Genomic DNA, 57,671 nt, shown 5'->3' with positions numbered 1-57,671 from the left:
CCCTGGGCGCGAACCTGTGGCGCATCGGCCGCGACGAACAGGGCCGCATCGAGGAAGGCTATCCGCGCGACAAGACCACGCTGACCGCGGCCTGGAACCTGGCCCGCTGGGACTTCACCTTCGGCGCGACCCGCTATGGCGAGTTCACCACGCGCGTCAGCGAAACCGGCAATCCCGCCAACGACCAGACCTATGGCGCCAAGTGGATCCTCGACGCGTCCACCAGCTACCGTCCCAGCGAGAACTGGACCCTGACCCTGGGCGCGGACAACCTGCTGGACGAGTATCCGGACCGCACGATCTTCCCGAACTCGAACAGCGGCCAGTTCCCCTACAGCAGCCAGTCGCCGGGCGGTTTCAACGGCGCCTACGTGTACGGGCGCATCGCCTACAGGTGGTAATGCTTCCAACGCAGTGAGTGCACCGGAACGCCCCGCCCCGCGCGGGGCGTTTCCGTTGTCGCGCATGGCGATGCTGGCGCGATCGCGTGAATCCGCGGTCAATTTCCGTTTGCGGCATGGCGCCCGCATCGGCGACACTCGACGCCCATGCCGAGGAAAAACGCCGATCGATGCATCATGACACCGACCTGATCAACATCATCGCGGTAGGCTTGGCCCTCGCCTTCGTGCTGGGTGCGCTCGCCTACAAGCTGCGGTTCTCGCCGCTGGTCGGTTACCTCATCGCAGGCATCTTCGTCGGCCCGTTCACGCCCGGCTTCGTCGCCGACCAGGAACTCGCCAACCAGCTGTCCGAACTGGGCGTGATGCTGCTGATGTTCGGCGTGGGCCTGCACTTCTCGCTGGAGGACCTGCTCGAGGTCAAGGCGATCGCGATTCCCGGCGCCATCGTGCAGATCGCGGTGGCCACCGGCCTGGGCTGGGCGCTGGCCTGGGGGATGGGCTGGACCCCGCTCAACGGCTTCGTGTTCGGCTTGGCCCTGTCGGTGGCCAGCACCGTGGTGCTGCTGCGCGCGATGGAGGAGCGCCGCCTGCTGGAGACCAAGCGCGGCCGCATCGCGGTGGGCTGGCTGATCGTCGAGGACCTGGCGATGGTGCTGGCCTTGGTCATGCTCCCGGTGCTGGCGTCCACCTTCGGCCCCGAGAGCAGCGGCGAGCAGGCGACCTTCGGGCGTTTCATGGTCGAGATCGCCTGGACGTTCGTGAAGCTCGGTGCCTTCGTCGCCTTCATGCTGCTGGTGGGCCGCCGCGTCATTCCCTGGACCCTGGAGAAGATCGCCGCCACCGGGTCGCGCGAACTGTTCACGCTGTCGGTGCTCGCCATCGCGCTGGGCGTGGCGTTCGGTTCGGCCATGATGTTCGGCGTGTCGTTCGCGCTGGGCGCGTTCTTCGCCGGCATGCTGCTCAACGAATCGGAGCTGAGCCACAAGGCCGCCAACGATTCGCTGCCGCTGCGCGACGCGTTCGCGGTGCTGTTCTTCGTCTCGGTGGGCATGCTGTTCAACCCGGCGATCGTGGTGGCGCATCCGTGGCAGGTGCTGGCCACCTTCGGCATCATCGTGCTGGGCAAGTCGGTGGCGGCCTACTACATCGTCAAGGCGTTCAAGCATCCCACCGGCACCGCGCTGACCATCTCGGTCAGCCTGGCGCAGATCGGCGAGTTCTCCTTCATCCTGGCCGCGCTCGGCGTGGCGCTGAAGATCCTGCCGCCGGAAGGGCGCGACCTGATCCTGGCCGGCTCGCTGCTGTCGATCATCGCCAACCCGTTCCTGTTCACCTGGCTGGACCGCTGGCAGAAGAAGCAAGACGCGTCGGCACCGGTGCCGGTCGAGCCGGAAGCGCCGCCCGGCCCGTCGCTGGACGTCACCGACCACGCCATCATCATCGGCTACGGCCGCGTGGGCAGCGAACTGGCGCGCGTGCTGCGCGACCGCGGCGTGCCACTGATCGTCATCGACGACAACGGCGACCACGTCGCCCGCGCGCACGACGCCGGTATCCCCGCGATCCGCGGCAGCGCCGCCGCCGACAAGGTGCTGGCCGAAGCGCATCCCGAGCGCGCCAAGATCGCGGTGCTGGCGATCCCGCAACCTCTCGAAGCCGGCGAGGCGCTGGCCAAGCTGCGTGCGATCAATCCCGGCCTGACCCTGCTGGCGCGCGCGCACAGCGAGGGCGAGGTGAAGCACCTGCTGTCGCACGGCGCCGACGGTGCGGTGCTGGCCGAACGCGAGCTGGCGTTCTCGCTGGCCGAAATGGTGATGTCCACGCCGCCCTACCGTCCGCAGCGCGCGCAAGCCTGAGTCCGGCTCAGTCGCGCGCGGCCGGCGCTTCCGCGGCCACTTCCGCCAGCACATCGGCCAGCGGTCGCGGCGCGCCGTAGAGATAGCCCTGCACGCGGTGCACGCCGAGCCGGCGCAGGCAGAACTCGGTGTCCTCGTCCTCGACGAACTCGGCCACGGTGGTCGCACCGAACGCCTTGGCCACCGCGACCGAGGCCTGCACGACCGCATAGTCCTTGCCCAACTGGGCGACGTTTCGCACGAACGATCCATCGATCTTGATCACGTCGACCGGCAGCTCGCGCAGGCGCGCGAAACTCTGCATGCCGGTACCGAAATCGTCGATGGCGATGTGGCAGCCCAGCGCGCGCAGATCGGTGAGCAGGTGGCTGGCGGCGGCGGTGTTGGAAATGGCGGCGGTCTCGGTGACCTCGAAGCACAGCGCGCTCATCGGCAGGGGCGACCCGGCCAGCAGCGTGCGCAGTTCCACCTGGAAACTCATCGACGCCAGGCTCTGGCCGGTGAGGTTGATCGCGATCTCGCGACAGTACGGCAGCGCATCCGGCGACTTCCGCAGCAGCCGGAACAGCGCGCGCACGACCGCCAGGTCGAGCTCGGCGCCCCGTCCGGCCGCCTCCAGCGGCGCCATGAAGCGTACCGGCGACATGATCTCGCCCTTCTCGTCCAGCAGCCGGCACAGCACCTCGCCCGACAGCGTGCGCGGCTCGGCATGCATGTCGGGCACCAGGTCGCGGATGGGCTGGAAGTACAGCGCGACGCGCTCGCTGCGCAGGCTGGCCAGCGCCTCGGTGGCGTCATGCAACTGGCGCCGGTGCGTACGCCGCACCTGGGTATCGCCGACGTCGCTGTAACGTGGGCGCAGTTCGCCATGCTGACGGGCCTCGAACGCCAGATGCGACGCCGCCAGGACAGCGCCATCGACCATACTGGCCTGCGTACCCTTGAACGCGGCAACACCCAGATAGGGCAGCAGCCGGATCGGTTCGCCGCCCACGTCGATCTCCGCATGCTCCACGCGCGCCATCACGCGCTCCCACAGGTCGGCATCCCGCCCGGACCGTGGCAGCAGCGCGAACTGGCCCGTGCCGACGTAATAGGTTTCGACCAGGTCCTCCAGCCGGCGCGCCGCGGCGTTCATCGCCTGCGCCTGCGTATCCAGGCCGAAACCGGCAACCAGCGTATCGGTCTGGTCCAGCAGCAGGTAGCCCAGTTCGGCCCGCGACAGCGGTCGTTCCATCCGACCGCGCAGTGCCTTGAGGTTCGGCAGCCCCGTCACCTGGTCGCGTCGGGTTTCATCGGACAGTTGCTCGGCGAGCGTGGAGCGGTCGCGATTGGTCAGCCACAGGTAGAGCATGGCCAGCAGCAGGATGTTCATCTCCACCGCGATATGCAGCAGATTGAAGAAGCCCACTGCGGTATTGGCGTATTCGGCGGTGCCGGCCACCATGCCGACGAGCAGCAACAGGGTCAGCGACAGCGACAGCATCGCCCAGCGCGGCGGCAGCCGCAGCATGCACCAGGCCAGCACGATCAGCACGGCGAAGCGGTAGTCCATCAGCACCGGCCCGCTCAGCAGGACGGACAGGCCATTGAACGCGTGCCGCACCTGCACCGCGGCCCACAGGCTGACCGCCAGGCCCAGTCCCAGCGCCAACGGCCACCACCACTGCCTGGCGGTGTCGGTGCGCGGGGCGGGCACGGTACGCTCCTGCCACCCGATCACCAACGGCAGCGTCACGACGACCACGCCGAACTGCTTGGCGAAGAACATCTGGAACGCCGTACTCAGCGCACTGGCCGGCGAGGACAGCAGCACGATGCTGAGGCCGAGCACGGCGAGCACCAGCGGATACAGCAGCAGGCCGACCGCGGCGAACCGCATCAGATCGCTCCGCTGTACGCGGGCAACGCCCCTGCGCGGCCACCCCATCCAGTGAACGCACAGCAGCGTCCACGCGTACTGCAGCAGGTAGCCGGCCGCGCCCCAGGCCAGCATCCATGTCGGCCGCCCGCCGTCGAACAGGTAGACCTGACGGAACGTCCAGCCCGCGAAGGTCAGCAGGAAGCACCCGGCCACCACACGCCGGTCGCGCACCAGCATCGCGATGGCCAGCAACAGCCCGGTGTGCAGGTGGATCAGCGAGGCATCGGCGACGTCGCCGAAGAAATCGATGCGGTAACGGACCGCGACCTGCTGCAGCAGCAGGCACATGCCGCCCAGCAGGAGCACTTGCATGCTCCTGCCCAGGCCACGCACCGGCTGCCCTGCATCATCGGCCATCGGTCCGTCCTTGCCCCTTGCGGCCTCCGCCGCGCGGAGACGATACGACGCGGACCCGCTCCAGTGCAGGTCGCCCCATAACGTTCTACCACGCAATGACGGACGGAAGCAGGACAGCCCCGCCCCGACCGCCCGTCAGCGCGTGACGTCGAACGCCAGTTGCCCGCCCTCCGCACGCACGCGCACCGTGTCGCCCGCGCCGAACGCGCCCGAGAGGATCTTCTGCGCCAACGGATTCTCCAGCTGCGCCTGGATGGCGCGCTTCAACGGCCGTGCGCCGTACACCGGATCGAACCCGACATTCCCCAGCAGCATCAGGGCGGAATCGTCGAGCTCCAGCACGATCTGGCGTTCGGCCAGACGCTTGGCCAGGTAGCGCGTCTGGATGCGCGCGATCTCGCGGATCTGCGCCTTGTCCAGCGGATGGAACACGACGATGTCGTCCAGCCGGTTGATGAACTCCGGACGGAAGTGCGCCTGCACCACGCCCATCACCGCCGCCTTCATCTGCGTGTAGCGTTCCGGGGTGTCCGCCGAGCCATCGCCCTCGGACATGTCCTGGATCAGGCTGGAGCCGAGGTTGGACGTCATCACGATGACGGTGTTGCGGAAATCCACCGTGCGGCCTTGGCCATCGGTCAGGCGACCGTCGTCCAGCACCTGCAGCAGGATGTTGAACACGTCCGGATGCGCCTTCTCCACCTCGTCCAGCAGGATCACGCTGTACGGACGGCGGCGCACGGCCTCGGTCAGGTAACCGCCCTCCTCATAGCCCACGTAGCCCGGGGGCGCACCGACCAGGCGGCTGACCGCGTGCTTCTCCATGAACTCGCTCATGTCGATGCGCACCATCGCGTCGCTGCTGTCGAACAGGAATTCCGCCAGCGCCTTGCACAGTTCGGTCTTGCCGACACCGGTGGGACCGAGGAACAGGAACGAGCCGCTCGGACGGTCGGGATCGGAGATCCCGGCGCGCGAGCGGCGCACGGCGTCGGACACGACCTTGATCGCCTCTTCCTGGCCGATCACGCGGCCGCGCAACGACTGCTCCATCTGCAGCAGCTTCTCGCGTTCGCCCTCCAGCATCTTGCTGACCGGAATGCCGGTCCAGCGGCTGACGACCTCGGCGATCTCCTCGTCGGTCACCTTGTCCTGCAGCAGCCTGAAGCCCTTCTGCTCGGCTTCCTGCGCGGCCGCGAGCTGCTTCTCCAGTTCCGGCAGCTGGCCGTACTGCAGCTCGCTCATGCGCGCGTAGTCCTGCCTGCGCTGCGCGGCTTCCAGTTCCAGCTTCACCCGCTCGATCTGCTCCTTGATCTTCGTCGCACCGGTCAGCGTGGCCTTCTCGGCCTTCCAGATCTCTTCCAGGTCGTTGAACTCGCGCTGCAGCGCTTCGATCTCGGTCTCGAGATCGGCCAGGCGCTGCTTCGACTGCGCGTCCTTTTCCTTCTTCAAGGCTTCGCGCTGGATCTTCAGCTGGATCAGCCGGCGCTCCATGCGGTCCATCTCTTCCGGCTTGGAGTCGATCTCCATGCGGATGCGGCTGGCGGCCTCGTCCATCAGGTCGATGGCCTTGTCCGGCAGCTGGCGGTCGGCGATATAGCGATGGCTCAGCGTGGCCGCGGCCACGATCGCCGGGTCGGTGATCTCGACGCCGTGGTGCACGGCGTACTTCTCCTTCAACCCGCGCAGGATGGCGATGGTGTCCTCGACGCTGGGTTCGCCGACGAAGACCTTCTGGAAGCGGCGCTCCAGCGCGGCGTCCTTCTCGACGTACTTGCGGTACTCGTCCAGCGTGGTCGCGCCGATGCAGTGCAGTTCGCCGCGCGCGAGCGCCGGCTTCAGCATGTTGCCGGCGTCCATCGAGCCCTCGGCCTTGCCGGCACCGACCATCGTGTGCAGCTCGTCGATGAAGAGGATGATCTGGCCTTCGTTCTTGGCCAGGTCGTTCAGTACGCCCTTCAGGCGCTCCTCGAACTCACCACGGAACTTGGCGCCGGCGATCAGCGCACCCATATCCAGCGACAGCACGCGCTTGCCACGCAGGCCTTCGGGCACTTCGCCGTTGACGATGCGCTGGGCAAGGCCTTCGACGATGGCGGTCTTGCCGACGCCCGGCTCGCCGATCAGCACCGGGTTGTTCTTGGTGCGGCGCTGCAGGACCTGGATGGTGCGTCGGATCTCCTCGTCGCGGCCGATCACCGGGTCGAGCTTGCCGGACTCGGCGCGATCGGTCAGGTCGATGGTGTATTTCTCCAGCGCCTGGCGCTGGTCTTCGGCATTCTCCGACTGCACCTTCTCGCCGCCGCGCAGGCGTTCGATGGCGGCGCGCAGCTTCTGCTTGTCGGCGCCGCTGGCCTTCAGCTCCTGGCCCGCGGCCCCGCTGTCGTCCAGCGCGGCCAGCAGGAACCATTCGCTGGCGATATAGGTGTCGCCCGCGTCCTGCGCCAGCTTGTCGGTGACGTTGAGCAGGCGCGACAGGTCGTTGCCGATCGACAGTTGGCCGGCCTGGCCGGTGACCTTCGGCAGCTTGTCGAGCGCCTCCGTCAATCGTTCGCGCAGCACGGGCACGTTGACGCCGGCCTGCGCCAGCAACGGCCGCGAGCTGCCGCCCTGCTGTTCGAGCAGTGCGGCCAGCACGTGGACGGGTTGGATCATGGTGTGGTCGCGGCCCACGGCCAGCGACTGGGCGTCGGCCAGCGCCTGCTGGAAACGCGAGGTCAGTTTGTCCATCCGCATCGGAAGAACCTCAAGGAAGTAGGGGCCGGCGAACGCCAGCCGATGCTACCCAGATGCGGTTAAGCGCAGGTGTTTCAAGACCTGTTGAGACCGGAGTTCACCGTAGGGAGGGCCTTGGCCCACCGTCTTCGCACGTACCGAGGCGGGGCCAAGCCCGCCCTACGCCTTCTTCTGGAGGGACAGTGCGCCTAGCAGCACCGCGAGGGCGGCGTACGCGCCCGCGAACTGCCACAGGATCGTCGCGCGCAGGCCTTCCACGTCCCACGGCAGGTAGATGCCACCCCGCGGATCGACCGAATGGATGATGCCGAACAGCGTCAGCACGACACCGACCAGCAGTGCGACCACCGCGCGCCCGTTGCGCCCGTCGATCATCGCCACCAGCGCGGTGGTCCAGATCATCGCGGTAATGATGAAGCCGTTGCCCAGCGTGACGATCGTGGCCAGGTCCGGCAGGCCGTGGCCGTCGACGCCTTCGTACAGACCGGCGAAACGGTCGGGCGCGATCCACGCCGGATTGCCGAACTTGATGGTCAGCAGGTAGGCGACCGACGGGAGGAAGCCCAGCGCTACCGCGACGGCATGCTTGCGCGGCGTTTCGGTGAACGCCTGCACAGTGATGTCCAGGCCGACATAGACGATGATCGGCGCGAGCACCGCGACCGGCAGCCACTGCACCAGCCCGGACACGTAGCCGAGCACGCCGCCCAGGCCGATGAAGAGGCCGGTCAGCAGCGTATAGCCCTTGCGCGCGCCCATGTGCTTGTACGCGGGCTGGCCGATGTAGGGCGTGGTCTGCGCGACGCCGCCGCAGAAGCCGGCGACCAGCGTGGACACCGCTTCGGCCAGCAGCACGTCGCGCGTCAGGTAGTCGTCGCCGGCCGCGCGCGCGCTTTCGCTGACGTTGATGCCGCCCACCACCATCAGCAGGCCGAACGGCAGCAGCAGCGGCAGGTAAGGCACGGTGTAGGCCAGCCCGTCCAGCCAGCCCAGGGTGGGCAGCGGCAGCGTCACCGCGAGCGGCACGGCGTCGGGCACCTTGAAGCCCGGCGCCCCCAGCCCGGACAGGCCCAGCGCGTAGTACAGCGTGGTGCCGACGACGAACGCCAGCAGCACGCCGGGGATCTTCACCGGCAACCTGCCCTTCGCCACCAGCACGTACAGCAGCAGGCCGAAGGTGACGAAACCGACGATGGGCTGGCGCAGCGTCTCGATCAGCGGCAGGAAGCCGAGCAGCGTCAGCGCCGCGCCGCCGATGGAGCCGAGCAGGCCGGCGCGCGGCACCGCGCGCGTGACCGCATCGCCGAAGAACGAGAGCACCAGCTTCAGCACGCCCATCACCACCAGCGAGGCCATGCCCAGCTGCCAGGTCGCCGTGGCCGCCGCCTGTTCGTCCAGGCCCGCCTGCTTGAAGCCGACGAACGCCGGGCCCAGCACCAGTAGGGCCATGCCGATGCTGGTCGGCGCGTCGAGGCCCAGCGGCATCGCGGTGACGTCGTCGCGCCCGGTCTTCGACGCCAGCCGGTGCGCCATCCACGTGTAGATCAGGTTGCCGACCAGCACGCCCAGCGCGGTGCCGGGGAACATGCGGGTGAACACCACCTCCGCCGGGAACTGGAAGATGCCGATCAGCGCGGCGGCGATGAAGCCGAGGATGGACAGGTTGTCCACCACCAGGCCGAAGAAACCGTTGAGGTCGCCGGGAACGAACCAGCGGCGCACGGGAGTAGCCGATGCGGTCATGGGAGATCAGGGCAAGAGGAAGGAGGCGGAAGATGAAAGGAAACAGCGCCACAGGATAAGCCCCCTCCCCCGTTCACGGGGGAGGGCTGGGGTGGGGTGGGCGACGGAGCCGGTCAATCGTTCACTCACAGGCTTGTCGAGTGAGGCGCCGCTCGCCAAGGAGCGCGCCGTCCACACAGCATGCCCATGCTTACGCTCACGCTCATGCGCCCGCCGCGATCCGCTCCTTCCCCCGCATGCGGGGGAAGGAGCGGATCGCGTCAGAACGATACGTCCACCGCATGACGCGACCACAGTACCGACTGGTGACCGGTCGCCTGCTTCCACGCCAGCCGGATCGCCTCGATGTCGGCGCGGCGCTGCGGGGTGTCTTCGTGCAGCACCACCAGCACCTTGGTCTTCAGGCGGTTCGGTTCGGCGGCACCGCGGAACAGCCACTGGCCATAGGCGTCGAACACAGTCAGGCCATCGGGGAAGCGCGCGGTCACTTCCTTGTCGAGGAAGGCGCGCCACCGTTCTTCGGTGATCGTCTCGGCCTGCGGGCGATCGGCGGGACCTGTCTCCTTGCCGACGCCGAAGTACAGCTCGCTGCGCACCCAGCCGGTGGCCTGCGCCGGGCGCAGCGCATCGCCTTGCAGCGACGCCGTGGTGGTCGAGGGCGCCTCGGCGCGGGGGACGCTGGCGCATCCGGAGGCGGCCAGCAATGCAATGGCCAGGAAAAGACGTCTCGACAACATGGGGAACTCCGGTGGGGATGCGTACTGTCGGCCGCCATCATCGCGCATCGAAATAGCCGGTGGTTATCAGGACATGGGATCACGCCATGGCGCGCGGCGATCATGCGGGGGAACCGGCGGTGTAAGGTTCCGTCACCCCGGCACAGCCGAAAGACCGGGGAAGACGACCCCTACGACACTTCCTGTCCCGATGCCGATCGCACGACCCGTAGCCGCCCGCGTCCCTTCTGGTCTCTCCCCTCCCGGGACCGGCGGCTGCGGCTGTCGTTGCCACTGATCCGGCCGTCGTCGTCCGCTTCACCTTCCCGTACCCACCCGTCAGGAGTTTCCATGTCCCGCCTTACCGTGGCGCCGCTCGGCGCTGCCATCGCGCTTGCCCTCGCCTTTCCCGCGCTCGCCCAGCAGGCCCCCGCCGCCGGCACCACCGACCTGGACGCGGTGATCGTCACCGGCACCCGCGCCAGCGACCGCACGGCGCTGGAATCGACCTCGCCGATCGACGTGCTGACCGCCGAGGACATCCGCAAGGCCGGCGTGCTGAATGGTGAGCTGGGCAGCGCGCTGCAGGCGCTGCTGCCGTCGTTCAACTTCCCGCGCCAGTCCAACTCCGGCGGCGCCGACCATGTACGTGCCGCGCAGCTGCGCGGCCTGGCGCCCGACCAGGTACTGGTGCTGGTCAACGGCAAGCGCCGCCATACCACCGCGCTGGTGACGACGGGTTCGAAGATCGGCCGCGGCACCACGCCGGTGGACTTCAACGCGATCCCGGTCACCGCGATCAAGCGCATCGAAGTACTACGCGACGGCGCCGGTGCCCAGTACGGTTCCGATGCCGTCGCTGGCGTGGTCAACATCATCCTCGACGACGCGCCCGAGGGCGGCGCCTGGGAAGCCAGCTTCGGCCTGCACCACACCGATGTCGAGCCGATCCACCGGACGCTCACCGATGGCCAGACCAGTTTCCTGTCGGGCAAGGTCGGCACGGCAGTCGGCGATGGCGGCTTCTTCCGCGTCGGCTTCGAGCTGAAGAACCGCGAGGCCACCAACCGTGCCGGCTTCGACCAGGTGCCGCCGTGGGACCAGTCGCCGGCCAACCTGGCCGTGCAGGGCCAGCGCAACTACCACCTGGGCGATGGCGAGTCGAAGGACATCAACGCCTGGGTCAACGCCGGCCTGCCGCTGGGCGAGGCGTCGGAGTTCTACATCTTCGGGACCTACAACAAGCGCGACACCGTCGGCGCCAACTACTTCCGCTATCCGGATGGCGTATCCAACTGGCCCGAGGTCTACCCGAACGGTTACCGCCCGGTCTCGCTGGGCGAGAACCAGGACGTCGCCATCGTCGGTGGCGTGCGCGGGCAGTGGGGCAGCTGGGACTACGACGCCAGCGTCAACCACGGCGGCAACAGCTTCACCTACCGCCTGCGCGACTCGCTCAATGCCTCGCTCGGCCCGACGAGCCCAACGCGCTTCAAGACCGGCGACTACGAGTCCTCGCAGACGCTGGCCAACCTCGACCTGAGCCGCGGCTTCGGCAGCGGCGACACCACGCACGACGTGGCCTTCGGCGCGGAATTCCGCTTCGAGGACTACGAAACCGGTGCCGGCGATCCCGCCAGCTACGCGGCCGGTCCGTACATCGACCGCCCGACCGGCTCGCAGGCCGGGGGCGGCCTGACCCCGCAGGACGTGGCCAACCTCGACCGCGATGTCGCCAGCGTGTACGCCGCGCTGTCCAGCCGTTTCGGCGAGAAGCTGACCACCGACGTCGCCGTGCGCTACGAGCACTACAGCGACTTCGGCGGCGAACTGACCGGCAAGGTCGCCGCGCGCTACGAATTCGCCCCGGCGTTCGCGCTGCGCGGCGCGCTGTCGAACAACTTCCGCGCGCCGTCGCTGGCTCAGATCGGCTACGAGTCCACATCGACCGGCTACAGCGCCGCCGGCCAGCTGACCCAGGGCCGCCTGCTGTCGGTCAACAACCCGATCGCCCGCGCGCTCGGCGCGCAGGCGCTGGACCCGGAGAAGTCGATCAACGCCAGCCTCGGCTTCACCAGCCGCATCGGCGAGCACTTCGACCTGTCGCTGGACGTCTTCCACATCGAGATCGACGACCGCGTCGCGCTGTCCGAGAGCATCACCGGCGACGTGCTGACCGACTTCATCGAGGACGAGTTCGGCGTGCGCGGCGTGCAGAGCGTCAGCTTCTTCACCAACGCGGCGGACACGCGCACCCAGGGCGTGGAACTGGTGACCAATTGGCGACAGGCGCTGGCTGGCGGCAACCTGCAGCTCACCGGCACCTACAGCTACGCCAAGACCGAACTGAAGAACGTCGTCGCCACGCCCGCGCAACTGCTGGCGCTGGATCCGTCCTACCAGCTGTTCGGCGTGGAAGAGAGCAACACACTGACCGATGCCGCCCCGCGCACCCGCGCGCAGCTCACCGCCAACTGGAACGACGACCGCTGGAACCTGCTCGGCCGCGTCAGCCGGCACGGCAGCGCCAAGCGCGTGTTCAATTTCGGGGGCGGCTTCGAGCCCGAGCAGCGCTACGGCGCCGAGTGGCAGCTCGACGCGGAAGTGGAATACAAGCTCACGTCCAAGTGGAGCGTTGCGCTCGGCGGCCTCAACCTGACGGACGAGTACCCGGACCTGTCGAACGAGGACATCTACTACTTCGGCAACCTGCCGTACGACGTGCTCTCGCCGATCGGCAGCAACGGCGCGTACTACTACACACGGGTGCGCTACACCTTCTGAGTTCCATGGCCATCGCCGCCTCCGCCACGGAGGCGGCACCGAACTGATCGGACGGGCGCCGCGGCACGGGAACGGGCGGGCAACCGTCGCGCGAGGGAAGGCAGGCTGGCCCTCCCCGCGCCGGCGTCCGGACGATCAGACCGCGCCCCGCTGCGGGTCGGCGCCGCCGACCACGAGCGCATCGCAATGCGCCGGGACGGGGAACAAAGTGGACACCGCCCCGCAGCCAGGCATGAAGAACGCGTCGCCACGCGCCCGGATGGCGAACGATGAGGAAACCGTTCCGCGACTCAGCGCCGAGCGAAGACATCGCACTGCGTGCGAACGGGTAAACGGCGTGGACACTTCGTTGCAGCCAAGCTTGAAGAATCCGTCCTGACGCAACGAACAATCCGATTTCACGGTCGCGACTCACGTCGCTCCTACAGGAATCGCGCCCGCTCGTCGTCCGTCGGAACACGGCACGCCGTCGTCCCGAACCACCGGTACCGGTTCCGCGCTACCCACCGGTACAACGGATCACGCAACACGCGCGGCACCACCGCCATCACCCCCGCGAGCCGCCACACACCACCGAGCCCGGTCAGCACGTGCCGGATCGCATCGCTGTCCGTCCAGGCCTGCGCGCCCTCCACCAGCAGGAACGAGGCCGGATCGTCGGGATCCAGGCCGTGTCCCGCTAGCAGCGCGCGGCCCGCATCCGACTGCATCGCGGCGAACCGGTAGCGACCTTCACGATCGTGCCTGAGCAGGAACCGCACCCAACCGTTGCACAGGACGCAGACACCATCGAAGACGATGACCGCTCCCTCGTCGCGCACCGGATCAGTCGACATCCAGCCAGCCCCGGTAATGCACCAGCAAGCCGGCGAGCGGCAGCGAGGCCCACACGTCGAAGCGGTAGCGGCTGCCATCGGCGGATTCGCGCGCGCCCACGCCGGTGAACCAGCGCGCCGGCAGCGACAGGCCGAACACGCGGACACGCACGACGCGCCACACGAGGGCCTCGTTTTCCACCGCCAGCCGGAACCCGAACGTCGCCAGTCCTAGCCGCTCGCACAGCACGTCGCCCTCGCACCACAGGCGCGAGGGCATCGCGCGACCGCCGATGAAGCGGGTCCAGTGTTCCCGCGCCGGCGATGCGTCGATCTCGACGCCCAGGGGACCGCTGCCGGCGGGCGGGAGATGCGTGGCAGCGGCGATGCATCGCGACAGGAGGCCACTGCCGCGTTCCACCTCGACATCCCCCCGATATCGATGCGTTCCCTGCGCAAGATGCAACGCGCGCACCGGCGCCGCCAGCGTGTCGAACCCCGGCCCCAGTACCTGTGCGAACAACGACCTTACGGCTGTATCCATGCCAGCGTGGCGATGCGTCCGCTGCGGCCGTCGCGGCGATGCGAGAAGAAACGCGCGGGCTCACTGATCGTGCAGAGGTCGCCGCCGTGGATGTCGGCCGGCACCATCCCGCGCGCCACCAGCCGCCGCCGCGCCAGCGCGGGCAGGTCGGCCCGCCAGTGGTCCGGGCGCGTCGGAACGAAACACGCTGCAGCGCCGGCATCGTGCGCGACGAACACGTCGAACACATCCTTCCCCACCTCGTAACGCGCCGGGCCCGCGGCAGGACCGATCCAGGCGACCACGTCCGCAGCCGGTGTCCGCATCGCGCCGAGCGCGGCTTCCAGCATGCCTTTCGACAGCCCGGGCCAGCCGGCGTGCGCCGCGGCGATCTCGCGGCCGTCCTTCGCGGCGAACACGACCGGCAGGCAATCGGCGGTCAGGATGGCCAGCACCACGCCGGGCGTCGATGTCACCAGCGCATCGGCGACCGGCTCCGCGGCATCCGGAGCGGCCGGCGCGTCCACGCGCAGCACGTCGATGCCATGAACCTGCTTCAGCCAATGCGGCGCGGACGGCAGGCCGGCGAGTTCGACCAGCTGCGCGCGGTTGCGCGCGACGACGGCCGGATCATCGCCGTCGGCGGCGTACCGGTTGCCCAGATTGAACGTGTCGAACGGCGCCGTGGAGAACCCTGCGCCGTGCCGCAGCGTGGTGAAGGCATGCACGCCGGCCGGCGCCGGCCAGTCGGCGGGCACCGCCGGCGCGGGGTTCATCCGCGCTTGGCCTGGCTGTCCGCGCGCAATGCCGCCAGCAGCGCGACCATGTCGGCCGGCACCGGCGCGGTGACGCGGACCGGTTCGCCGCTGACGGGGTGCGCGAACTCCAGCGTCTCGGCGTGCAGCGCCTGGCGGCGGAAGCCGCGCAGCACCGCGATCAGTTCGTCACTGGCGCCCTTCGGCAGCCGCAGCGGCCCGCCGTACAACGGATCGCCGACGATCGGGTACTTGATGTGCGCCATGTGCACGCGGATCTGGTGCGTGCGCCCGGTTTCCAGCCGGCATTCCAGCGCCGTATGCGCACGGAAGCGCTCGCGCAGGCGGTAGTGGGTGACGGCGTCGCGGCCATCCTCGCGCACCGCCATCTTCAGGCGGTCGCGCGGGTGGCGGTCGATCGGCGCGTTGGCGGTGCCGCCGGACACCATCGCCCCGACCACCACCGCCAGGTATTGCCGGTGCACGTCGCGCGAGGCCAGCTGCGCCACCAGCGAGGTATGCGCCGGCAGCGTGCGCGCGACCACCATGACGCCGGAGGTGTCCTTGTCCAGGCGATGCACGATGCCCGCGCGCGGCAGCGCCGACAGCGACGGATCGCGGAACAGCAGCGCGTTGACCAGCGTGCCGGTCGGATTACCGGCGCCGGGGTGCACGACCAGCCCGGCCGGCTTGTCCAGCACGAAGACGTGCTCGTCCTCGTATAGGATGTCCAGCGGGATGTCTTCCGGCTCGGCATGGGTCTGGGTATCCAGCACCACGTCCAGGCTGGCGGTCTCGCCGCCGCGGACGGGGTCGCGCGGGCGAACCACCTGCCCGTCCAGCAACGCATTCCCCGACTTGATCCACTCGGTCAGGCGCGAGCGGGAGAATTCGGGGAACAGCTCCGCCAGAGCGGCATCGAAGCGCCGGCCGGCGGCGCTGGCGGGCACGATGGCGGTGCGGGGGGTATCGGGGGCGTCGGCGGAATCGGATTCGGTCATGCGGAAAGGCGTCCAGGCAGGCCATGTCCCGGTCCGTATTGGCCGAATGTTCATGGCGAAGGCGGCGCCTAGGCTATCATCGACGGCCTGTTTCCCTGCCGCGGCCCTGCCGCCAGCCCATGACCCAGCGTGCCTTCCCCCGCTTCTCCCGCTCCTTTGCGACCTCCCGCTTCGTCCTGCTGGCCCTGGTCGTCGCCTTCGCCGGCACCGGCTGCGGCAAGATCTTCAAGAAGAAGGGTGCCGCCGAGAACCAGCCCGTCGAGGTGATGTACGAGGAAGGCCACCGTGCGATGGTCAACAACAACTGGGACCGCGGCCTGCAGAACTTCCGCCGGCTGATCGCCCAGTACCCGTACGGCCCGTACACCGAGCAGGCGCTGATGGAAACGGCCTACGCCGAGTACAAGGCCGGCAAGCTGGACGATGCGGTCACCACCATCGACCGCTTCATCCGCACCTATCCGACCCACCGCAACATTCCGTACATGTACTACCTGCGCGGGCTGTCCAACTCCAACCGCGACACCGTGTTCCTGCAGAAGGTGTGGCGCCTGGACGCCAGCCGCCGCGACCTGGCCACGCCGATGCAGGGTTACAACGACTTCGCCCGCGTCGCCGAGAACTACCCCAACAGCCGCTACGCCGCCGACGCGCGCCAGCGCATGATCAGGCTGCGCGACCAGTTCGCGCTGCACGAGCTGGACACGGCGATCTACTACCTGCGCCGCGACGCCTGGGTCTCGGCCGCCAGCCGCGCCCGCTACCTGCTGGAAACCTACCCGCAGAGTTCCTACCAGAACGATGCCATCGCCGTGCTCGCCGAGGCCTACACCCACCTGGGCAATCAGACGCTGGCCGCCGACGCCAAGCGCGTCCTGGAACTCAACGACCCGCAGCATCCCTGGCTGACGGGCAATTTCCCGAAGTACCCGTGGATGGTGCGCCGCCTGAACCCCTTCGCCGGCGAGAAATCCAGCAACACGGTCGACAAGCGCAAGGACGACTGACGCAGTCGGTTCCTTGCGGGAACGAAAAAGGGCCGCGAGGCCCTTTTTCTTTGGCGGCGGTGCGCGTTGCCGCGATCAGTCGGTCGCGCGCGCCTGGTCCCAGTCAAAACGCGTCAGCACCGCCAGCTGCCGCGGCTCCATCACGCCGTTGTGTTCGATGCCGTCGATGATCCAGGTCGGGAACACCGTGACGCCCGCCGCCGCGCAGGCGGACGCCATCGGCGTATTGCGACCGCCGGGAGAGCACTCCACGTACGGCAACCGCTCCGCCGCATGGCCGAAGTGACGCTTCTGCCGGCTGCATTCCACGCACCACGACGCCCCGTAGAACGTCGCCCCGTAATCGGCCAGATGCTGCGCCAGCGCTTCGGCGCGGCGGCTTTCCGGCCGCTGGTGCAGCAGCCCGCTCTGGTGCACGTGCAGCGCTGCCACGACCAGCAGCACCGGCACCGCCTGCACGCCCCACCAGCGTCCCCAGGTCTGCCCCGGCGCGGAGGCCGGACGACGCACCTGCAGCCACACGAACATCGCGATCAGCACCGCCAGCGACGCCAGGCAACCGAGGCAGAACGCGTCGAGCACCCGCTTGCCCACCACCGTCAGGTACACGCTGATCGCCAGCCCCAGCAGCACCAGCCGCCATTGCCGCTGCCAGCGCAGCAACGGCGACGCCTTTCCGGCCAGCGACACCAGCGCCACCACCGCATACAGGCCGAAGCCCCACAGCGCCATCGGCAGACCGAGCAGCGTGGACCAGCTGCTGCGCTGGATCGCGTCGCAGCCGCCGTCGCCGGTGCAGAACGCGGACGCCGACCCGCTGCCCGCCGTCCACGCCAGGTAACCGGTGATCAACAGGCCCAGCACCGACAACGCGAGCATCGCGCGATCCGGCGGCGTCGCCGCGCGCGGGGCGGACGCAGCGGGACGGTCGCGGTGCGACGCGCGCTTCTTCTTTCGGGTCATGCGGATCTCCGGAGCGATCGGGCGTCGCGCGGGAACGGCCTCACAGCGCGTACTTGTTGGTGATCGGGTAGCGGCGCTCGCGGCCGAAGGCCCGGCGGGACACCTTCGGCCCGGGGGCGGCCTGGTGGCGCTTCCACTCGTTGATGCGCACCAGCCGCAGCATGCGGTCGACGGTGGCGGCGTCGAAACCGGCCGCGACGATCTCGTCGCGCGACTGTTCCTGGTCCACGTAGCGGAACAGGATGGCATCCAGCACGTCGTACGGCGGCAGCGAGTCCTGGTCCTTCTGGTTCTCGCGTAACTCGGCCGACGGCGGACGGTCGATCACGGCGGGCGGGATCACCGGCGCACCGCCGACGGTGTTGCGCCAGCGCGCCAGCGCAAACACCTCGGTCTTGTACAGATCCTTGATCGGTGCGTAGCCCCCGCACATGTCACCGTAGATGGTGGCGTAGCCGACCGCGTATTCGCTCTTGTTGCCGGTGGTCAGCAGCAGCCCGCCGAACTTGTTGCTCAACGCCATCAGGATCACGCCCCGGCTGCGCGACTGCAGGTTCTCTTCGGTGGTATCGGCCGCTGCGTCGCCGAAGACCGGAGCGAGGGCGTCCAGGAACCCCTTGAACGGCGCCTCGATCGACACCGCCTCCAGCCTCACGCCCAGCGCGGCGCACTGCTCTGCGGCGAGGTCGTTGGACAGGCCGGCGGTATAGCGCGACGGCAGCCGCACGGCAGTGACGTTCTCCGCGCCCAGTGCGTCGACGGCCAGCGCCAGCACCAGCGCCGAGTCGATGCCGCCGGACAGGCCCAGCCACACCTTCGAAAACCCGTTCTTGCCGCAGTAGTCGCGGATGCCGCGCACGATCGCGCGCCACGCCAGCGCATCGCGACTCTCGTCGCCGTCGTCCATCCAGGCTACCGGACTGAACTTGCGCGTCGCCGCGTCGAAATCGACCACCAGCCACTGGTCGGTGAACGCCGCCGCGGCCGGGTGCACCGTGCCGTCGCCGTCGGCGACCACGGAGGCGCCGTCGAACACCACCGCATCCTGCCCACCCACCACGTTGAGATACGCCAGCGCCATGCCGGTCTCGCGCGTGCGCTCGGCGATCAGCGCATCGCGCTGCGCATGCTTGTCGCGGTCGAACGGCGACGCATTCGGCACCAGCGTCAGCACCGCACCGGCCTTGGCGGTGTCGGCCAGCGGCTCGGGGAACCAGAGGTCCTCGCAGATCACCAGGCCCAGCGGCACGCCCTTCACCTCGAACGTGCAGGCACCACCGTCAGGATCGACGTCGAAATAGCGGCGCTCGTCGAACACCGCGTAGTTGGGCAGTTCGCGCTTGCGGTAGGTCGCGTCGACGACACCGTCGCGCAGCACGCTCGCGGCGTTGTAGACCACGCTGCCCGCACTCTGCGGCCAGCCGACCACGGCCACGATGCCGTGCGTGACCGCCGCGATGTCCGCCAGCGCGGTCTCGCAATCGGCCAGGAAGCGTGGCCGCAGCAGCAGGTCTTCCGGCGGATAGCCGCTGACCGCCAGTTCGGGAAACAGCACCACATCCGCCCCGTACTCGTCGCGGGCCTCGGCGATCATGCGCTGGATGCTGGCGCTGTTCTGCGCGACGCCGCCGACCGGGAAGTCGAACTGGGCCAGGGCGATGCGGAGGGTGGGTGTCATATCGGCCTTCAGGATCTGCCCCTTCCCCCGCGCGCGGGGGAAGGCTGGGATGGGGGCGAGCGTCCGAGATCGCTGAGTATCAGCGCCCGAACGCCTTCGAGGTTCGCCATGACCTCATTATTCCAGAAGCGCAGGAGGTGGAACCCCTTCTCCCGCAGAAATGCGTCGCGCGCGCGATCGGTCTCGGCGCACATGTGCTGTCCGCCATCCACTTCCACGATCAATCCCGCTTCCACACAGGCGAAATCAGCGATGTAAGGCCCGATGGGGTGCTGTCGACGGAAACGGACGCCATCCAACTGGCGATCCTTGATGATACCCCAGAGTTTGCGCTCTGCCAGCGTCATGTCCCGACGCAACTCGCGCGCACGGTCGCGCTTCTGTCCTTGTCGCATGGGCACGTCCTGTGCGGTGGCTGCTGGTGCATTTTGCCCCCATCCCAGCCTTCCCCCGCAAGCGGGGGAAGGGGCTGATCGCGCGCAGATCAGGATCAGGATCAGGATCAGGATCAGGGGCTGTGGCTGTGGCTACGTCGGTAGCAGGGCGAGCCATCAGCGCTCCAGACAAGACCCCCTCCTCCGCTTGCGGGGGAGGGTTGGGGTGGGGGCCGACGGAGCACCGGCGCCCCGGCGCGAACGGGACAACCCGAACGCACCGCCCTATACCCTCAAAACAGAAAGCCGCCCGAAGGCGGCTTTCCGTATCACGCCGGTGGGCGCGACTTACTTCTTCAGGCGCGCCGCGATGGCCGCACCCAGGTCGCCGGGCGAACGCACGGTGGTCACGCCCGCGGCTTCCATCGCCGCAAACTTGCCTTCCGCCGTGCCCTTGCCGCCCGAGGCGATCGCACCGGCGTGGCCCATGCGCTTGCCGGCCGGCGCCGAGGCGCCGGCGATGAAGCCGACGACCGGCTTCTTCACGTGGTTCTTGATGTACTCGGCGCCGGCTTCCTCGGCGTCGCCGCCGATCTCGCCGACCATGATGATGCCTTCGGTCTGCGGGTCTTCGTTGAACAGCTTCAGGCAGTCGACGAAGTTCAGGCCGTTGATCGGGTCGCCACCGATGCCGATGCAGGTCGACTGGCCGAGGCCCACTTCCGTGGTCTGCTTGACCGCTTCATAGGTCAGCGTGCCCGAGCGCGACACGATGCCGATCTTGCCCGGCAGGTGGATGTGGCCCGGCATGATGCCGATCTTGCACTCGCCCGGGGTGATCACGCCGGGACAGTTCGGGCCGACCAGCACGGTGTCCGGATGGGCGCGGGTCAGCACGTTCTTGACGCGCAGCATGTCCAGCACCGGGATGCCCTCGGTGATGCAGACGATGACCTTGATGCCGGCAGCAGCGGCTTCCAGGATGGCATCGGCCGCGAACGGCGGCGGCACGTAGATGACGGACGCGTCGGCGCCGGTGCTCTTGACGGCATCGGCCACGGTGTCGAACACCGGCAGGTCGATGTGGGTGGTGCCGCCCTTGCCCGGGGTGACGCCGCCGACGACCTGGGTGCCGTACTCGATCATCTGGGTGGCGTGGAAGGTGCCCTGCTGGCCGGTGAAGCCCTGCACGATCACCTTCGTGTTCTTGTTGATCAAAACGCTCATGGAGGATTCCTGATTCGGTGACGTGGGTTAGGCGGCGTTCTTGACCGCTTCAACGACCTTCTTGGCGCCGTCGTTGATGTTGTCGGCCGGAATGATGGCCATGCCGCTGTCGCGCAGCAGCTGCTTGCCTTCTTCCACGTTGGTGCCTTCCAGGCGCACGACCACCGGCACCTTGACGCCCACTTCCTTCACCGCGGCGATGATGCCCTCGGCGATCATGTCGCAGCGGACGATGCCGCCGAAGATGTTGACGAAGATGCCTTCGACCTTGTCCGAGGACAGGATCAGCTTGAAGGCCTCGATCACGCGCTGCTTGTTGGCGCCACCGCCCACGTCCAGGAAGTTCGCCGGCTCGCCGCCATTGAGCTTGATGACGTCCATGGTGGCCATCGCCAGGCCCGCGCCGTTGACCATGCAACCGATGTTGCCGTCCATGGTCACGTAGTTGATGTCCATCTCCGAGGCCAGCACTTCGGTCTCGTCTTCCTGGCTCTTGTCGCGCATCGCGACCAGGTCCTTGTGGCGGAAGCTGGCGTTGTCGTCGCTGTTGAACTTGCCGTCCAGCGCGTACAGGTTGCCGTCGTCCAGGATCGCGAGCGGATTGATCTCCACCAGCGCCAGGTCCTTCTCGTTGAAGATGCGGTACAGGTTCACCATGATGTTGGCGAACTGGCCGGCCTGCTTGGCCGTCAGGCCCATCTTGAAGCCGAACTCGCGGCCCTGGTACGCCTGCACGCCTTCGACGAAGTCGACGTTGAGCGTATGGATCTTGTCCGGCGTCTCGGCCGCGACCTGCTCGATCTCCATGCCGCCTTCGGACGAGGCGATGTAGGTGATGGTGCGGGTGCCACGGTCGACCAGCACCGACAGGTACAGCTCCTTGACGATCTCGCCGGCAGTGGTCACCAGCACCAGGTTGACCGGCAGCTCGACGCCGGCGGTCTGGTAGGTGGCCATCTTGGTGCCGAGCATCTTGGCGGCAGCCGCCTTCACGTCGTCGGTGGTCTTGCAGAACTTGACGCCGCCGGCCTTGCCGCGGCCGCCTGCGTGGATCTGGGCCTTGACCATCCAGGGGCCGTTGCCGAGGGACTGCGCGACCGCAACCGCTTCGTCCGCCGTGGAGGCGACTTTGCCGGCCGGGACCGGGATGCCGTACTCGGCCAGCAGCTGCTTGGCCTGATATTCGTGGAAATTCATGCGTCACCGTGGGTAGGGAACAGAAGACACCGCCCGGGCCGGGGCCACGGGGGCGGCGGCTGGGCGAGCCCCCTATTGTCGCCGACGCGGCCGGGGGGCGCAAAACCCGGGGTCTAAGTCTTTGGTGGCAAAGGGCGGACCGGGCGTTCCGGCGGCCCGCATGCCTATACTGTCGCCCTCGCTACAGGGGAAGTACGCGTTTGCGCCAGGCCCAGTCGCTCCTGTCCCGCATCGAATCGGTACCGCGCCGCGAGCTGTATTTCTTCGCGCTGTACCGCGTCCTGGAAGCCGGCATCCTGGCCGCGCTGCTGTTCAGCCCGTTGGGCGAGGTGCTCGGCGCGCCCCGCCATCCGGATCTCGGCACCGTCGTCGCGGTGGGCTACCTGGTGCTGGCGCTGGTGCTGTTCTTCGTCGGCCGCAGCGTGCAATGGCTGGTCTGGATCGTGTTCTTCAGCGTGTCCGCCGACATCGTGGTCGCGGCGCTGATCACCCATGCCCTGCCCAACGCCACCGCCGGCGTGGCGATGATGCTGCTGTTCAACGTCTCCGCCGCGGCGCTGCTGCTGCCGTCCACGCGGATGGCGCTGGCGGTGGCCGCCCTGGCCATCGGCGTTCTGTTCGGCGAGTACCTCTTCACGCTGTTCCACGATCAGGGGAGCAATCGCTCGCTGGCTGAAGTCATCATGTTCGCGGCAAGCTACCTGGCACTTTCCTACCTGGCGCACCAGGCGGGCCAGAAAGCCCGTACCAGCCAGGCGCTGGCGGACAAGCGCGGCGAGGAAGTCGCCAACCTGTTCGAGGTCAACGAGCTGATCATCCGCCGCATGCGCACCGGCGTGCTGGTGGTGGACGCGGACAACCACATCAAGCTGGCCAACGAAGCCGCCAGCCTGCTGCTCGGCGACGGCGGCGATGGCCAGGGGGCGGACGGCAAGGGCGTGTCGCTGCTGCATGCCGCGCCGGAACTCGCCCGCCGCCTGCAGCGCTGGCGCAACGGCTGGCAGACCGACGAGACGCCGATGCAGTTCTCGCCCGACCAGCCGGAAGTGCAGCCCCGCTTCGCCCGCCTGCTGGCCGACAGCGAGACGTCGCTGATCTTCCTGGACGACGCCACGGTGGTGTCGCGGCGGGCCGAATCGCTGACCCTCGCCGCGCTGGGCCGCTTCTCGGCCAGCCTGGCGCACGAGATCCGCAACCCGCTGGCGGCGATCAACTACGCCGTGCAACTGCTGGAGGAATCCCAGCAGGTCACCGACGGCGACCGTCGCCTGCTGCAGATCATCCACCAGCAGTGCCAGCGCACCAACGGCATCGTCGAAAGCGTGCTCGGCCTGGCCCGGCGCGAGCGCGCCACGCCCGAGCACGTCGACCTCAATGCCTACGTCCGCCGCTTCGTCGACGACTACCAGCAGACGCTGTCCATCGAGACCGACACGCTGGAGACCATCATCGGCGCCAAGCCGGTGCCGGCGCTGGTCGACCCGCGCCACCTGCAGCAGGTGGTGACGGTGCTGGTGCAGAACGCGCTGAACTACGGCCGCCTGCCGGGCGAACCCGCGCGCATCCGCGTCCGCGTCTTCAATGCCGAAGGCCGCCCGACGCTCGATGTGATGGACCGCGGTCCCGGCATTCCCGAAGCGGTGGCGGCCCAGCTGTTCCGGCCCTTCTTCACCACCTCCGAGCACGGCACCGGCCTGGGCCTGTATATCGCCCGCGAACTGTGCCGGGCCAACCAGGCCACGCTCGAATACGTCCCCGTCCCCGGTGGCGGCGCGTGCTTCCGCGTCACCCTGCCCGGTCCGCACGCGCTATTGCCCGCCTAGACGCGCGGGAACGGCGTTCGTAGGCGCGCCCCATGGGCGCGATGCTTCTGTCTGCTCGAGGCCATCCGGGAAAAGCAATCGCGGGCGCGGCCCGCTCGTACAGGTATCCCGGCGACGTCATGGAAGTCGGGCTTCGCCTACCATGTTTAACATTCACTGGGTACACTGCCGGCACAGGGGCAGTAGGGGGAATGCATGAATCAAAGCCGTAGCGCCCTGATCGTCGACGACGAACGCGACATCCGTGAACTGCTGACGCTGACGCTGGGCCGCATGGGCCTGCGCATCGACACCGCCGCCAACCTCGGCGAGGCCCGCGAACTGCTGGGGCGCAACACCTACGACCTGTGCTTCACCGACATGCGGCTGCCCGACGGCAACGGCATCGACCTGGTCGGTGAGATCTCGCGCAGCTATCCCGATACGCCGGTGGCCATGATCACCGCGTTCGGCAACATCGAACTGGCGGTGGAAGCGCTGAAGGCCGGCGCCTTCGACTTCGTCAGCAAGCCGGTCGACCTGACCGTGCTGCGCGGGCTGGTGAAACACGCGCTGGAACTGAACAACAGCGAGCGCGCCCCGCCCCCGCCGCCGCCCCCGGAACTGGCCAGCCGCCTGCTCGGCGCGTCGGCCGCGATGGACGGACTGCGCGAGACCATCGGCAAGGTCGCCCGCAGCCAGGCGCCGGTCTACATCATGGGCGAGTCCGGCACCGGCAAGGAGCTCGTGGCCCGCACGATCCACGAACAGGGCGCCCGCGCGGCCGGTCCGTTCATTCCGGTCAACTGCGGCGCCATTCCGGCCGAGCTGATGGAAAGCGAGTTCTTCGGCCACAAGAAGGGCAGCTTCACCGGCGCCCACGCCGACAAGCAGGGCCTGTTCCAGGCGGCCAACGGCGGCACGCTGTTCCTGGATGAAGTAGCCGAGCTGCCGCTGCCGATGCAGGTCAAGCTGCTGCGCGCCATCCAAGAGAAGGCGGTGCGCCCGGTCGGCGCGTCCGGCGAGGTGCTGGTGGACGTGCGCATCCTGTCGGCCACCCACAAGGACCTGGGCGAACTGGCCGCGGACGGCCGGTTCCGCCATGACCTGTACTACCGCATCAACGTGATCGAACTGCGGGTGCCGCCGCTGCGCGAACGCACCGGCGACCTCGCCCAGCTGACCACGGCCACCCTGGAGCGGCTGGCCGCCCAGCACGGCCGGATGGCGCCGTCGGTGTCGCCGGAAGCGATGGAGGCGCTGGGGCGCTATCCGTTCCCGGGCAATGTGCGCGAGCTGGAGAACATCCTGGAACGCGCGCTGGCCATGTCCGAGGGGCACAGCATCGAGATCGACGACCTCTATCTGCCGCAGGCGCCGGCCGGCAAGAAGTTCGGTGGCGACTTCAGTCCGGGCGAAGTGGTTCGCGACGCGCCCGGCGCGGTGGATGTGGACCCGGCCGCCGGGGGCGCCCTGCCCGACTACATCGAGCAGCTGGAACGCGCGGCCATCCAGAAGGCGCTGGAGGAGAACCGCTGGAACAAGACCAAGGCGGCGGCCCAGCTCGGCATCACCTTCCGGGCGCTGCGCTACAAGTTGAAGAAGCTGGGGATGGAGTAGACCGTTCAAGGCCTTGCGTCCCACTTATATATAAGGTCTCGGTCCAAGCGTGAGCGGCATCCCACAGTGACCTGCGTGACGCAATGCGTCACTTTGCGACGCACCAGGTCATCTCACCAAGGGAGCGTCAGAGGATTGGCGCGAAATGGCCACGACGGCCGCTTGTTCAATCTGTGACACGAACCGGCATTGACTGCACTTCCCGATACACAAGCCAAAAAAATGATGCGATAGTCCCGCCCGACTTCGGTGTCAGGGTTTCCTCCCGGGGAAGTGTGGGGGAATCGCTGGGGGTATCAGAAGTTGGCACGCATCCTGCTCTACATCCATGCACGCGTCGTAAGCAGCTGTACGCGGCGCCCACGGTCCATGTAGGGACACGGGGCTTGTGTCCCTAACCATCAAGCCAATCCTGAAAGGGGAAATACCAATGAAGAAGAACGCCCAGGGCTTCACCCTGATCGAACTGATGATCGTCGTCGCCATCATCGCCATCCTGGCCGCCATCGCGCTGCCGGCCTACCGCGACTACACCCAGCGCTCCGCCAACGGCGGCTGCCTGGCTGAAGCCAAGGCTTACGTCAATACGGCCGTGGCCGATGCCTCCGACAACCGTGCACCGAGCGCTTTCGTTCCCAGCGCCTGCCTGAGCGGCACGAATGGCACGACCGCCCTGTACAACAGCAATGGCAACATCTCGTTCGTTGCGCGTACCCGTGGCAATGCCTCGATCAAGCGCGACACCCAGTGCAGCATGGGCAGCGGCACCTGCAGCCTGACGGGCACCCCGTAATCCCATCGAATCCAGCGTGGTGGTGTGATACCTGCACTGCCGCCTGACATTCAACGAAAAGCGCCGCAAGGCGCTTTTCGTCTTTCTGGCTATCCATTTGCACGTAACATCAGATTTTCTTCCCCCTCTCCAGGAAGTCCGAGTGGCGCTCATGCGGTTTCGTTTCCCTGCCTTGGCAATGCTTTGCGCGCTGCTCGCCACTTGCCTGCTCCTGCCCGGGCTGGATGGCGGCTTCATCTTCGATGACCGTCCCAACATCCAGGAAAACACCGCCCTCCATGTAGAAGAATTGAGCGCTGACAACCTGCTCACGGCTGCCTACAGCTACCAGCCTGGCAAGGGCACGCGCGCGCTATCCATGCTCAGCTTCGCGCTCGACCACTGGCGTGGCGGACTTGATCCGAAAGTTTTCAAGACAACCAACCTTGTCATCCACGCAGTCACCACGTTCGCACTGGCACTGCTGTTCCGACGATTGTTGATGCTGGCGCAGTGGCCGGCCCGTCGCGCGATGTGGACCGCCCTGGCGTTGTCGGGGCTCTGGGCGATCCACCCGTTGCAGGTCTCGTCAGTGCTGTACGTCGTGCAACGCATGCAGACCTTTGGCACCTTGTTCGCCGTACTCGCGCTGTGGACCTATCTCAGCGCGCGGGAAGCCCAGATAGATGGCCGCCAAGGGAGGCCATATCTCGCCCTGACCGGTCTGTTCGGCATCCTTGCGTTTGCCGCGAAGGAGGATGCCGTCCTGCTTCCTGCCTATGCCCTCGTGCTGGAGCTGACGGTACTGCGCTTCCGCGCCGCGCAGCCTGCCCTGTCCCGGACTTGGCGCCAGGGTTATCTGCTGGCCACGGTAACCGGCGTCGCGCTCTACCTCTTCGTTGTATTGCCGCACTACTGGAGCTGGGGCGATTACCCGGGGCGGACATTCTCGTCCGCCGAGCGGCTGCTTACACAAGGGCGTGTACTGGTGATGCACATAGGCCAGATCCTGCTACCTCGGCCAGAGAGCATGACCTTCTTCTATGACGACCTCCCGGTCTCCCGCGGTCTGCTGGATCCCCCCTCCACGCTACCGGCCCTCGCGATGATCGCTGCCTTGCTGGTGCTGGCCTGGCGATGGCGTGGACAACGCCCCATATTCGCCTGCGGCGTGCTGCTTTTCTTTGCCGGCCATGCTCTTACCAGCAACGTGCTCAATCTGGAAATGGCGTTCGAGCACCGGAATCATCTGCCACTGATAGGCGTGGTATTGGCCATCGGCGATCTGGTTGCCGCGCTGACCCAGCGATGGCAAATGCGTTCCGCCTGGGTGGCCGGGATCGCAACGTTGGCGCTGTTGGCCACGAGCGTTGTGACGCTGAACAGAGCCCATGCCTGGGGCGACCCCCTACGCTTCGCCCTCTACAGCGTAGAGATCGCGCCTGACTCGGAACGCGCCTGGCTGGCGCTCGGTGAAACCTACGCCAGCCTGGGCGGACAGCGAGCGGAAAGTCCGTACATGCAGAAAGCGATTGATGCGTGCCAAGCCGGCATGAAGCACATCGACTCTCCGCTGCTGTTGTCCAACATCGTGACCTACAAGAGCATCCAGGGGAGCGTGACGCCCGCCGATTGGCACCACTTCCACGAGCGCTTGAGGAAGGCCCCCATGACGCTGCAGAACCGAAATGTCGTTTGGGGGCTGATCCTCAACGCCCAGCGCGGAGTTCGAATGGACGAGCGAGGCGTGCTCGACACGCTGGAGATTGTTTCCAGCAGAACCGCATTCTCAACGCAGGAAAACCTGCAACTGGCTTCATACGCCTTCAGCGACACGCATTTTCCAAACGAAGCCCTTCCCTATCTCGAACGTGCGATCGAGCACGCGGAACCGGACGATCCCTTGGTCGCCAAAACCCTGTCCCAGCTTGAATCGGCGGGTCACGGGGATTGGGTGCAGCGGCTCAGGACCATGATGCGCAAGGAAAGTTGAGTGAAGCGGACATTCTTCAGAACGGCGCCTGGCTTTCCCATGTCGGAGCGAGGCTTCCTGTTGCTCAGCATCATGGCTGCGGTGCTGGCCGCCATCGCCTTCCTGCCCGGACTGCCGGGCGCGTTCGTTTTCGACGACATTCCCAACATCGTCAACAACAGCAGCATTCGTCTGTCCCAGATGAGTATGGAAACGCTGCTTGAGATCCTTTCTACCAAGCAGGTGTCCGGCGCCACGCGCAGCATCCCGGCCCTGACTTTTGCGCTGGACTATTGGCGCGCCGGCGGCGTGGCCGATCCGGCGACATTCAAGATCACGAATATCCTGATACATGCAGTCACCACGGGCGCCTTGGCTTGGCTCTTCCGAAGCCTGCTGTCATTCGCGAATGTTTCCCCGAGACGGGCCGGCTGGTTCGCTCTCGCGCTTGCATCGGCCTGGGCGCTGCATCCATTGCAAGTGTCTGCGGTGCTCTATGCGGTACAACGCCTGCAGACAATGGGTACGTTGTTCCTGGTACTGGCGCTTGTGGCCTACCTGCACGCAAGACGCGCGCAGATGCAGGGAGCCCCCGGCAAGAGCGGCATGCTCATGGCAGCGCTCGCGTGGGCTCTCGCTATAGGCTGCAAGGAAGATTCCGTCCTGCTGCCGCTCTACACGCTGGCACTCGAGCTGACGGTACTGCGCTTCTCCGCCACCGATCCACGTACGGCAGTTCTGCTACGCCGGGGCTATCTGGTTGCGATCGCGGCGGGCATGCTGCTGTACCTGTTCTGGGTGGTCCCCCACTACTGGCGATGGGAAGCGCATGCCGGACGCGACTTCTCCACGCTGGAACGCCTGCTGACGCAACCCCGCGTGTTATGCATGTACCTGGGACAGATCCTGCTTCCGCTGCCGCAGCACATGCCGTTCTACTACGACTGGCTGCAACCGTCGCGCGGCCTGCTGCAGCCCTGGACAACGCTGCCCGCCATCTTGGTAGTGTTGGGCCTGCTGGGTCTGGCCTGGTCCATGCGCCAACGTCTGCCGCTGTTCGCCCTAGGCATATTCCTCTTCTTCGGTGCACACGCCATCGCCAGCAATGTCGTGGCGCTGGAGCTGGCTTTCGAGCACCGCAATCATTTCGCGCTCGTGGGCGCAGTGCTAGCTGTCGGCAGTCTGCTCGCGTTCGCCAGCCGACGCCTGCGCCTGTCGCCCGCTCCGCAAGCCGCATTATGCGTGGCGGCCCTGGCGGTGCTGGCATGCGCGACCCTTCTGCGGTCGCACACGTGGAGCAACGGGATCACGCTGCTCGCGGCCACTGCCAAGGCGGCACCGACGTCTGCCCGCGCCTGGGTAGACCTGTGCGACGCACTCTTCGTTGCAGGAGGCGGTGTCACTGCGGGCAATCCCAATCTGGACGATGCCATCGGGGCCTGCACAAGCGGCACGGTCAATGTGCCCGGCTCGCTCAACAGTCCTGCACTTCTGGTGGCACTCAAGACCCTGCGCGGCGACGTCACGCCCGAGGACTGGGCCTTGTTCCAGCAACGGCTGGGCAGCGTACGCATGAGCTGGGACAACATCCGTGCTCCACTGATTCTTGTGTACTACACCGATCTCGGCGTGGCGGTCGACAAGCCGCAACTGCTCAAGGCCATGGCCACGCTTGACCGACGCGCCGCACTTTCGCCGTCGACGCTCGCGTCGATCGGCGGTACCGTGATGAATACGCTGGACGAGCCCGACCTCGCGATTCCCTATTTCACCAAGGCCATCGAAAAGGCACCTCCTGGCGATCCCTTCGCATGGGAGCTCGGCGCCGAACTCAGGCAGAAAGGCAGACCAGATCTCGCCGCAGGCGTTGAGCTCATTGGCGAGAGAAGACGGGACATGGACAGCAGCAGTCCGGCCGGAAGGGGGAAGTCGCCCTGAGCAGGCGTGTACGCCTGATTGATACCGTCGCTATGATGGCCCGCAAAACAAGATGACGGCTGGCGGCGGGATACGGACAGCCTATCGCATCGCCAACATCTGACGCTTATGAGACACAGGCCATGAAAGAAATCCGCAGCATCGACGATCTGGCCATCCATGGAGCGCCACCGGCCTTCCACGAGCCCATGCACGTAGGGCGCCCCAACATCGTCAGTCGCGACGCATTCCTTGAACACGTAGGCAAGGTCCTGGACAACCAGTGGCTGACCAACAACGGACCGCTGGTGTGCGAACTGGAGCGGCGCATAGCCGACTATCTGGGCGTGAAACACTGTGTGGCGATGTGCAACGGCACGATCGCCCTGGAGATCGCGATCCGTGCTCTGGGATTAAGCGGTGAGGTGATCGTTCCCTCCTGGACATTCGTGGCGACCGCACACGCGCTCCATTGGCAGGGCATCACGCCGGTGTTCGCCGACATCGATCCTGCCACCCACAATCTGGATCCGGACGCCGTCCGCCAGATGATTACGCCTCGGACGACGGGCATCATCGGCGTGCACCTGTGGGGCCGCGCGGCACCCATTGATGAATTACAGGCGCTGGCCAAGGAGCGCGGGCTGAAGCTGATGTTCGATGCGGCCCATGCTTTTGGATCGAGTTACAAAGGCCAGAGCATAGGTCGCTTTGGTGCGTGCGAAGTCTTTAGCTTCCACGCCACCAAGTCATTCAACACGATGGAAGGTGGCGCGGTAACCACGAATGACGATGAACTAGCAGACGACATGCGCTTGATGCGGAATTTCGGTTTCAAGGGTTACGACAATGTCATCCATCCAGGCACCAACGGAAAGATGATCGAAGTGTGTGCGGCGATGGGATTAGCCAATCTTGATGGCTTCGACGAGATCGTCGCAGCGAACAAAAGAAACCACGCGGCATACGAGCGGGCCTTGGCCGGCATACCAGGCGTTCGCCTTCTTGAGTACGCAGGACCTGAACGCAACAGCCATCACTATGTCGTAGTGGAGATCACCGATGACTCTCCTGTTCGGAGAGATGACATCATCACGGCAATGCACGCTGAGAACATTCTCGCTCGGAAGTACTTCTGGCCAGGAAGCCACAAGATGCTCCCTTACCGCGATCTCTTTCCTCACGCAGGACTTGTACTGCCGCAAACCACGAAAGTGGCTCAGCGCGTAATGGTTCTGCCAGCCGGAATGGCCATAGCACCGGAGGAGATAACGAAGATAGGCGAGGTACTCCGGAGAATCGTCTTGTCATGAGAATACTTGTGACCGCGATCGGCTCGATGTCTGCAGAAGCCGTGATTACCAGTCTTGCTCGGCGGCCGGGCGCAAGGGTGATCGGATGCAACATGTACCCGGCCGAATGGACGCCTGCATCACGCTTGGTTCATCGCTTCCACCAAGTCGCTTCCGCGAAGAGCGAAGACATCTACATCAAACAGATCATCGCTCTCTGCCAATCAGAAGGCATCAGTCACGTCATTCCACTTACCGACCCAGAAGTGGATGTTCTGACTTCTCAGCGCGGAATTTTCGATACTGCAGGCATCATGCTTTGCATTCCCTCAGAATCGGCCGTAAGAATCGCGAGAGACAAGCTCGCACTTTACGAGCGCTTCGCCCCCCATCCGCGCGTCCAACCTATAATTACGGCCCCTCTTGATGGTGATATTTCCTTTAAAGGAATATGGCCCTTGCTTGGAAAGCCAAGAAACGGCAGAAGCAGCGAGGGTCTAGTTTCCATTCCAGACCCAGAAGCCCTGAAGTACTGGCGCCGACGACTTTCCCGTCATGACTACATTGTGCAGCCGCTCTATACAGGTGACGTGATGACCGTCGATGTTTGCCGATCACGGCACGGCGAGAACGCCATAGCCGTGGCACGGCAGGAGCTTGTTCGCACGAGTAATGGCGCTGGAATGACGATCCGCATGCAGCCGCATCATGTTTGCGAAGCCCTAGCAGTCGAGGTTGCGAATGATCTCGAACTAATCGGCTGCACGAACATTGAATTCTTGATGGTGGACGGCAAATGCTTACTGATGGACGCAAATCCTAGATTTTCCGCTGGCGTTTCCTTCAGCCTAATGGCTGGTTACGACATGGTAGCGAACCACCTAAGATGCTTCGAGAACGAACCGTTGGAGCGCAGAACTTCCGCTGGTATCGCGGTCTATGCCCGCGGCTTCTGCGATCACTCATTACAGGCCTGAGTCATGCAACTACGAAATCTCAACCGCACGTCCGGTAGTGACGACTGGGACAAGAAGTGGGCGGATATATTTGACCGATACCAGCAGGACCTTCGTCATGCATACTACATGCATGCCATGCTTGAGCCTCAAGAGCAGCACATCCTGGAGCTTGGCGCGGGTAGCTTTAGAGATATGGCGGAACTTCGGCGACGCGGAATCGATTGCGAGGGCATGGATTTCTCCCCAGAGTCCGTCAAACTGGCGAAGCATCAATTTCCAAACTTCTCTGACCATATACACCAGATGAGCGCTTTCGATATGCGTTTTCCTGATAGCGCGTTTGATGTCAGCTACCACAATGGACTCTGGGTTCTGTTTGATGACACGCAGCTCCGCGCACTTGCTTCCGAGCAAGCTCGCGTTACACGATATCGGATGGTTGCAACCGTCCACAATGCGCACAATAAGCAGTTTGTCGACTACTTTGATCGACTCAAGGAAAGCGACCCGCTGTACGATATCCGCTTCTTCGAAATGGAAGAAATTTCTGAACTGATGCGCACTGTCTGCAGTGACATCCGCGTGGTTCCGGCAGGTAAAGGCAAGAAGTACCATGAGGATCGCCTTATTGAAGGCGGCACGACAGACCCAAAGACGCTGCGGAAGTGCTTCGACGCCGATGGACTCAAGTATCTTGAGAGCAGCGAACGCTTGATATGTATCGGCACGTTAAGCTGACGATAGACGGGATTCTGTCACGACGGAAACTTACGCATCCGATTCAGAATGAAACTCGACGGGCTATTGTCAGCCACATACTTGCTGCGACCAGTATTTCCGCCATCAGAAGCGCAAGCACTGCCGCTCCCACACCCATGCGTGGCAGTAGCACGACGTTCAACACCACCACCACACCCAGACCCACCACCTCAATGCAAGTGCGTGCTGCCTGCCGACCACATGCAGTCAGCCGCGCAGCCATGCAATGGCGAAGGGCGAATAGCACGGGCCACGGCGCCAGCAGAATGAGCCAATGGATAGCTGGTGCATAGTCACTGCCGAATACTCTGGGAAGCCAATGAGCCACCGATACCACACCTGCGCCCACCAGCAAGCCGTAGCCGACACCGCATAACAACATCGCCCGATAAGTTCGCATGCCATTGTCACTGCCGGCATACAACATCAAACGTGGAAGGCCAGCGCTGACTAGAGCCGTTACCGGCATAAGAAATATGCTGGCAACGCGGAATGCCACGGTATATGGCCCCACGATCGCTGCCCCAAGGTTTTGCAGCATCAGTACCTTATCCACTTCCTGATAGCTGACACCCGCCATACTGCTGATTGCGAAAGCGGTACCTTTGCGCATACCGTCAAGCAATGCCAGACGCGACCGCCATTCGGGCAGCCCAACTAGGGCGGCAACAATCCCTACAGCGGCCAAGAGGCCTGCCACAGATCCCACGAAGTGCGCCAATGCCGCAAACTCTGCGACACCCTGAAATCCAACCGCGATGAAACCCATCATCGCTAGAGCTCTTCCAAGTGGCACCAGGCACATCACCACTGCCGATGCCATGCCACGCTCCGTTGCATAGCAGAGACTCGTCGCCAGATGGACTGCGGGAAGTACGAGCAACTCCGAAATAGCAAGTAATAGCATGGCGGTGAGTGAAAGCCGCTGCTGGATTAGCACGGCGGAAGCCACCAAAGCTAGACATACCAATAGCCCTCCCATCACACCGGTTTGCACAAGTACTGTCGCCCATATTCCACGAGCGGCATCGCGGTCCCGACTGATGTAATGCATAAGCAACAGCGAGCCACCCCAGTTGGCGAGTGGAGCAGCAACGATTACAAGCGCGACGGATCCCGAAAAGAGACCATAGCCTTCCGCCCCCAGCCAACGCGAGACGATCAGCAGGTATGTCGCCTGAATGATCGCCCGTGCTCCAAGCCCTGCGGTACCCAGCAGAGTGTTTTTCCCCAGTCGCCCTGGCTTGTACGCGATTAACAGCTGGCCCGACCACTTTGCCATTAGGGCTCCGATGATCGAAGCGACACTGACCCGCAGCTATCGCGGCGCTGGCGCCTAATGCTGGGCAGCCGCATGGCAACGGCCTTCAATGCTGTAGCAAAAAAGTCCGAAATGGCGAAGTGCCTGCGAAGATCAACGAGCGCGAACCTGATTGCGCTCCCGTCGCACGCGCGCGCCCCCCATAACAAAAGACCTATTGAGGATTCCCAGCGATAGCCGGATGGATAGTCGGCGCTATTAGCAAAGAACAGCCTTGCCGCCGTATCGAACTGCAGGGCAGACCTGTAGAACAGCACACGCGACTTCGCACCCGATCGCAATGCGGAGTTCGGACTCACTCTGTACACCGCCGTTACCGCCGGGATGTAGGCGACCTTCCAGAGCGAAGTCACCCAAGCTGAGAGCACACTGTCACCGAAAAGGTACTGATCATCCATAATTCCGGATTGATACCAATCACTCATGGTCCTTCGACGAAGAAGAAGCGTGCACGTCCTTAGAATTTTCGGATAGTGCCACGTCTGAAAGAGGTACCCGCTCAAGTAGATTGACGGAACTCTCGCATGAGCTGATCTTTCAATATCATAGTGCCAGCGCCCCTTCTTCAGGGAGGCCCGCGTCCAGTCTGTGTGGACAATTCCAACTGCCTGATCGCTTTCTATCAGTGCAACCTGTTTTGCTAGCTTGTCCTGTAGTGACCAGAAATCGTCACCTTCGCAATAAGCTACGTATTCTCCCCTCGCCCGTGAGAAGATGCGGAGCGCATTCGCATTCATGCCGACGTTGCTCTGTGAATACACGACACGGACGATATCAGGGTAACGACGCTGGTAATCGAGAGCTATCCTTCGCGTCGCGTCACTAGAGGCATCCTCTCCGACGATGAGTTCGAACGGAAAGTCGCACTTCTGGCCAACTACGCTCTCGATAGCTTCAGCCAAATATTCGGCATGGTTATAGGTAATCATCAGCACGCTGACCAGCGGGCTCGTGACGAGCCTTTGCGGATCACATACTTCTAGTGTGTCGTCCTGCGTCATGCCAACCTTGAAACTATCGCGTCGGGCTGAGGTGATCGACCGGAGTGCTTTTACGCTGAATCCGGTAGATAAGCGTAGGAATGATCGGCCTGAGTAGACCCAGAAATTTATCGGGCAGCATGGAGAGCAACTGCCCCCCCACGCCGTCTGCACGCTCTATTTCGAATGTGACGCGCCAAGCTTTGACGCACAGGTTGTCATGCGCCAGTCCTGAAAAGGACAGCATACGCTCCAGTTGTCGCATCTCCAGGGGTTCGCAATCGTAATGCTGGCCCTTGCCTGAGAACTTCAGATACGGGGTGCGCCAGCTGTGTGGCAGCCAACTCAGGAATACTAGGCGATAGTGCGGCTCTATCAACATCCAACGATTGGGAACTGCCAGGTAGCCGACTCCACCAGGACGCAGCACTCGCCGTAGTTCAGCGAGGTGCGCGGCCTGCACCGCTGCATCGCCGACATGTTCGATCACATGGTTGCTGATGACCACGTCGAAATATTCATCCGGAAAAGGCAGCTCCACCCCATCCACCCGGGTAAAGCGGTAGCCCTCGAAGATCTGCCGGGCGTCTTGGACATCCACCGCCTCCACATCTATATCTAAGACGGGGTGGGCGCCGAAATAGTGCGCTATGCCGCCGGAGCCGGTGCCCACCTCGAGCAGGCGTAGTGGACTTCCGGGCGCGAGTCCTAGCAGAACTTCGATCTTCTTCGCTTTCGCTGCCCGACTTCCCAGATCCAGCACCGCGTGCCCTTGGCGCCCGCCACCACCGGCATCGCGCCCCGGAGGAGTCGCGAGCACGGCGCGGAGACGCTCTCCGAACTTTTCCCATGCGAATTCGCGGGCGAACTGGCGGCTGCCTGTTCTCAATGCATCATCGCTGCCGGCCAAAATGCGATTGACGTGGTCGGCGAATGCCGCGTAGTCCCCTGGACTGATGAGATAGCCACTGACGCCATCGGACACCGCATCGGGCACCCCACCCACGGCGAACGCGACGGTGGGCAATCCGTGCGCGGCGGCCTCAATCGCCACCATGCCAAAGCCTTCCACATCCCCAGGCACGTGCCGTACCGGAAACACGTGCACAGCGGCGCGCTCATACGCTTGGGTCAGTTCGTCATCGCTGCAGGCTCCCAGGCGATTCACATGTCCCTGCATGCCTGCAGACTCGATCGCCGCAAGCAGGGCGGCGGCCGGGTCCGATGCGCCCTTGCGCAAGGCATTGGGTGCATCGTCGCCCACGATTACCAGACGTGCGGACGGATGCTCAGCAACGATCCGGGGCAGGGCATAAGCGATGAACTGCGCCAGACCTTTGCGCTCGGTAAGCCGGCCGATACTCAAAAGGATGACCGCCCCCGCAGAATTAGGCGCCGTAACTGGCTGGCGAGCGGGCATTGCCTGCATCGGCGCCAGGCTTGTACCCGGATGGACGATGCTAATGCGCCCCCCAGCTACGCCGGCGCGTCGCGCCAGATCCGCCGTATTGGCGCTGTTCGCGATCGCGCTGTCGAGCCTTCGCAATATCGGAAGCCACACCCAGCGGTACAGGGGATGGTCGACAACGATGTCCAAGCCATGCACGTAGACTGCGGTGCGTGCACCACATGTCTTGGCTGCAAGGTATGCGATGGGTGCAGTGAGACCGCTGCCAGCCAAGATGACATCCGGCTTCCAGCGCAAAGCCTCACGCCGTGCAATGCGCAAGGCCGCCAATAGAAACTTCCAGACCGGCTGTAATGGGACTTCAATTGTCTCGACATTAGTAGGCGCCAGCGCGGCACATCCTTCGGGACCGACGACCAGTACGTCGTGCGCCAAAGCAAGCTCGGCCGCGGTATGCCAGTTCAGCCGCTCCATACCGCCCAACAGTGGCGGCATGTTACGCGACACCAGCATTACCTTCTGTCGGCGGGCCTTCGTGTCCGTCATGGCCGATGCACGACGCCGACAACCAAGCGATCGCCTACTGAAGAGACATGCATGGGCGACATTACGATCAATCGTCTCTTCTGTAGGTCAAGGCAGTGATCTGCTCGGACACAAGACCGATCAGGAACACGATGACCGATGCACTGAAAAGCAGAGCGCTCATGTTGGTAAAACGCCCCTGTGTGGCAAAGGTGTAAGCGTAGTAGCCTAGCGCCGTAAGGAAGAATACGCCCGCTGTCGGGGCGAACAGCTTGAGCGGCGAGTACAGCGTGGCGATCTTGAAGATGATCAGCAGGAACCGGATGCCATCGCGCAGCGGCCTGATGTGGCTCTTGCCAAGCCGCTTCGCCACGGGAATCGGCATGTAGGCGACGGGATAGGCGCTGCGGAAGAACGCCATGGTGCTGGTGGTCGGATAGCTGAACCCGTTGGGCAGCAGATGGATGAACTCACGGAACTTGGCGGCCCTTACCACGCGGAAGCCCGACGTCAGATCCTTTACGTCGAAGCCGGTCATGCGGCTGGCCAGCCAGTTGTAGAAGGCGTTCGCCGCCCCCCGGTGCACGCCGGCCTGCCCCGACCAGTCGCGTGCGCCGACCACCATGTCATAGCCCTCGCCGAGCTTCACCCGCAGGGCATCGATGCAGGCGGGGTCGTGCTGGCCGTCCGCATCCATGAAAACGAGGATGTCGCCCTTCGCCGCACGGGCGCCGCGCTTGATGGCGGCCCCATTGCCCATCGAATAAGGCGAAGACAGGACCATCGCGCCATGCGCCGCCGCAACGGCGGCGGTCTCATCCGTCGACCCGTCGTCCACCACGATGATTTCGGCATCGGGCATGCAGGCGATCAGCGCAGGCAACGTCCTGCCCAGGCCACCAGCCTCATTCTTGGCAGGCAGGATGACGGAAATGGTCATGTTTGGTCCCCTTTCGGCTTAGGTTAGCCCGACGGACCGTGTTGAGAAAGCGTGGCGGCGCTTTGGTCGAAGCCGGATCAGCATCACCACCACCGCGACAATGACGCCACCGGTCACATTTTGACGTTCCCGGACGCCCCCCGGTGGCTTCCGCCCACGATCTGGCGTGTTCCTTGCTTCTGTCACGGCGATGAGACCTGCCTGGTAGGCGCTATGCACCGCGACATGCGTGGATTCACGTTGATCGAACTGATGATTGTGGTGGCCATCATCGCCATCCTGGTGGCGATTGCGCTTCCCGCGTACCGCGCTTTCATCGTACGGTCGGCCGATACCGCCTGCCTGGGCGAAGCCGAGGCCTATGCGAAGCGCGTCGTATCGGCCATGGCGGGCGAGTACACCGTTCCGGCTCACCAGCCGGGCCGGTGCCAGGCCATCGCCACACCCGCCGCCGCCGCCACTTCGTTCACGGCCTCCCCGACTACGCCAGGCACCGGCACCGTCACCTGCGACCTGGTGCATGGGGGCGCATGCAGTTTGTAGTTCGCAGTTTGCCGCTCCTGTCGGTCGCCAAAGCCGACGAGCAGGCCCGGATCTTGCTTTAATGTACGAAGCATCGCTTCTCCGGATATCCCCATGAACGCAGTCGCCTCCGCCAACCTCGTCGGCATCACCGGCCTGGCACGCCGCCTCGTGCAGGACGGCGCGCTGGACGAGACCATCGCCCGCACCGCGATGGCCAACGCCACCGAAGCCAAGGTGCCGCTGCCGCAATGGATCGCCGAGAAGCGGTTGGTCACGGCGCCGCAACTGGCGGCCGCCAATGCCATGGAATTCGGCATGTCGCTGCTGGACGCCTCGGCTTTCGACCCCACGCACAACGCGCTCAAGCTGGTCAGCGAGGAACTGGTACAGAAGCATCAGGTGCTGCCGCTGTTCAAGCGCGGCGGCAAGCTGTTCGTCGGCGTGTCGGACCCCACCCGCAGCCATTCGGCGCTGGACGAGATCAAGTTCCACACCAACCTGATCGTCGAACCGATCCTGGTGGACGAGGACCAGCTGAAGCGCACGCTGGACCAGTGGCAGAATGCCGCCTCCAGTATGGGAGGTGGCTTCGGCGACGACGACGACGGCCTGGAGAATCTGGATGTCGACGCGGGCGACGATGAAGCCGGCGGCGACAACGCCGTGGACGCGAAGGGCGACGACACCCCGGTGGTCAAGTTCGTCAACAAGGTGCTGGTGGACGCGATCAAGCGCGGCGCCTCGGACATCCACTTCGAACCCTACGAAACCGACTACCGCGTCCGCCTGCGCATCGACGGCATCCTCAAGCAGGTGGCCAAGGCGCCGACCAAGCTGAAGGACCGCATCGCGGCCCGCCTGAAGGTGATGTCGCAGCTGGACATCGCCGAAAAGCGGGTGCCGCAGGACGGCCGCATCAAGTTGAACCTGTCCAAGACCAAGCAGATCGACTTCCGCGTCAGCACCCTGCCCACGCTGTTCGGCGAGAAGATCGTGCTGCGTATCCTGGACGGCAGCGCGGCCAAGCTCGGCATCGACAAGCTGGGCTACGAGCCCGACCAGCAGCAACTGTTCGAAGAGGCGATCCACAAGCCCTACGGCATGGTGCTGGTGACCGGTCCGACCGGCTCGGGCAAGACGGTGTCGCTGTACACCGCGCTGGGCATCCTGAACGACGAGACCCGTAACATCTCCACGGCGGAAGATCCGGTGGAAATCCGCCTGCCGGGCGTCAACCAGGTCCAGCAGAACAACCGCCGCGGCATGACCTTCGCCGCCGCGCTGCGCAGCTTCCTGCGCCAGGATCCCGACATCATCATGGTCGGCGAAATCCGCGACCTGGAAACCGCCGAGATCGCCATCAAGGCGGCCCAGACCGGCCACATGGTGCTGTCCACCCTGCATACCAACGATGCGCCCCAGACCATCGCGCGCCTGATGAACATGGGCATCGCGCCCTACAACATCACCAGTTCGGTCACCCTGGTCATCGCCCAGCGCCTGGCGCGCCGGCTGTGCCCCAAGTGCAAGCGCCCGGCGCAGTTGCCGCCGCAGGCGCTGCTCGCCGAGGGATTCACCGAGGCGGAGATCGCGAGCGGCTTCACCGTCTACGAAGCCGTCGGCTGCGATGAGTGCACCAGCGGCTACAAGGGACGCACCGGCATCTACCAGGTCATGCCGATGAGCGAAGCGATCCAGGAGATCGTGCTGGAAGGCGGCAACGCCCTGCAGATCGCCGAAGTCGCCCAGAAAGCCGGCATCCGCGACCTGCGCCAGTCCGCGCTGCTGAAAGTGCGCAACGGCATCACCAGCCTGGCCGAGATCAACCGCGTGACCAAGGATTGACGCGGACACCCGCTCCGCCTCGTGATGGCATCGGGCGCCTGCGATGGCGCCGGAGTCCGCGGCATGCAGGGCGTGTTCCTGAAACCCGGCCCCCGTCACAGGCGGGCCGCTTCCATTGGGCCGATAACCGGCTACCATGCGGCATTGACAGTCCGGGTGGGGAAATCCGGACAGGGGACTACCGATGGCCGTGACCCGTTCCGCCGCTAAGACTGCCAGCGCGCCCACGCGCGAGAATCCGCTGAACCTGTTCGTCTGGGAAGGCACCGACAAGCGCGGCGTCAAGATGAAGGGCGAGCAGTCGTCCAAGAACGCCAACTTCCTGCGCGCCGAGTTGCGCAAGCAGGGCATCACGCCGAGCGTGGTCAAGGTGAAGCCGAAACCGCTGTTCGGCGCGGCAGGCAAGACCATCTCCGCGAAGGAGGTCGCGTTCTTCAGCCGTCAGCTGGCGACGATGATGAAGTCCGGCGTACCGATGGTGTCTTCGCTGGAGATCATCGAAGGCGGCCAGAAGAATCCGCGCATGGGCAAGATGGTGCAGCAGATCCGCTTCGATATCGAAGGCGGTTCGTCGCTGTACGAGGCGATCAGCAAGCATCCTGTCCAGTTCGACGAGCTGTACCGCAACCTGGTGCGCGCCGGCGAATCGGCCGGTGTCCTCGAGACCGTGCTCGAGACCATCGCCAGCTACAAGGAAAACCTGGAAGCGCTGAAGGGCAAGATCAAGAAGGCGCTGTTCTACCCGACCGCCGTGATCGCCGTCGCGATCCTGGTCTGCGCGGTGATCCTGATCTTCGTGGTCCCGACGTTCGAGGAAACGTTCGCGAGCTTCGGCACCGAACTGCCCTACTTCACCCAGATGGTCATTGGCTTGTCCCGGTTCATGGTCAGCTGGTGGTGGCTGATCCTCGCCCTGGTGGTGGGTGCGGGCTTCCTGGGCATGTACATGTTCAAGCGATCGCCGGCCTTCCAGCATGCGGTCGACCGGTTGATCCTGCGCGTGCCCGTGATCGGCCAGATCATGCACAACTCGTCGATCGCGCGTTTCGCCCGTACGACGGCCGTGACCTTCAAGGCCGGCGTGCCCCTGGTGGAAGCCCTGGATACGGTGGCAGGCGCCACCGGCAATTCGGTGTACGAGAAGGCCGTGCACCGCATGCGCGACGACGTCTCGGTCGGCTATCCGCTGAACATGGCGATGAAGCAGACGCAGCAGTTCCCGCACATGGTGGTGCAGATGACGGCGATCGGCGAAGAGGCCGGCGCCCTGGACAACATGCTGTTCAAGGTCGCCGAGTACTACGAGCAGGAGGTCAACAACGCCGTGGACGCGCTGTCCAGCCTGATCGAACCCTTCATCATGGTGATCATCGGCGTGCTGGTGGGCGGCCTGGTGGTGGCGTTGTACCTGCCGATCTTCAAGGTCGCGGCCACGGTAGCCGGTTAATTAACTAGTGGCATTCCTCGATCAGCACCCCGAACTGGGGTACCCGGTGGTGGCAGGCCTCGGCCTGCTGGTGGGCAGCTTCCTCAACGTGGTGATCCTGCGGCTGCCGCGGCGGCTGGAATGGGAGTGGAAGCGCGACGCGCGCGAGGTGCTGGAGGAGCCGGAGCTCTACGATCCGCCACCGCCGGGCATCGTGGTCGAGCGCTCGCATTGCCCGCACTGCAAGACCGCGCTGTCCTGGTACGAGAACATTCCGCTGTTCAGCTGGCTGGTCCTGCGCGGCAAGTGCCGGCATTGCAAGGCGCCGATCTCGCCTCAGTATCCGCTCGTCGAACTGCTGACCGCCTTGCTGGCGGTGGCGTCGGTGTGGCGGTTCGGCTTCGGCTGGCAGGGCTTCGGTGCCGCGCTGCTGAGTTGCTATCTGGTGGCGCTGAGCGGCATCGACCTGCGCACGCGGCTGCTGCCCGACCAGCTCACCCTGCCGCTGATGTGGCTGGGCCTGATCGGCAGCCTCGACAACCTCTACATGCCGGCCAAGCCTGCCCTGCTGGGCGCGATCGCCGGCTATGTATCGCTGTGGCTGGTGTGGTGGCTGTTCAAGCAGATCACCGGCAAGGAAGGCATGGGCCGCGGCGACTTCAAGCTGCTGGCGGCGCTGGGCGCCTGGGTCGGTCTGAGCGGTGTGCTGCCGATCATCCTGTTCTCGTCGCTGGTGGGGGCGGTGGTCGGCTCGATCTGGCTGGCCGTCAAGGGACGCGACCGCGCGACCCCGATTCCGTTCGGCCCCTATCTGGCCATTGCCGGCTGGATCGTCTTCTTCTGGGGCCAGCAGATCGTAGATTGGTATCTGCGCATCGCCGGACTGAAGTAAGTCGGCGCCGGGCGAGGTCCGCGTGCCCTGTCCCATAATCCGCCCATGAGCGACTACTTCATCGGACTGACCGGCGGTATCGCCTCGGGCAAGAGCGCGCTGGAGAAGGCCTTCGCCGCGCACGGCATCGTGGTGGCCGACGCCGACCTGCTGGCGCGTGAGGTGGTGCAACCGGGCACGGCCGCGTTGGCCGCCGTGGCGGAGCGGTTTGGACGTGAGGTGCTGCAGGCGGACGGTCAGCTCGACCGCGCGGCGCTACGCCGGCGCGTGTTCGGCAACGAGGACGAACGTCGCGCGCTGGAGGCGATCCTGCATCCCGCCATCCGCACGCGGCTGGAGGCGATCTGCCGGACTGCGGCGAGTCCTTACGCCATCGGGGTGATCCCCCTGCTGGCCGAAGGCGGTGGTCGCACCCACTATCCCTGGCTGCACCGTATCCTGGTGGTCGACACACCGGTCGCCGTGCAGAAGGCACGGCTGATGCAGCGCGACGGCATCGACGCAACGCTGGCGGAGCAGATGATGGCCGCCCAGGCCTCGCGTGCCGACCGGCTCGCGCTGGCCGACGACATCGTCGTCAACGACGGCGATATAGACCACCTGCAACACGCGGCCGACGCGCTGCACCGGCAGTACCTGGCCTTGGCTGCTGCCACCCCGTAGAGCGGAGCTTGCTCCGCTGGCCCATTGGCTATGGCATCACGGAGCCGAGCAAGCTCGGCTCTACATCGGCGAAGGCGCTTCCCGAACCGTGGCCGGCCAAAGGCCAGGGATCGCCGCGATTCCGCCTCGTAGAGCGGAGCTTGCTCCGCTGGCCCGGTGATCATGCATCGCGGAGCCGAGCAAGCTCGGCGCCACGTCGCGTGAGGCGCTTCTCAACCCGTGGCTGGCCAAAGACCCCGGATCGCCGCGATGCCCTGGGCGCCATGCCGGCGTGCCGCATCGATGTCCGCGGTCGTCATGCCGCCGATGGCGTAGATCGGCAGCGACACGCCTTCGCGCAGGCGGGCGAAGCCCGGCCAACCGAGCGGTTCGCCGTCGGGGTGGCTGGGGGTCGGATGGACGCTGCCGACGACCGCGAAGTCGCAGCCCAGGGCTTCCGCCTGTTGCAGGTCGGTGGCGGTATGGCAGGACGCGGCGACCGCCAGGCCGTCAGGCAGCGGCCTCGCCGTCAGTTCGGCGAGTTGCGTGGCGCGCAGGTGGACGCCGACCTGCAGTTCGCGCGCCAGGTCGATGTCGCCATTGAGCAGTACGTCCGCGCCCGCCTCCCGGCAGCACGCGACCGCCTGGCCTGCCAGCGCCCGCCACGCGTCACCCGACAGGCTGCGCGCACGCACGTGCACGCGACGCATGCCCCGCGACAGCGCCGCCGCCAGCGAAGCGAGCCAGACCCGCTGGTCTTCCGGTTCCGGCGTGACCAGATAGCGATCGGGCTGCAGCAGCGCCGCCACCACCGGCCGGTCGGCGGGTGGCATGTCGTAGCGCATCAGCTTGTCGGGCGCGACCCAGGCCAGCGCCTGGCCTTCGTGGCCGCGCGGCGTGCCGGTCCAACCCGCAAGCTGCCGCACTTCGAGGCACAGGCGCTTGTCGGGGTACTGCTGCGGCACGCTGATGATGTGGTCGCTTACGCGGGCCTCGATGCCGAGCTCCTCGCGCAGTTCGCGCACCAGTGCGTCTTCCGGGCTTTCGCCGGGCTCCTGCTTGCCGCCGGGAAACTCCCAGCGTCCGGCCAAGTCACGTCCCTCCGTACGGCGGGCGAGCAGGATGCGGCCCCGCGCGTCGGTGATGACGGCGGCCATGACATGGATCGAGCGCAACGGAATGGACATGGAAGAAGCTTGCCGGCAACCGGCCGGTAGACGCAAATAGTCCTGCCCGCCACAAAGGAAAAGCCGCGCAGGGCGCGGCTTTTCCCGTCAGAGAGTGCGGCGAGGCGTCAGGCCAGCTGGCCGTGGCAGTGCTTGAACTTCTTGCCGCTGCCGCAGGGGCAGGGATCGTTGCGGCCGACCTTGGGGGCATCGCGGTGCGCCGGGATCGGGCCGGACTGCACGTAGCCGCCCTGCGCGGCCGCGAGGCGCTGGGCCTCTTCGGCTTCCTCGTCGGCGCCGTAACCGCCGGCATCCTGGTGCTGGAACTGCATCTGCCGGGCCTGTGCCTCGGCCAGCGCGCGCTCCTGCGCTTCGAGCGCGGCGACTTCCTCCTCGCTGCGGATGCGCACGCGCGACAGCAGGGTGACCACTTCGCTCTTCACCCGCTCCAGCATGCTGGAGAACAGCTCGAAGGCTTCCTTCTTGTACTCCTGCTTGGGCTGCTTCTGCGCGTAGCCGCGCAGGTGGATGCCCTGCCGGAGGTAATCCATGCGCGCCAGGTGCTCCTTCCAGTTCTTGTCGAGCACGGTCAGCATGATGTGCTTTTCCAGCGCACGCATGGTCTCGCCGCCGATCGCGGCTTCCTTGTCGGCGAAGTGCTGGTCCATGGCGTCCTGCACGCGGCGCTCGATGGTCTCGGCATCGAGTTCCTCGGCCTCCTCGCGCCAGCGGCTCACGGGGATTTCCGCCCCCATCTCCTCGCCCAGCTCGCTTTCCAGCCCACGCAGGTCCCACTGGTCGTCGACCGAGTTGGGCGGCACGAAGCGGGCGACCGTTTCGGCGACCACGTCGCCGCGGATGCCGTCGATGTTGTCCTTCACCGATTCGGCGTCGAGCAGCTCGTCGCGCTGGGCGTAGATCACCTTGCGCTGGTCGTTGTTGACGTCGTCGAAGTCCAGCAGGTTCTTGCGGATGTCGAAGTTGTGCGCTTCCACCTTGCGCTGTGCCTTCTCGATCTGCCGGCTGACCAGCTTGTCCTCGATGACGTCGTCTTCCTTCATGCCGATCAGCTTCATCGCCTTCTGGACCCAGTCCGAGGCGAAGATGCGCATCAGGTTGTCTTCCAGCGACAGGTAGAAGCGGGACGAGCCCGGGTCGCCCTGGCGGCCGGAACGGCCACGCAGCTGGTTGTCGATGCGGCGCGATTCGTGGCGCTCGGTGCCGACGATGTGCAGGCCGCCGGCGGCCTTTACGGCGTCGTGGCGCTGCTGCCATTCCGCCTTTACCGCTGCCCGCGCCGCGTCGTCGGCGTCTTCGCCCAGCGCTTCGTATTCGGCTTCCAGCGAACCGCCCAGCACGATGTCGGTACCGCGGCCAGCCATGTTGGTGGCGATGGTGATCGCGCCCGGACGACCCGCCTGCGCGACGATGTGCGCTTCACGCTCGTGCTGCTTGGCGTTGAGCACTTCGTGCGGCACGCCGGCCTTGTTGAGGAAGTCGGACAGCATCTCCGACGTCTCGATCGAGGTGGTGCCCACCAGCACCGGCTGGCCGCGCTGGTAGCAGTCCTGGATGTCGGCCAGCACCGCCTTGAACTTGCCCTGGCGGTTGAGGAACACCTGGTCCGGCGAATCCTTGCGCACGGTCGGGCGGTTGGTCGGGATGACGATGACTTCCAGGCCGTAGATGCTCTGGAACTCGAAGGCTTCCGTATCCGCCGTGCCGGTCATGCCGGACAGCTTGTTGTACATGCGGAACAGGTTCTGGAACGTCACGCTGGCCAGCGTCTGGTTCTCGCGCTGCACCGGCACGCCTTCCTTCGCCTCGACCGCCTGGTGCAGGCCGTCGGACCAGCGCCGGCCCGCCAGCGTGCGGCCGGTGAACTCGTCGACGATGACCACTTCGCCATCGCGCACGATGTAGTCCACGTCGCGCTGGTAGATGGCATGCGCGCGCAGGGCCGCGTTGAGGTGGTGCACGACGGACAGGTTGTTGGCGCCGTACAGCGGTTCTTCTTCGCTGATGATGCCGGCCTGCAGCAGCAGTTCCTCGGCATGCTCCATGCCCGCTTCGGACAGGTGGACCTGCTTGCCCTTCTCATCGACCCAGTAGTCGCCCTCGGCCTCTTCGCTCTCCTGCTTGATCAGCTGGGGCACGATACGGTTGACGCGGATGTACAGCTCCGGCGATTCGTCGGCCGGGCCGGAAATGATCAGCGGGGTGCGCGCCTCGTCGATCAGGATGGAGTCGACTTCGTCGACGATGGCGTAGTGCAGGCCACGCTGGAAGCGGTCGGCGCGCGACATCGCCATGTTGTCGCGCAGGTAGTCGAAGCCGAATTCGTTGTTGGTGCCGTAGGTGATGTCGGCGGCGTAGGCGGCGCTCTTGTCGCCGTGCGGCATGCCCGGGTACACGACGCCCACCGACAGGCCCAGCCAGTTGTACAGGCGGCCCATCCAGGCCGAGTCGCGGCGCGCCAGGTAGTCGTTCACGGTGACCACGTGCACGCCCTTGCCTTCCAAAGCATTGAGGTAGGTCGGCAGCGTGGCGACCAGCGTCTTGCCCTCGCCGGTGCGCATTTCGGCGATCTTGCCCAGGTGCAGCACCATGCCGCCGATCAACTGGACGTCGTAGTGGCGCATGCCCAGCACGCGGCGGCTGGCCTCACGGCAGACCGCGAACGCTTCGGGAAGGATCTTGTCGAGCGACTCCCCACCCGCGATGCGCTGCTGGAACTCCGGCGTCTTGGCCTTCAGCTGCTCGTCGGTGAGCTTCTGCAGCTCCGCTTCCAGCGCGTTGATCTTGTCGACGGTGCGGTGCAGCTGCTTGAGCAGGCGCTCGTTGCGGCTGCCGAAGACACGGGTGAGCAGGTTGTTGATCATGTAGGGAACCGGAAAGGAAAAGGACGCCGGGGCGGCGCAGCATGTGCGGCCCCAAAACGAAACAGGGCGCAAGGCGCCCTGTCTGGCAACACCGTATTGTAGCTTGGGGCGCCGCCCGGGGAATCAAGGCGGGCCGTCAGACCGCCCCGCCCCCGATGAGTTCCGCGCGCATCAGCCGCGCGTGATCTGCCCCACCGGCGTCGGGCCTTCGCCCAGGAACTTGCGCGGATTGACCACGCGCCCGTTCTCCCACACCTCGAAATGCACGTGCGCCCCCGTCGAACGGCCCGTGGAACCGGCCTTCGCCACCTCCTGGCCTACGCGGACCAGATCGCCGGCGCGCACACTGAGGCGCGAGTTGTGCGCGTAGCGGGTGACGTAGCCGTTGCCATGGTCGACGTCGATGACGTTGCCGTAGCCGCCCTTCACGCCGGCGAAGCTCACCACGCCATCGGCCACCGACAGCACGGGGTCGCCCACGCGCGCCTTGAAGTCGATGCCCTTGTGGTTCTGGCCACCGCCGCCGAACGGATCGGCGCGACCGCCGAAGCCCGAGGTGATGTAGCTGTTCGCGATCGGCATGCGGCCCGGGGTCGCGTTCTTGTCCAGTTCGCGGTTGAACAGCAGCGCTTCCAGGACCGACAGCTGGCGGCCGGAGGCAGCGAACTGCCGCTCCAGGTTGTCCACGCCATCCTTCAGATCGGCCGGCTTCATGTCGAAGGACGCGTCGTTACCGCCGACGCCGACAGGTTCGTTGAAGTCGAACTCGCCGTCCTGCAGCTGGCCCACGCGCGTGAGGCGCTCGCCGAGGGCGTTCAGGCGGTTGGCCTGCGCCTGCAGCTCGCCCAGGCGTGCGGCCATGGCGTTGATTTCCTGCTGGGCGCCGCGCCGGACCTGGTCCAGTTCCGCATCGCGCTGCTCGGCCTTGGCCTGCAGCAGTGCGACCTGGCCCATGCCGGCGGCACTGCGGCCGGCCGCACCGACCAGCAGGCCGGCGGCGACCAGCACCGCGGCGCTGGCCAGCGGACGTGCGTGGAAGGCGAGGCGGATGCGGTAGGCACCATGGGCGGACGCATGGGCCCACCAGGTACGCGTATTGTTTACGATGGTCTTAAAGCTCATAGATACCGATGTCTGATTCGAAGTCCAAGCCGCGCCGCGCCGGCATCGCGCAACCTGCCTTGCAGGCTGCCCTGACGGATGCCGCCACCGACCCGGTGCGTCGTGCCCTATGGCTCGACGCCTTGGAACAGCAGCTTCGCCCCTGCCTTCCGCCTGCCCTGGCGCCGCATTGCCGGTTGGCGAACGTGGCGGGCAAGCGGCTCGTTTTTATCGTCGACTCCCCCGTGTGGAACGCCCGGCTTCGCCTGGCGGCACCCGAATTGATCGACGTGGCCCAATCCATCGGACTGGCGGTCACCGAAGTCACCGCCAAGACGCGCCCCGCGCCGCTGGTGAAGCCCGCGCAGAACCCGGTCGTACCCGTATCGGAAGCGTCCCGCAAAGGGCTGCAAGCGGCCCTCGACCTCCTGTCCGAACCGGACTCCGCCGGTTCACCCGCCCCTCGGGGCGGTCATCGTGCTCGGCGGAAAAATTGACTCGGCCATCACGAGGGACGGGGCATGGTACCGGCCACCGCTGATCGGAACGTTAGTCGAAAGTTAAGGGCGCGTTATTTTCCGGCCAATTACCTGACCGGCATCACACTTTCGCCAAGGCGTAACCTTTCGCACACCCGCGCGTGACGGGGGTGCGAAACCGGGCGACAACGGATTCACCGACCCGGCGGGACGGACGTCTCAGACGGCCAGGGCCGGTGTTGCGTAAGTGACCGGGGACGGCGTGGTGCGGTCCTCGAAGGTCACTTCTTCCCAGGCCGAGGTCTCGGCGAGCAAGGCGCGGACGAGCTTGTTGTTGAGCGCGTGGCCCGACTTGAAGCCTTCGTAGGCGCCCAGGATCGGCCGGCCGGCCAGGTACAGATCGCCGATGGCATCGAGGATCTTGTGGCGGACGAACTCGTCCGTATAGCGCAGGCCGTCTTCGTTCAACACCCGGAACTCGTCCAGCACGATGGCGTTGTCCATCGAGCCGCCAAGGCCGAGGTTGCGTTCGCGCATGTATTCCAGGTCGCGCATGAAACCGAACGTGCGCGCACGGGCAACCTCCTTCACGTAGGCGCCGGTGGAAAAATCCACCTCCGCCCGCGATTGCGAGGCCGGAATCATCGGGTGGTCGAACTTGACGGTGAAGCCCAGCTTGAAGCCGTCGTACGGCTCGAAGCGCGCCACCTTGTCGCCTTCGGTCACTTCCACCGGGCGGATGATGCGGATGAAGCGCTTGGGCGCGTCCTGCTCGGCGATGCCGGCGGACTGGATGAGGAATACGAACGGACCCGCCGAGCCGTCCATGATCGGCAGCTCGGCCGAGGACAGTTCCACATAGGCGTTGTCGACGCCCAGGCCGGCCATCGCCGACATCAGGTGCTCGACGGTCTGCACCTTCGCGCCTTCGCAGGTCAGGCCGGTGCACAACGTGGTCTCGGTGACCAGTTCCGCGCTCGCGGGGATCTCCACCACCGGGTCCAGATCGATGCGCCGGAACACGATGCCGGTATCCACCGGGGCCGGGCGCAGGGTCATGTAGACCTTTTCGCCACTGTGCAGCCCCACGCCCGTCGCGCGGATAACGTTCTTGAGGGTGCGTTGCTGGGCCATCGAAGGGGGATCGCAGGTGGGGGGAACCTGAGCGGGCAGCGAGAATATCACGCAGACCACTGAATCTTAACGGAAGAACCGGTCTGTCCCACCCCTGCAACACCGGTCTGCTAGGACCGCCGGGAAAGGGCTGCCGGACCGGTGAAGGTCCGGCAGCGAAGGGACATGGCAGTGCAACCACTACGTCTGCTCCCTCCCCCCGTTTACGGGGGAGGGCTGGGGTGGGGGCAGACCGAAGACGCACAACCGAACGTCTGCGTGCGGACAAGGCTGATCGGCCCTGTTCGCCCCCATCCCCGCCTTCCCCCGCACGCGGGGGAAGGGGCACATCACATCAGTCCGCCTGGCGGCGCAGGAACGCCGGGATGTCCAGGTAGTCCGACGGCAGCTCCGCCGCCACCGGCGCGGACGCCGGGGCCGACGGCGCGGGCGACGCCGACCCGCGGCGCAGGCCCAGCCCGCTGGTGGCGGCACTGATCGGGTCCATCGAGAAGCCGTCGTCGACCGGCAGGCCGGTGGTGGCGTCGCGGACCAGCTTGATCGGCGCGCGCATCGGCTCGCGCAGGTCGCCGCCACGGCCGACCGGCTGGCGGGCAGCATTGCGGTTCAGGCCGGTGGCCACCACGGTCACGCGCACTTCGTCCTGCATGTCCGGATCCAGCACGGTGCCGACGACCACGGTCGCATCTTCCGAGGCGAAGCCTTCGATGGTGCGGCCCACTTCGTCGAACTCGGCCATCGTGAAGTCCGGGCCGGCGGTGATGTTGACCAGGATGCCGTTGGCGCCGTTGAGGTTCACGTCGTCCAGCAGCGGGTTCTGGATCGCGGCCTCGGCCGCGGCCTGCGCGCGGTCGTCGCCGCGGGCGGAACCGGTGCCCATCATGGCCAGGCCCATTTCGCTCATCACGGTGCGCACGTCGGCGAAGTCGACGTTGATCAGGCCCGGACGCACGATCAGGTCGGCGATGCCCTGCACGGCGCCGAGCAGCACGTCGTTGGCGGCGCGGAAGGCCTGGATCATCGTCGCGTTGCGGCCGAGCACGGTGATCAGCTTCTCGTTCGGGATGGTGATCAGCGAGTCGCAGTGGTGGCTCAGCTCCTCGATGCCCTTCAGTGCGACCTGCATGCGGCGGCGGCCTTCGAACGGGAACGGCTTGGTGACCACGGCGACGGTCAGGATGCCCATCTCCTTGGCCAGCTGCGCCACGACCGGCGCGGCGCCGGTGCCGGTGCCACCGCCCATGCCGGCGGTGATGAACACCATGTCGGCGCCGTCGAGCGCGTCGATGATGCGCTCGCGGTCCTCCAGCGCGGCCTGGCGGCCGACTTCCGGATTCGCGCCTGCGCCCAGGCCCTTGGTGACGTTGCTGCCCAACTGCAGCTGCAGCTTGGCGCCGCAGTTCTTGATCGCCTGCGAATCGGTGTTGGCGGTGATGAATTCCACGCCGTCCACGCTGCCGTTGACCATGTGCGCCACGGCGTTGCCGCCGCCGCCGCCCACGCCCACGACCTTGATCACCGCATTCGGGGCCATCTTCTCAACCAGTTCGAAATGTGCCATGTCCTTGTCCTCGTTTATTTAGTTATGTACTGCTGGGTGGAACGAACGTCGTGACGCCTTCAACTTCGCGGTAGGTGTCGCCTCACTCAGAACTCGCCGCGATACCAGTTCTGCAGTTTCTTGAACCAGCTGCCCGCCTTGCCCGTGGGCAGCGACGGACGCCGGGGATGTTCGATCTGGCTGCCCATCAGCAGCAGGCCGACGCCGGTGGCGTGCACCGGATTGCCGACCACTTCGCCCAGGCCGGTGACGTGCTGCGGGATGCCGACGCGCACGGGCATCTGCAGCATCTCTTCGGCCAGCTCGACCACGCCTTCCATCTTCGCGGCGCCGCCGGTCAGCACCATGCCGGCGCGCACGCGCTCCTCGAAACCGGAGCGGCGCAGTTCCGCCTGCACCATCTCGAAGATTTCCTCGTAGCGCTGCTGCACGGCCTGCGCCAACGCATGGCGCGGCAGGCGGCGCGGCGGACGGTCGCCGACGCTGGGCACCTGGATGCTTTCCTCGGCCGTCGCCAGCTGCGCCAGTGCGCAGGCGTAGCGCACCTTGATCTGCTCGGCTTCCGGTGTCGGCGTGCGCAGCATGTGCGCGATGTCGTTGGTCACCTGGTCGCCGGCGATCGGCAGCGACGCGGTGTGGCAGATCGCGCCCTGCACGAACACCGCCAGGTCGGTGGTGCCCGCGCCCATGTCGACCAGCACCACGCCGAGTTCGCGCTCGTCGCTGGTCAGCACGGCGACGCTGGAGGCCAGCGACGAGAAGATCAGGTCGTCGATCTGCAGGCCGCAGCGCTGCACGCACTTGCTGATGTTGGCGGCGGCGGATTGCGCGCAGAACACCAGGTGCGCATCCACTTCCAGGCGCACGCCGGTCATGCCGACCGGATTGCGGATGCCTTCCTGCGAGTTGTCCAGCTTGTACTCGCGCGGAATGGCGTGGAGGATCTTCTGGTCGGCCGGGATCGCGACCGCCTTGGCCGCCTCCAGCACGCGGTCCAGGTCGCCCCAGGTCACCTCGCCATCACGGATCGGCACGATGCCGGGCGAGTTGCGGCACTGCACGTGGTTGCCCGAGATCGACGCGTACACCGAGCGGATCTCGCAGCCGGCCATCAGTTCGGCTTCCTCGATCGCGCGCTGGATCGACTGCACGGTGGATTCGATGTCCACGACCACGCCGCGCTTGAGGCCGCGCGATTCGTGCGAGCCGATGCCGATCACCTCGATCGGATTGCCCGGCGCGTATTCGCCGACCAGCGCCGTCACCTTGGAGGTGCCGATGTCCAGCCCGACGATCAGCGATTTGTCACCCTTGCGATTCATGTAGTGCCCTGCAGAAGACGACCTGCCACCGCGATCGGTGCAGGCAATGGAGTCGGTGTGGCGGCCGGCGACGGCGCCTTGGGCGCCTCGCCCCAGCTGAGCGCGAAGCCGTTGGTGTAGCGCAGGTCGGCGCGTACCAGCGGTTGCGCCTGCGCGGCCAGCAGTTGCGGCAGCATCCGCGCGAAGCGGCCCAGGCGCGGACGCGCATCGGCGCGACCGACCACCACCTGCGTACCGTTGCCCAGCCGCAGCGACCAGCTACCGCGGGCGTCCATCACCAGCGTGGTGACGTCCAGGCCCATCGGCGCGAACAGCTGGCGCGATTCGTTGTACAGCGCGGTCACTTCCTGCACCTGCGAGTCGGGGCCGCCAAGTTGCGGCAGGTCCAGGCCCGTGAGCTCCTTCGGCATCGGGAACAGGCGGCCGTGCTCGGACAACAGCTTGTCGTCGCCCCAGCGCGCAAACGGCTTGTGTTCGGTGACGCGCACTTCCAGCACATCCGGCCAGCGCTTGCGCACGTCCGCACGCTCGACCCACGGCAGCTTCTCGACCGCGTGCTTGGCGTCCTCCAGCCGCACTGCGAAGAAGCCGCGGCGCGCGTAGGGCAGCACCGTGGCCTGCAGTTGCGCGGGATCCACGCGCGCCAGTTCGCCCTGCACCCGCAGGCGCGACAGCGGCCAACGGTCGGCGCCGATCCAGCCGTTGACCACGGCCACGACCGGCAGCGCGACCAGCGCCAACGCGATCAGCCAGGTCAGGATGCGCAGCGCGGCGTTCATCGGCCCGCCACCTCCGGCACCGTCTGCTCGAGGATGCGCCAGCACAGCTCTTCGAAACCGATGCCGACCTGCGCCGCTTCCTTCGGCACCAGCGAGTGGCTGGTCATGCCCGGCGCGGTGTTCACTTCCATCAGCAGGAAGCGGCCATCGGCATGCCGCATCACGTCCACGCGCCCCCAGCCGCTGCAGCCGGCCGCGCGGAATCCCTCCAGCGCCAGTGCGCGGATCCGCGCTTCGTCGCCGGCATCGTCCAGGCCAGGGCAAAGGTATTGCGTGTCCTCGGCGATGTACTTGGCGTGGTAGTCGTACCAGCCCTGCGCCGGCACGATGCGCACCGACGGCAGCGCCACATCCCCGAGGATGGCGACGGTGAACTCGCCGCCGGTCAGCATCTGCTCGGCCAGCAGTTCACCGGAATACGTCGACGCGAACGCGACCGCCGGCGCCAGATCGTCTTCGCCCTCGATCTTGAACACGCCGACACTGGAACCTTCCGCCGACGGCTTCACGAACACCGGGAACCCCAGCGTGCGCACCGCTGCGACCAGCGCCTGCCCCGGACTCGATCCGGGGTCGCCGCCGGCGGGAATACGGACGAAGCTCGCGGTCGGCAGGCCAGTGGCCTGCCACACCTGCTTGGTGCGGATCTTGTCCATCGTCAGTGCGGAGCCCAGCACGCCGGGGCCGGTGTACGGCACGCCGAGCGACTGCAGCAGCCCCTGCAGCACGCCGTTCTCGCCGTCGCCGCCGTGCATGATGTTGAACACGCGATCGACCTTGCCGGCCCGGATCGCCTCGACCAGTGCAGGCACGCCATCCACGGCAGACGCCTGCACACCGCGGGCGAGCAGCGCGTCGAGCACGTTCTGCCCGGAGTTCAGCGACACTTCGCGCTCGCTGGACGTGCCGCCCAGCAGCACGGCGACGCGGCCGAAGCGCGCGGCATCGGTGATGCGCAGCGGCGGCACGGCGATGGCGCTCATGCGGAGTCCTTCGCGGCGAAGCCGTGCGTCGCCAGGTGCTGCGACAGGTGGCCGATGTCGCCCGCGCCCATGAGCAGCAACAGGTCGCCGTCCTGCAGGACGTCGGGCAGCACGTCGACCAGGTCGCTGACCTGGCTGACCACCACGGGCTCGTTGCGGCCGCGGGCGCGGATGGCGCGCGCCAGCGACTTCGCATCCGCGCCGGCGATCGGCTGCTCGCCGGCCGGGTACACCTCGCTCAGCACCAGCGCATCGGCCTCCGACAGCACGGCGGCGAACGCGTCGAACTGGTCGCGCGTACGGCTGAAGCGGTGCGGCTGGAACGCGACGACCAGGCGCTTGTGCGGCCAGCCGCCGCGCGCCGCGGCGAACACCGCGGCGAGTTCCTTCGGGTGGTGGCCGTAGTCGTCGACCAACTGCACGCGCGCGCCCTGAGGGGTGGCGATCTCGCCGAGATCGTTGAAACGGCGGCCGATGCCGGCGAACTTCTCCAGCGCGGCAGCGATGTTCTCCGGCGACACGCCGAGCTGCCAGCCCACCGCGGCGGCGGCCAGCGCGTTCAATACGTTGTGGCGACCCGGCAGCGCGAGACTGACACGGATGCTGGCGTCCTCCGGCAGGCGCAGGGTGAAATGCATGCGGCCGCCTTCCTGCTCGACGTCTTCTGCGCGCACGTCGGCGTTCTCGGCGAAGCCGTAGCTCATCACGTGGCGCGGCGTATCCGCAGCGATCGCGGCGACTTCCGGATCGTCGATGCACAGCACCGCCAGGCCGTAGAACGGCAGGCGCTGCAGGAATTCAGCGAACGCGGCTTTGACCCGCTCGAAGTCGTTGCCGTAATTCTCCAGATGATCGGCATCGATGTTGGTGACGATGGAGATCAGTGGATTCAGGCGCAGGAAGCTGCCGTCGCTCTCGTCCGCTTCGGCCACCAGCCATTGGCCATCGCCGAGCTTGGCGTTGGCGCCGGCGGCGAGCAGCTGGCCGCCGATGACGAAGGTCGGGTCCAAGCCGCCTTCGCTCAGTACGGCGGCGGCGAGGCTGGTGGTGGTGGTCTTGCCGTGCGTGCCGGCCACGGCGATGCCGCGTCGGAAGCGCATCAGTTCGGCCAGCATCGCGGCGCGCGGCACGATCGGAATGCGCTGGCTGCGCGCTTCCATCAGTTCGGGGTTGTCGTGCTTGATCGCGCTCGACACCACCACGCAGTCGGTGCCCAGCACGTTGGAGGCGTTGTGGCCGCGCATCACGCGCGCACCCAGGGCCGCCAGCCGGCGGGTCGCGGCGTTGTCGGCATTGTCGGACCCGGAAACTTCATAGCCCAGCGTGCACAGCACCTCGGCGATGCCGCTCATGCCGGAGCCACCAATGCCGACGAAGTGCACCCGGCGGAACGCCTGGGCCAGGTTGCCGGTGTGCTGCAGGCGGCGCTCGCGTGCGGCGGCCATCATCATGCCTGCGTCCCCATCTTCATTGCTTCCTCGAGAATCGTGTCGGCGATGCGGTCGGCCGCATCGGGTTTCGCCTGCGCGCGCGCCGCTTCCGCCATCGACAGGCGCGCAGCGGCGTCGTCGATCAGGCGGCGCAGCGTGGCGGCCAGGCGGTCGGCGAGCGCGTCGTCCTGCTTCAGCAGCACGGCCGCACCGCGCTCGACCAGGTATTCGGCGTTGCGGGTCTGGTGGTCGTCGACCGCCTGCGGGAACGGCACCAGCACGCTGCCCACGCCGACCGCGCACAGTTCGGCCAGCGTCGAGGCGCCGGAACGGCAGACCACCAGGTCGGCCCAGGCGTAAGCGGCGGCCATGTCGGTGATGAAGGCTTCGACGCTGGCGGATACGCCGGCATCGGCATAGGCCTTGGCGGCTTCGTCGCGCAGCTTCTCGCCGCACTGGTGGCGCAGCTCGAGGCTGCCCGCCGGCAAGGTCGCGGCAGCTTTGGGCACCGTCAGGTTCAATGCACGCGCGCCCTGGCTGCCGCCGAGCACGAGGACGCGCAGCGGACCGCTGCGACCGGCGAAGCGCGCGGCCGGTGGCGACAGGGCGGCGATCTCGTCGCGCACCGGATTGCCGACCACCTCTTCCCGCGACGGGAATGCGCCCGGGAACCCGGTCATCACGCGACGCGCGACCTTGACCAGCACGCGATTGGTGAAGCCGGCGGCGCGGTTCTGCTCGTGCACCAGCAGCGGCAGTCCCATCAGCTTCGCCGCCACGCCACCCGGCCCCGATGCGAAGCCACCGAAGCTGACCACCGCGCGCGGCGCCCGACGGCGCAACGCGAAGCCGGCGGCGCGGATCGCGCGCAGTACGCGCACCGGAGCGCCCAGCAGCGCCAGCGCGCCCTTTCCGCGCAGGCCGGTGATCGCCAGCGTATCCAGCGGAATGTCGTGCTGCGGCACCAGGCGCGTTTCCATGGCACCGTCGGCTCCCAGCCAGACCACCGGCACGCCGCGCGCCCGCAGCACCTTGGCCACGGCCAGCGCGGGGAAGATGTGGCCACCGGTGCCACCGGCCATGATCATCACGGGAGCCGCCATCGCCGCGTTCATGCGAGCCTCTCGAACGTGGGCTCGACCCGCGGCTGCAGTCGGCTGGTGCCGCGCAGTGTCTG

General features: G+C 66.2%; 46 protein-coding genes (2 of these 46 only partly in view). 18 read left to right on the top strand and 28 right to left on the bottom strand.

Going from position 1 to position 57,671, the window contains the following annotated elements; translation table 11 throughout:
* On the top strand, window positions 1-401 hold the 3' portion of the coding sequence (locus AC1Q5B_RS07395; RefSeq protein WP_492631088.1) for a TonB-dependent receptor plug domain-containing protein. It extends 1,990 nt beyond the left edge of the window; only the last 401 of its 2,391 coding nucleotides appear in the window; its start codon lies off the left edge, out of view; its stop codon occupies window positions 399-401.
* Between the two features lie 170 nt (window positions 402-571).
* Window positions 572-2,260: a YbaL family putative K(+) efflux transporter gene (gene ybaL / locus AC1Q5B_RS07390; RefSeq protein WP_492631087.1), complete on the top strand. Its 1,689-nt coding sequence runs from the start codon at window positions 572-574 to the stop codon at window positions 2,258-2,260.
* A 7-nt stretch (window positions 2,261-2,267) separates the two neighbouring features.
* Here ybaL and AC1Q5B_RS07385 read toward each other — a convergent pair whose 3' ends face one another.
* The 4 genes from AC1Q5B_RS07385 to AC1Q5B_RS07370 all read right to left on the bottom strand — a co-directional run bounded on the left by AC1Q5B_RS07385 (window position 2,268) and on the right by AC1Q5B_RS07370 (window position 9,757).
* The gene (locus AC1Q5B_RS07385) at window positions 2,268-4,541 is read right to left on the bottom strand and encodes an EAL domain-containing protein (protein ID WP_492631086.1); all 2,274 of its coding nucleotides are present in this window, start codon (window positions 4,539-4,541) and stop codon (window positions 2,268-2,270) included.
* 135 nt (window positions 4,542-4,676) lie between these two features.
* Window positions 4,677-7,277 carry an ATP-dependent chaperone ClpB gene (gene clpB / locus AC1Q5B_RS07380; RefSeq protein ID WP_492631085.1) on the bottom strand — a complete coding sequence of 867 codons (2,601 nt, stop codon included), beginning with the start codon at window positions 7,275-7,277 and terminating at the stop codon, window positions 4,677-4,679.
* Window positions 7,278-7,436: 159 nt separating this feature from the next.
* Window positions 7,437-9,020 (bottom strand): SulP family inorganic anion transporter, encoded by a 1,584-nt coding sequence (locus AC1Q5B_RS07375; protein ID WP_492631084.1) that lies wholly within the window; start codon window positions 9,018-9,020, stop codon window positions 7,437-7,439.
* Between the two features lie 260 nt (window positions 9,021-9,280).
* Window positions 9,281-9,757 carry a DUF3574 domain-containing protein gene (locus tag AC1Q5B_RS07370; RefSeq protein ID WP_492631083.1) on the bottom strand — a complete coding sequence of 159 codons (477 nt, stop codon included), beginning with the start codon at window positions 9,755-9,757 and terminating at the stop codon, window positions 9,281-9,283.
* Window positions 9,758-10,087: 330 nt separating this feature from the next.
* Between AC1Q5B_RS07370 and AC1Q5B_RS07365 the strand changes: the two genes are divergently transcribed.
* Window positions 10,088-12,520, top strand: a complete 2,433-nt coding sequence (locus tag AC1Q5B_RS07365) for a TonB-dependent receptor plug domain-containing protein (RefSeq protein ID WP_492631082.1) — start codon at window positions 10,088-10,090, stop codon at window positions 12,518-12,520.
* Window positions 12,521-12,942: 422 nt separating this feature from the next.
* Here AC1Q5B_RS07365 and AC1Q5B_RS07360 read toward each other — a convergent pair whose 3' ends face one another.
* From AC1Q5B_RS07360 to rluD, 4 genes are read right to left on the bottom strand one after another with little or no spacing between them, the layout of a single operon-like run.
* A complete protein-coding gene (locus AC1Q5B_RS07360; RefSeq protein ID WP_492631081.1) occupies window positions 12,943-13,356 on the bottom strand; it encodes a thiol-disulfide oxidoreductase DCC family protein in 414 nt (137 codons plus the stop codon).
* Complete coding sequence (locus AC1Q5B_RS07355) at window positions 13,346-13,879, bottom strand: DUF4166 domain-containing protein (protein ID WP_492631080.1); 534 nt, start codon at window positions 13,877-13,879, stop codon at window positions 13,346-13,348. The genes AC1Q5B_RS07360 and AC1Q5B_RS07355 overlap by 11 nt, the downstream gene beginning before the upstream one ends.
* Entirely contained in the window at window positions 13,864-14,634 is a 771-nt protein-coding gene (gene pgeF, locus AC1Q5B_RS07350; protein ID WP_492631079.1) for a peptidoglycan editing factor PgeF, read from the bottom strand. Before pgeF ends, AC1Q5B_RS07355 begins: the two co-directional genes overlap by 16 nt.
* Entirely contained in the window at window positions 14,631-15,614 is a 984-nt protein-coding gene (gene rluD, locus AC1Q5B_RS07345; RefSeq protein WP_492631078.1) for a 23S rRNA pseudouridine(1911/1915/1917) synthase RluD, read from the bottom strand. Before rluD ends, pgeF begins: the two co-directional genes overlap by 4 nt.
* A gap of 119 nt (window positions 15,615-15,733) precedes the next feature.
* Between rluD and AC1Q5B_RS07340 the strand changes: the two genes are divergently transcribed.
* Window positions 15,734-16,621, top strand: coding sequence for an outer membrane protein assembly factor BamD (locus tag AC1Q5B_RS07340; protein ID WP_492631077.1), 888 nt, complete (start codon window positions 15,734-15,736; stop codon window positions 16,619-16,621).
* Window positions 16,622-16,696: 75 nt separating this feature from the next.
* Here AC1Q5B_RS07340 and AC1Q5B_RS07335 read toward each other — a convergent pair whose 3' ends face one another.
* The 5 genes from AC1Q5B_RS07335 to sucC all read right to left on the bottom strand — a co-directional run bounded on the left by AC1Q5B_RS07335 (window position 16,697) and on the right by sucC (window position 22,060).
* Window positions 16,697-17,584, bottom strand: coding sequence for a vitamin K epoxide reductase family protein (locus AC1Q5B_RS07335; RefSeq protein ID WP_492631076.1), 888 nt, complete (start codon window positions 17,582-17,584; stop codon window positions 16,697-16,699).
* 40 nt (window positions 17,585-17,624) lie between these two features.
* Window positions 17,625-19,262, bottom strand: coding sequence for an NAD+ synthase (locus AC1Q5B_RS07330; protein WP_492631075.1), 1,638 nt, complete (start codon window positions 19,260-19,262; stop codon window positions 17,625-17,627).
* A gap of 8 nt (window positions 19,263-19,270) precedes the next feature.
* Complete coding sequence (locus AC1Q5B_RS07325) at window positions 19,271-19,657, bottom strand: endonuclease domain-containing protein (RefSeq protein WP_492631074.1); 387 nt, start codon at window positions 19,655-19,657, stop codon at window positions 19,271-19,273.
* A gap of 327 nt (window positions 19,658-19,984) precedes the next feature.
* The gene (gene sucD / locus AC1Q5B_RS07320) at window positions 19,985-20,863 is read right to left on the bottom strand and encodes a succinate--CoA ligase subunit alpha (protein WP_162336873.1); all 879 of its coding nucleotides are present in this window, start codon (window positions 20,861-20,863) and stop codon (window positions 19,985-19,987) included.
* Between the two features lie 27 nt (window positions 20,864-20,890).
* On the bottom strand, window positions 20,891-22,060 hold the full coding sequence (gene sucC, locus AC1Q5B_RS07315) for an ADP-forming succinate--CoA ligase subunit beta (RefSeq protein ID WP_492631073.1): 1,170 nt from the start codon (window positions 22,058-22,060) through the stop codon (window positions 20,891-20,893).
* A 200-nt stretch (window positions 22,061-22,260) separates the two neighbouring features.
* Here sucC and AC1Q5B_RS07310 point away from each other — a divergent pair, with 200 nt between their 5' ends.
* The 8 genes from AC1Q5B_RS07310 to AC1Q5B_RS07275 all read left to right on the top strand — a co-directional run bounded on the left by AC1Q5B_RS07310 (window position 22,261) and on the right by AC1Q5B_RS07275 (window position 33,132).
* Complete coding sequence (locus tag AC1Q5B_RS07310) at window positions 22,261-23,883, top strand: sensor histidine kinase (protein ID WP_492631072.1); 1,623 nt, start codon at window positions 22,261-22,263, stop codon at window positions 23,881-23,883.
* Between the two features lie 195 nt (window positions 23,884-24,078).
* The gene (locus tag AC1Q5B_RS07305) at window positions 24,079-25,482 is read left to right on the top strand and encodes a sigma-54-dependent transcriptional regulator (RefSeq protein WP_492631071.1); all 1,404 of its coding nucleotides are present in this window, start codon (window positions 24,079-24,081) and stop codon (window positions 25,480-25,482) included.
* 430 nt (window positions 25,483-25,912) lie between these two features.
* Complete coding sequence (locus tag AC1Q5B_RS07300; protein ID WP_492631070.1) at window positions 25,913-26,275, top strand: prepilin-type N-terminal cleavage/methylation domain-containing protein; 363 nt, start codon at window positions 25,913-25,915, stop codon at window positions 26,273-26,275.
* Between the two features lie 151 nt (window positions 26,276-26,426).
* Window positions 26,427-28,247, top strand: coding sequence for a hypothetical protein (locus AC1Q5B_RS07295; RefSeq protein WP_492631069.1), 1,821 nt, complete (start codon window positions 26,427-26,429; stop codon window positions 28,245-28,247).
* On the top strand, window positions 28,248-30,164 hold the full coding sequence (locus AC1Q5B_RS07290; protein WP_492631068.1) for a hypothetical protein: 1,917 nt from the start codon (window positions 28,248-28,250) through the stop codon (window positions 30,162-30,164).
* Between the two features lie 122 nt (window positions 30,165-30,286).
* Window positions 30,287-31,456, top strand: coding sequence for a DegT/DnrJ/EryC1/StrS family aminotransferase (locus AC1Q5B_RS07285; protein WP_492631067.1), 1,170 nt, complete (start codon window positions 30,287-30,289; stop codon window positions 31,454-31,456).
* Window positions 31,457-31,464: 8 nt separating this feature from the next.
* The gene (locus AC1Q5B_RS07280; protein ID WP_492631066.1) at window positions 31,465-32,412 is read left to right on the top strand and encodes an ATP-grasp domain-containing protein; all 948 of its coding nucleotides are present in this window, start codon (window positions 31,465-31,467) and stop codon (window positions 32,410-32,412) included.
* 3 nt (window positions 32,413-32,415) lie between these two features.
* Window positions 32,416-33,132 carry a class I SAM-dependent methyltransferase gene (locus AC1Q5B_RS07275; RefSeq protein WP_492631065.1) on the top strand — a complete coding sequence of 239 codons (717 nt, stop codon included), beginning with the start codon at window positions 32,416-32,418 and terminating at the stop codon, window positions 33,130-33,132.
* Window positions 33,133-33,175: 43 nt separating this feature from the next.
* Here the strand turns inward: AC1Q5B_RS07275 and AC1Q5B_RS07270 are convergent, their stop codons facing one another.
* The 4 genes from AC1Q5B_RS07270 to AC1Q5B_RS07255 all read right to left on the bottom strand — a co-directional run bounded on the left by AC1Q5B_RS07270 (window position 33,176) and on the right by AC1Q5B_RS07255 (window position 38,327).
* Window positions 33,176-34,435: a lipopolysaccharide biosynthesis protein gene (locus AC1Q5B_RS07270; RefSeq protein ID WP_492631064.1), complete on the bottom strand. Its 1,260-nt coding sequence runs from the start codon at window positions 34,433-34,435 to the stop codon at window positions 33,176-33,178.
* On the bottom strand, window positions 34,435-35,475 hold the full coding sequence (locus tag AC1Q5B_RS07265) for a glycosyltransferase (protein ID WP_492631063.1): 1,041 nt from the start codon (window positions 35,473-35,475) through the stop codon (window positions 34,435-34,437). Before AC1Q5B_RS07265 ends, AC1Q5B_RS07270 begins: the two co-directional genes overlap by 1 nt.
* 13 nt (window positions 35,476-35,488) lie before the next feature.
* Window positions 35,489-37,408: a glycosyltransferase gene (locus AC1Q5B_RS07260; protein WP_492631062.1), complete on the bottom strand. Its 1,920-nt coding sequence runs from the start codon at window positions 37,406-37,408 to the stop codon at window positions 35,489-35,491.
* A gap of 67 nt (window positions 37,409-37,475) precedes the next feature.
* On the bottom strand, window positions 37,476-38,327 hold the full coding sequence (locus tag AC1Q5B_RS07255) for a glycosyltransferase family 2 protein (RefSeq protein ID WP_492631061.1): 852 nt from the start codon (window positions 38,325-38,327) through the stop codon (window positions 37,476-37,478).
* A gap of 240 nt (window positions 38,328-38,567) precedes the next feature.
* Between AC1Q5B_RS07255 and AC1Q5B_RS07250 the strand changes: the two genes are divergently transcribed.
* The 5 genes from AC1Q5B_RS07250 to coaE all read left to right on the top strand — a co-directional run bounded on the left by AC1Q5B_RS07250 (window position 38,568) and on the right by coaE (window position 43,678).
* Window positions 38,568-38,870 carry a hypothetical protein gene (locus tag AC1Q5B_RS07250; protein WP_492631060.1) on the top strand — a complete coding sequence of 101 codons (303 nt, stop codon included), beginning with the start codon at window positions 38,568-38,570 and terminating at the stop codon, window positions 38,868-38,870.
* A gap of 93 nt (window positions 38,871-38,963) precedes the next feature.
* Window positions 38,964-40,697 (top strand): type IV-A pilus assembly ATPase PilB, encoded by a 1,734-nt coding sequence (pilB, locus tag AC1Q5B_RS07245; protein ID WP_492631059.1) that lies wholly within the window; start codon window positions 38,964-38,966, stop codon window positions 40,695-40,697.
* Between the two features lie 184 nt (window positions 40,698-40,881).
* A complete protein-coding gene (locus AC1Q5B_RS07240; RefSeq protein WP_492631058.1) occupies window positions 40,882-42,144 on the top strand; it encodes a type II secretion system F family protein in 1,263 nt (420 codons plus the stop codon).
* Window positions 42,145-42,151: 7 nt separating this feature from the next.
* Window positions 42,152-43,015, top strand: a complete 864-nt coding sequence (locus AC1Q5B_RS07235) for a prepilin peptidase (RefSeq protein ID WP_492631057.1) — start codon at window positions 42,152-42,154, stop codon at window positions 43,013-43,015.
* Window positions 43,016-43,060: 45 nt separating this feature from the next.
* The gene (gene coaE / locus AC1Q5B_RS07230; protein ID WP_492631056.1) at window positions 43,061-43,678 is read left to right on the top strand and encodes a dephospho-CoA kinase; all 618 of its coding nucleotides are present in this window, start codon (window positions 43,061-43,063) and stop codon (window positions 43,676-43,678) included.
* A gap of 212 nt (window positions 43,679-43,890) precedes the next feature.
* On the opposite strand, the gene AC1Q5B_RS07225 is transcribed toward coaE, so the two are convergent.
* From AC1Q5B_RS07225 to AC1Q5B_RS07215, 3 genes are all read right to left on the bottom strand, one after another.
* Window positions 43,891-44,844, bottom strand: a complete 954-nt coding sequence (locus tag AC1Q5B_RS07225) for a Nudix family hydrolase (RefSeq protein WP_492631055.1) — start codon at window positions 44,842-44,844, stop codon at window positions 43,891-43,893.
* 107 nt (window positions 44,845-44,951) lie between these two features.
* Window positions 44,952-47,705, bottom strand: a complete 2,754-nt coding sequence (gene secA, locus AC1Q5B_RS07220) for a preprotein translocase subunit SecA (RefSeq protein ID WP_492631054.1) — start codon at window positions 47,703-47,705, stop codon at window positions 44,952-44,954.
* 171 nt (window positions 47,706-47,876) lie between these two features.
* A complete protein-coding gene (locus AC1Q5B_RS07215) occupies window positions 47,877-48,827 on the bottom strand; it encodes a peptidoglycan DD-metalloendopeptidase family protein (protein WP_492631053.1) in 951 nt (316 codons plus the stop codon).
* Window positions 48,828-48,835: 8 nt separating this feature from the next.
* Here AC1Q5B_RS07215 and AC1Q5B_RS07210 point away from each other — a divergent pair, with 8 nt between their 5' ends.
* Window positions 48,836-49,303 carry a DciA family protein gene (locus AC1Q5B_RS07210; RefSeq protein WP_492631052.1) on the top strand — a complete coding sequence of 156 codons (468 nt, stop codon included), beginning with the start codon at window positions 48,836-48,838 and terminating at the stop codon, window positions 49,301-49,303.
* 201 nt (window positions 49,304-49,504) lie between these two features.
* Here AC1Q5B_RS07210 and lpxC read toward each other — a convergent pair whose 3' ends face one another.
* The 8 genes from lpxC to ftsW form a co-directional block, all read right to left on the bottom strand.
* Window positions 49,505-50,419, bottom strand: coding sequence for a UDP-3-O-acyl-N-acetylglucosamine deacetylase (gene lpxC / locus AC1Q5B_RS07205; protein ID WP_492631051.1), 915 nt, complete (start codon window positions 50,417-50,419; stop codon window positions 49,505-49,507).
* A gap of 334 nt (window positions 50,420-50,753) precedes the next feature.
* Window positions 50,754-51,980 (bottom strand): cell division protein FtsZ, encoded by a 1,227-nt coding sequence (gene ftsZ / locus AC1Q5B_RS07200; protein WP_492631050.1) that lies wholly within the window; start codon window positions 51,978-51,980, stop codon window positions 50,754-50,756.
* Between the two features lie 86 nt (window positions 51,981-52,066).
* Entirely contained in the window at window positions 52,067-53,302 is a 1,236-nt protein-coding gene (gene ftsA, locus AC1Q5B_RS07195; RefSeq protein ID WP_055940270.1) for a cell division protein FtsA, read from the bottom strand.
* On the bottom strand, window positions 53,299-54,081 hold the full coding sequence (locus AC1Q5B_RS07190) for a cell division protein FtsQ/DivIB (protein WP_492631049.1): 783 nt from the start codon (window positions 54,079-54,081) through the stop codon (window positions 53,299-53,301). Before AC1Q5B_RS07190 ends, ftsA begins: the two co-directional genes overlap by 4 nt.
* The gene (locus AC1Q5B_RS07185; RefSeq protein ID WP_492631048.1) at window positions 54,078-55,064 is read right to left on the bottom strand and encodes a D-alanine--D-alanine ligase; all 987 of its coding nucleotides are present in this window, start codon (window positions 55,062-55,064) and stop codon (window positions 54,078-54,080) included. The genes AC1Q5B_RS07190 and AC1Q5B_RS07185 overlap by 4 nt, the downstream gene beginning before the upstream one ends.
* A complete protein-coding gene (murC, locus tag AC1Q5B_RS07180; protein ID WP_492632057.1) occupies window positions 55,061-56,512 on the bottom strand; it encodes a UDP-N-acetylmuramate--L-alanine ligase in 1,452 nt (483 codons plus the stop codon). Before murC ends, AC1Q5B_RS07185 begins: the two co-directional genes overlap by 4 nt.
* Window positions 56,512-57,609 (bottom strand): undecaprenyldiphospho-muramoylpentapeptide beta-N-acetylglucosaminyltransferase, encoded by a 1,098-nt coding sequence (murG, locus tag AC1Q5B_RS07175; RefSeq protein ID WP_492631047.1) that lies wholly within the window; start codon window positions 57,607-57,609, stop codon window positions 56,512-56,514. Before murG ends, murC begins: the two co-directional genes overlap by 1 nt.
* Window positions 57,606-57,671, bottom strand: the final stretch of a protein-coding gene (gene ftsW / locus AC1Q5B_RS07170) for a putative lipid II flippase FtsW (protein WP_492631046.1). 1,251 nt of this gene lie beyond the right edge of the window; only the last 66 of its 1,317 coding nucleotides appear in the window; its start codon lies off the right edge, out of view — the gene reads right to left on this strand; the stop codon is at window positions 57,606-57,608. Before ftsW ends, murG begins: the two co-directional genes overlap by 4 nt.

The organism is Pseudoxanthomonas sp. GW835-FHT14C01, from assembly GCF_058793715.1.
This window is presented reverse-complemented; position numbering and strand designations above follow the sequence as displayed.

Coding starts and splice junctions, on each gene's coding strand:
- ybaL (WP_492631087.1), top strand. CDS start 572: ATGCATCATGACACCGACCTGATCAACATCATCGCGGTAGGCTTGGCC.
- AC1Q5B_RS07385 (WP_492631086.1), bottom strand. CDS start 4,541: ATGGCCGATGATGCAGGGCAGCCGGTGCGTGGCCTGGGCAGGAGCATG.
- clpB (WP_492631085.1), bottom strand. CDS start 7,277: ATGCGGATGGACAAACTGACCTCGCGTTTCCAGCAGGCGCTGGCCGAC.
- AC1Q5B_RS07375 (WP_492631084.1), bottom strand. CDS start 9,020: ATGACCGCATCGGCTACTCCCGTGCGCCGCTGGTTCGTTCCCGGCGAC.
- AC1Q5B_RS07370 (WP_492631083.1), bottom strand. CDS start 9,757: ATGTTGTCGAGACGTCTTTTCCTGGCCATTGCATTGCTGGCCGCCTCC.
- AC1Q5B_RS07365 (WP_492631082.1), top strand. CDS start 10,088: ATGTCCCGCCTTACCGTGGCGCCGCTCGGCGCTGCCATCGCGCTTGCC.
- AC1Q5B_RS07360 (WP_492631081.1), bottom strand. CDS start 13,356: ATGTCGACTGATCCGGTGCGCGACGAGGGAGCGGTCATCGTCTTCGAT.
- AC1Q5B_RS07355 (WP_492631080.1), bottom strand. CDS start 13,879: ATGGATACAGCCGTAAGGTCGTTGTTCGCACAGGTACTGGGGCCGGGG.
- pgeF (WP_492631079.1), bottom strand. CDS start 14,634: ATGAACCCCGCGCCGGCGGTGCCCGCCGACTGGCCGGCGCCGGCCGGC.
- rluD (WP_492631078.1), bottom strand. CDS start 15,614: ATGACCGAATCCGATTCCGCCGACGCCCCCGATACCCCCCGCACCGCC.
- AC1Q5B_RS07340 (WP_492631077.1), top strand. CDS start 15,734: ATGACCCAGCGTGCCTTCCCCCGCTTCTCCCGCTCCTTTGCGACCTCC.
- AC1Q5B_RS07335 (WP_492631076.1), bottom strand. CDS start 17,584: ATGACCCGAAAGAAGAAGCGCGCGTCGCACCGCGACCGTCCCGCTGCG.
- AC1Q5B_RS07330 (WP_492631075.1), bottom strand. CDS start 19,262: ATGACACCCACCCTCCGCATCGCCCTGGCCCAGTTCGACTTCCCGGTC.
- AC1Q5B_RS07325 (WP_492631074.1), bottom strand. CDS start 19,657: ATGCGACAAGGACAGAAGCGCGACCGTGCGCGCGAGTTGCGTCGGGAC.
- sucD (WP_162336873.1), bottom strand. CDS start 20,863: ATGAGCGTTTTGATCAACAAGAACACGAAGGTGATCGTGCAGGGCTTC.
- sucC (WP_492631073.1), bottom strand. CDS start 22,060: ATGAATTTCCACGAATATCAGGCCAAGCAGCTGCTGGCCGAGTACGGC.
- AC1Q5B_RS07305 (WP_492631071.1), top strand. CDS start 24,079: ATGAATCAAAGCCGTAGCGCCCTGATCGTCGACGACGAACGCGACATC.
- AC1Q5B_RS07300 (WP_492631070.1), top strand. CDS start 25,913: ATGAAGAAGAACGCCCAGGGCTTCACCCTGATCGAACTGATGATCGTC.
- AC1Q5B_RS07295 (WP_492631069.1), top strand. CDS start 26,427: ATGCGGTTTCGTTTCCCTGCCTTGGCAATGCTTTGCGCGCTGCTCGCC.
- AC1Q5B_RS07285 (WP_492631067.1), top strand. CDS start 30,287: ATGAAAGAAATCCGCAGCATCGACGATCTGGCCATCCATGGAGCGCCA.
- AC1Q5B_RS07275 (WP_492631065.1), top strand. CDS start 32,416: ATGCAACTACGAAATCTCAACCGCACGTCCGGTAGTGACGACTGGGAC.
- AC1Q5B_RS07270 (WP_492631064.1), bottom strand. CDS start 34,435: ATGGCAAAGTGGTCGGGCCAGCTGTTAATCGCGTACAAGCCAGGGCGA.
- AC1Q5B_RS07265 (WP_492631063.1), bottom strand. CDS start 35,475: ATGACGCAGGACGACACACTAGAAGTATGTGATCCGCAAAGGCTCGTC.
- AC1Q5B_RS07260 (WP_492631062.1), bottom strand. CDS start 37,408: ATGACGGACACGAAGGCCCGCCGACAGAAGGTAATGCTGGTGTCGCGT.
- AC1Q5B_RS07255 (WP_492631061.1), bottom strand. CDS start 38,327: ATGACCATTTCCGTCATCCTGCCTGCCAAGAATGAGGCTGGTGGCCTG.
- pilB (WP_492631059.1), top strand. CDS start 38,964: ATGAACGCAGTCGCCTCCGCCAACCTCGTCGGCATCACCGGCCTGGCA.
- AC1Q5B_RS07240 (WP_492631058.1), top strand. CDS start 40,882: ATGGCCGTGACCCGTTCCGCCGCTAAGACTGCCAGCGCGCCCACGCGC.
- coaE (WP_492631056.1), top strand. CDS start 43,061: ATGAGCGACTACTTCATCGGACTGACCGGCGGTATCGCCTCGGGCAAG.
- AC1Q5B_RS07225 (WP_492631055.1), bottom strand. CDS start 44,844: ATGTCCATTCCGTTGCGCTCGATCCATGTCATGGCCGCCGTCATCACC.
- secA (WP_492631054.1), bottom strand. CDS start 47,705: ATGATCAACAACCTGCTCACCCGTGTCTTCGGCAGCCGCAACGAGCGC.
- AC1Q5B_RS07215 (WP_492631053.1), bottom strand. CDS start 48,827: ATGAGCTTTAAGACCATCGTAAACAATACGCGTACCTGGTGGGCCCAT.
- AC1Q5B_RS07210 (WP_492631052.1), top strand. CDS start 48,836: ATGTCTGATTCGAAGTCCAAGCCGCGCCGCGCCGGCATCGCGCAACCT.
- lpxC (WP_492631051.1), bottom strand. CDS start 50,419: ATGGCCCAGCAACGCACCCTCAAGAACGTTATCCGCGCGACGGGCGTG.
- ftsZ (WP_492631050.1), bottom strand. CDS start 51,980: ATGGCACATTTCGAACTGGTTGAGAAGATGGCCCCGAATGCGGTGATC.
- ftsA (WP_055940270.1), bottom strand. CDS start 53,302: ATGAATCGCAAGGGTGACAAATCGCTGATCGTCGGGCTGGACATCGGC.
- AC1Q5B_RS07190 (WP_492631049.1), bottom strand. CDS start 54,081: ATGAACGCCGCGCTGCGCATCCTGACCTGGCTGATCGCGTTGGCGCTG.
- AC1Q5B_RS07185 (WP_492631048.1), bottom strand. CDS start 55,064: ATGAGCGCCATCGCCGTGCCGCCGCTGCGCATCACCGATGCCGCGCGC.
- murC (WP_492632057.1), bottom strand. CDS start 56,512: ATGATGGCCGCCGCACGCGAGCGCCGCCTGCAGCACACCGGCAACCTG.
- murG (WP_492631047.1), bottom strand. CDS start 57,609: ATGAACGCGGCGATGGCGGCTCCCGTGATGATCATGGCCGGTGGCACC.